Origin of the sequence: Paraburkholderia sp. (assembly GCF_026225065.1) — a bacterium.
In the GTDB taxonomy this organism is placed as follows: domain Bacteria; phylum Pseudomonadota; class Gammaproteobacteria; order Burkholderiales; family Burkholderiaceae; genus Paraburkholderia.
This window is the reverse complement of sequence record NZ_JAMFSB010000082.1, coordinates 1-57,671: the sequence shown is the minus strand read 5'-3', so window position 1 is coordinate 57,671 and position 57,671 is coordinate 1. Positions and strand designations below refer to the sequence as shown.

The following is a 57,671-nucleotide window of genomic DNA, read 5'->3' as shown; positions in this document are numbered from 1 at the left end:
CGCGCGCGCCGGTCTTCCCAAGCCCGATGCCCGAATGGAACTGCTGGTCGCCCGCCGCAACGCCAGGATGGCGCGCTCGGCCGATGCTTACGTGCGGGGCAACACCACCAAGTTTTACGAATGGCTCGACGGCATGGAAAGTGACGCTTTGCCTCAAGGCCCCGCAGTGTGGATCTGCGGCGATTGTCATGCCGGCAATATCGGGCCGGTGGCAAATGCGCAAGGCCGCGTGGAAATCCAGATCCGCGATCTGGATCAGACGGTGATCGGCAACCCGGCACACGATCTGATCCGCCTCGGCCTGTCGCTCGCCACGGCCGCACGCGGTTCGGATCTATCCGGCGTCACCACCGTGCGCATGATGGAAGCGCTCGCGGACGGCTACGAACGCGCGTTCGACGACGCCTCGGATCACACGGACATCCAGGCCGAAAAACCCGAGGTGGTGCGGGTCGTCATGAAGGAAGCGCTGCGGCGCTCGTGGCAGCACCTCGCCGAGGAGCGCATCGAAGATGTCGAGCCGGAGATTCCGCTCGGCAAGCGTTTCTGGCCGCTGTCGAAAAGCGAGCGTAGCGAGATTGCGGCGCTGTTCGAAAAGCGCACGCTTGCGCGTCTTGCCACAGAGTTGCGTTCGGAGGACGAAGCGGCGAAGGTCACCGTCCTCGACGCGGCCTATTGGGTCAAAGGTTGCAGTTCGCTAGGGCGCTTGCGCTATGCGGTGCTGCTCGATGTCGACGGTGCCTCGATCGACGGTGACGATCTTTGCCTGATCGACATCAAGGAGGCGGCGCAAGCGGCGGCGCCGCGCTACGCAGGCGCGCGCATGCCACGCGACAATGCACAGCGCGTCGTGGAGGGAGCACGTCATCTCGCGCCGTTTCTTGGCGACCGGATGCGTGCGGCGCGTCTCGCCGAGCGCGCGGTGGTGATTCGTGAACTGTTGCCGCAAGACATGAAGCTTACGATTGAACAACTGACGCGCGATGAAGCGATGAAGGCGGCGCGCTTTCTTGCACTTGTTGTCGGCAAGGCCCATGCGAGCCAGATGGACGACACGGAGCGCAAGGCGTGGCTGGGCGAGCTACGGCGCAGTCGCAGCAAAACGATCGATGCGCCGCCGTGGCTCTGGAGGAGTATCGTGGAACTGGTGAGCGGTCATGAAGCCGGCTACCTCGAACATTGCCGGCGTTACTCGCTCGATCTCGGTGCGTGATAAAGTGCGGCCAGCCTGCTGCCGGCAGGCACCGCGACGCGCGATGGGACACTGATTGAGCATGAGCATGGATATCGATTTCGAATGCACGATGTGCGGCAAGTGCTGTCACGATCTGCGTTTGCCGTTGACGGTTGCAGAGGCGCTCGCGTGGCTGGGGCGCGGTAACGAGGTGCAGATTCTCTGCGAGGCTTTGCCTTGGCCCGAGGAGCCCGCCGCGGACAATCTGCAGGCGGCTCATAAGCGGCGCCGTTCGTTTGCGGCGATGAGCGGCAGTTTGCCCACGCGGATCGTGGTGATCCTGACGGGCGCGTTTGCTGGGCCGTGTCCGAACCTGCAGGCCGATATGCGCTGCGGCATCTATGAAGAGCGGCCTTTGGTCTGCCGTATTTATCCGGCCGAAATCAATCCGTTTATCCAGTTGGAGCCTGCGGCCAAGGGGTGCCCGCCGGAGGCGTGGACGCCCGGGCTTGCGCCGCTGATGCGCGGAGGGCAACTGGTCGATGCGACGACAGTTGAACTGATTCAGAAGTCGCGTGCGGCTGATGCTCAGGATGCGGTGGCGAAGCAACGGTTGTGTGCGCTGCTTGGTGTCGATGTGGCGGCGTTGGCTAATGAAGGGTTTGTCGTGCATACGCCGAAGCGTGAGGCGTTGATTGCGGCGCTTGAGCGGGTTGGGGCGGAGTTGGGTGGGTTGCGTGTGGCGGAGGGCGTGGAGGGGGGCGTTGCTGGATCCGAGTCTGACGCTTTACCGAGCTGGCGTTTTGTGTCGAATCGCCACGCAACAGTTGACACGCTTGAGTCGGTGGGGGCGCTCAGTGCCTGGGTCGATGCCGATCGTCCGGAGGCTTTCGAATATCTCGGGTTTTTTCCGGCCGCCGCCGCTTAGCGAGCATTCTGCCCGCGCGGAGGACGTGGAGCGTTAAGTGTTCTGCGTCAGGTACTTGCGGCGCGTTCAGCCATGTTGTCCACAGCCTTGCGAACAGTTTCTGTGGACAAGTTTTTCTGAAGATATAGCAGTCGTGCAGGCATCCGGTCTGTTTGGGTTTGGCGACTTGTTTTTGGGCAAAGGGACTCTGGTGGACCGGTATTCTGTCTGTGTTGCCAGAACGGAACCGGGTACGCCAGCGACAATTGCAACCCTTCAGTGCGCTACCTCTTCCTGGCAAAGCTCCAGAAGAGAAATACAACAAGAAGAACCGCGCGTCCGATGTGACGGCGCGTGTCGGTCATGCTTATGGTCGTCCTCCGCTTTTTCTTCCAGGCTGAAGGGGCGTTTTGAGCTTTAGTCCCGCTCGTTTCATCTTCTAGCTTTCCTCCTTTTGCGCCTCGCCTCTGACGGCGTTTCGCTTCTGCGATTCACGTAGGCGACGTCTTGCTCCGGAACTGCCTGACAGGCAAATAAGTAGTTTCCCAAGCGTTGTAGAAGCACTTGCAAACCATTCTTTGCGCTATCGCAAGTTGTCCGTGATTCCAGTAATTGTAAGATACATAGGATTGCAAATTTAATTAAAAATGTTACGCCTTCAAAACGAAAAACCAACAATTGAAGGAGAAACATGAAAGCATGGAAACTCCGTGACAGCCTGCGGTTGGCTTTCTGCCTGTCTGCAGCGTCTTGTCTGATGACGATTGGCACCGGATCCGACGCAGCAGACTACACGCAATGCATGCAGGTCTATCAACAATCTCTCGGCATACCTCGAACCCCGAGCTGTGCGATTCAGGTGGCGGGCACGTCACCTATGTCCAGGGGGCCGGGCGATTCGTACGGCAGTATGAATTACTACAACTGTCCCAATGCTTCGGACTGGATCCGGGACTACTGCGCTGGCGCTCCGGTCCCGCCGTCGCCAGAAGATACATGCCCGGTAGCTGACCCGGTATTACCAGCCGAGGGCATCGTCACACTCGCCGAAGCCGATTTTGCGAGCGGCGACACGCTCCCGCTCACCTTTCGACGCACTTACCTGTCCAGGCTCTATGACACCACGCAGACGGCGATGGGTAGCAACTGGGTCAACAACTGGCAACGGAGGATTGATCTGACGGGGCTCAACGCGAGCACGCCGCAGATCGTTATTTATCGGGGCGACCAGCGCCCGATGACGTTCAAGTGGAACGGAAGTGCGTGGACCATGTTGGGAAATCGCGGCTTCTCGCTGACGAACGGCAACGATGGGTACTACTACCTGAAAGATGAACTCCTTGGTACCACAGAAGCCTACTCGGCCAATATCGGCTTGATCTACTCTGAGACGACCCGCACAGGGACGCTGCGCAAGTTCGGGTTTGATTACAAAGGCCTGATGGTGCTGGTGAACGAGTTCGCGGTCGATAACATCGGGCCGGATAAACTAAAGATCGATTTTCAGTATGACGATAGCGATCGCATTGTTGCCATGGTGGATCCTTTGGGCAATACGACGCGGTATGCGTACGACGGCAAGGGGAATCTTGCTTCGGTAACCCATCCCGATGGCACCATCCGTCAGTATCTGTATGAGGATGCTCGATTTCCCAACGCGCTGACCGGCGTAGTGGACGAATCGGGATCGAAGACGGCAACGTGGACATACGACGCCAATGCGCGCGTCATAACGGTCAGCCATCCCGACACGACCCGTAATACCTCGCTTAGCTATGGTTCGGGCGGGACGACACTCAGCGACATGTCCGGTTCGAGCACATACAGCTTCAGTTTTCCGGACGCATGGCGTCCAGGTTCAATCGCTACACCCGGCGGAACGATATTGCGTAAGTGGGATGGTGCAGGGAATCTCTTGCAGAGAGCGACCCCTGACGGCGGCACGCAGTACACGTGGGATAGCGCGAACCGTCCCATAAAAGCGGTTGCGACTTCCAGCGGGAAGACGACGCTCACAACGGTTCAGTACAACGATGGCAGTTCGCTGCGTCCGCATCTGGTCGCTACGCCGGGCAGGGTCCGGGCGTTCGTCTATGACTCGCAAGGCGACGTTACGGGCTATGCCGAGCAGAAGACGACTGACCCGACAGGTGAACTGGGGCTGCAGGCGACCGGGACTGGTGAACAGTCGACGGTCGGCGCGCGGTACGATGAGGTAGGGCGTCTTCTGGCGGCGACGATCGCCCACAACGGCGCAAAGACCGAAGACTGGACCTACACCTACGATGCAAGAGGCAACATCGCAACGACGCAGGATGCGGTGTCAGGCTGGTCGATGCGGACGCTTAGTCGTGACGCCGCTGATCGCGCGACGTCTATTGCTGGCAATAGTGGTCAGGCAGATATCAGTTACGACGCGCGCGGTCGCGTATCGGTTTTCCAGTACAGCGAGAAAGCAGGGATAGTCAACGGTGGGCTCGCGCGCAAGCTGGTCGTCAGGTATGGCTATGCTGCAAATGGCGCGGTATCGACGCGGACTGCGACGGTAGCAACGAATGACGGTGCGCCACAATCGATCGACGATGCTGAACTGGACGTGTGGCTTAACAACTGGGAGCTAGGTAACGATCCCATTGCGCCATCCGCTAACCTCGCGGGGCTTAAATCTGTCGCTGCCGCGTTCGCTCCGAAACTCTGCGTGGAATGTTACATGGCGTGGAAAGCCAAATTGTCGGGGAAGCTTTTTGGCGATGAATTGAGTGAGGCACTTCCGGACTGGGGTGAGACGACGGAACTGATGTTGAGCGATCAGTCGCAAGTTCCTTATCCTGCCCTCGTGCCGGATCTGACCAGTTCTGCGAAGAGGTCAACGCTTTATGGTGCGCTCTTCGGGGCCGCGAGAGGTGACGGGGGAATGGTAAAGTGCGGTGGTATGGAAAATCACGAGAGTCAGTGCCACGACCAATTCGAGCTCGATCAGGATATGTGCACCACGCTTGCGGGCCCGAGGAATAAGCGCCTTCTCGCGCTGTGCAGACAGAGAGCATTCGAAAGATATCAAGCATGCAGAGGTTTTTGATGGCTAAACATCCGCCGTATTCCGTGGTTCTAACCTATCACGAAGATCTACAACAGCTAGTCGTGCATACCATCGATCCAAACAAGCTCGCCCCGCTAATAGCTGGGCGAATGGGCGTGGTGATGGCTGATGAACAAGATTTCAAGCTGGACGATGAGTTCGCGCGGCAACTTGGAGTTGGGTTGCTCAATACGATTGCGCTGGGTCAGCCAGACATCAAGCAATACATGACGTTCACAGAAGGGCCGGTCGACAAATCATCAGGACAGTAATCGGCCAAGGGCCGCACGCCATGACCACCTGATATCTGGGCTCGGCCCCGAGGGAGCGGGACCGCGTCTCTGCTCCCTCACCACGCCTGCAGCCGCCGGTCCCGACTCAACGCGCGCATATCCCCGCGTCACCCCTCACCACAGCATCGCCTAGTTAGACAACGAAACATAAGGCGACGTCAAAGGCGTCGGCGGGAACGGCTGCAGCCCCATCTGCTTGGTAAAGCTATACCGCACATAAACGGCCCCCAGCCATTCACGGTACTGATACGCATTGCCGAGCGACGCCGTAGCGCCTACCGCGAGTTGCGGTGCGAGCTGATATTCACCCACCGCGCTAAACGAGTAGGCAACACCAGTCTTGCTCTGGGCCGGATAGATGGCACCCGAATCCGGTGCCGTGCCTGCGGTAATGAGTGCGCTTCTCAACGCGGCGGAAGTATTGTTTCCAAGAGGGAAGTAGTCCGATGCATCCTGGCGGTAGTGCTGAACACCAATCGACCCCTTCACGTCATAAGTAAACGGACCGTTGCGCCCAGTCCATTCCACCGGCAGGTTCAATATCACATATTGCTGCGGACTGAAGTAACCACCTTGGCCGTACGTAAAGTAAGAGAGGTTCCGGTTATAGCCCATCAACGTCGTATTCAGGCCGATCGTGAGCGTCTGGTCCGCGTCCTTCAGCAAACGCGTGTAAACGCCCCCGCCACCCTTGATGGCGCTATTCGCCGCAACGTTGTAGCCATTCAGAAACTGGTACTCCGCGTTTGCATACAGACCGTTCGTGCCGTCGTCCCACGCAAGGGACGCGAGAGCCCCACTGGAAATGACGCCACCCCACTCCAGGTCCTCAAGCTGATCGCGTGTGCCGGCATACGACAGCAGGCTGTCGGTGACGGCACGTCGGGCGACCGCGAGTGTGTACGATACCTTGTCGGTCACCGTGCCGTTGTATTGCAGGCCGCCAACGATATTGGTTTCGCGAAAGCCCAGAGGGGTGACACCGATGTCGCCGTCCAGGCTTTTGCCCTCATAGCCGACAGACAGGCCTACGCCGTTTGCGGTCTGCGAACCGTATTCGCTGGAAATGCTGGCAGCACCTGAACCGAAGCGCGACAGAGTCGTTGCCGCGTTGTCCGCGGTCCCGGCATCCAGCGTTACCGGCGTAGCCGTAACGACGATATGACCGTTGCCCGCCTGGATGCGCCCCTGGACCGGCGCTTCGATATCGGTCAGGTCCGACAGGCCGTTTTCGCCTGCACGATTGCGGAACACGATACCGCCCGACACCGTACTCGTCTGCTCGCGATTGACCTGCGCCAGTTCGTCGGCGACGCCGAGCGTCTGTGAGTTGGCGGCATTGGCCGGCGACGGTGCGTAGCTGGCGCCGTTCGCCGGCGCAGCTTGCGCTGCGGGAGCCTGCGGATAATACGGCTGGGCGTAACCCGCCGGCGGCTGCGGAATATACGGCTGCTGCGCGTAGGCTCCCTGATTCGCATAGGGCTGCTGAGGATATGCCGGTTGCCCATATCCCTGCTGCGGATACGGCTGCGGCACGTACGCTTGCTGTTGCTGCGGGTACGGCTGTCCATATCCTTGCTGCTGTGGATATGGTTGCTGACCGTAACCTTGCTGCTGACCATACGGCGCCTGCGCATACGCTTGTCCCGCGCCGTTCGCCTTGGGGGTGGTGGTCTGGTTGCGAACCGTCTTCTGCTTCTTGCTGGACTTGCTCTGATTGCCAGGCAGTGGTGCATAGCCGCCTTGCGTCTGCTGCGCAGCGGCATTGGCCTGCGCTTCGCGCGCCGCGGGCGACATCGGCCACGGCGTCGACACGTAAGGCGCAGGTGCTCCATAGGGTGATGCGGCTTGCGCAGGATAGGGCGCGTTATATGGTAGCGGCGCTTGCTGCATCGGCGCCTGTCCCTGGCCGGGATACGGTTGCAAGGGCACGGCGCCCGGTGCGCCCGCCTGGGACGAGCCGGAGTCGTCGGGACCGTAGCCGCCCGCTGCGTTACTCGAACTCGGCGCACTGGACGGCGCGCCATAAGGCGTCGTGTACGGGACCACGGGCGCGGCAGGCGCCGTGGGCGCCACATAGGGCGCGACGTACGGTGCGGGCTGTGAAGGCGGCGGATAGTTCGGCACGGTCTGCGTCTGATAGGAAGACTGCGAATACGGGGACGCGCCGGGCGCGGCATACGCCGACATCCGTGCGCCGGCGTTGAAGCCACCGCCCGCGCTGGGTGCACCGCTCGAGCCGGCGGCGTCGGCCGGCACATCGACGGCGGTTTTTCCTTCGAACGGATTGGTGCCGGGCAGCGGCGTCGCGCCGATCCGGCGCATGGCCACCTCCCAGCCACGTGGCACATTGCTCGCTGAGCCGGAGCGCGGCGCGGCCAAACCCACTGGCGTGTTGGCCGCGACCAGCGAGCGCTGCAGATACGTGGCCGCAAGCGTCAGCTTGCCCTCGGCGCGATACATCCGGCCGACGGCGGCCAGCACGCCGGGGTCGTCCGGTGCGGCGTTCAACGCCTGGGTGGCAAGCGCTTCTGCATAACGAAAATCCTTTGCGCCTGTAGCGGCAGGGATGGCCGCGAGCATCAGGCTCAGATCGTCGGGGCGGCGCGTCAGTGCCACGCGGTAACTGGCGAGCGCATTACGGTCATCGCCCGCCGACCCGTAGAGGCGTCCAAGCGCGGCCTGCAGATCCGGATTGTCGGGCATCGCCGCGAGCCATGGTGCGATGACGTCGTAAGCGCTTGCGAGGTCGCCACGCTGCCGAACGGTATCGCATTGCCGCACGACGATCGTCAAGTTCAGGTTGCCGAAATCGGTACGCTGTTGCGGCGTCAGTTGCATCCCGGCGAGTTGGCGCATCACCGTGCCAAGTTCGGTATCCTGATGAGTCGCGAGCAGGATGCCGGCGTATTGCAAAAGCAGATCGGTATTGCCGGGCGCGGCGCTCATGGCGCTGCGCACGAGCCACAGTGCGCGGTTCGAATCGCCAGCCTGTTGATAGGCCGACGCCACCACACCGATCAGTTCCGGATTGCCGGCCGCCACCGGTTCCGCAGCGGCAAGCGTCGCAAAGGCCTGCTGGGTCTGGCCGTGCTTCGCCATCTGGATCGCGACGCTCGCCTGTTGATGCACCCACAGGCGATGCTGCAGCGTGGTCATGGCGTCGGTACGCTGGGCCGGCGCAATCCGGTCCAGTTGCGAGAGGCCGGTTGACCAGTCCTCGGTTTCCGCCGACAGCAACGCGCTCGCATAAAGCGCGTCGGTCATGTCCGGATGAGCTGCCAGCAGCCCGTCCATCATGCTGCGCGCATTGCCGATCGCGCCCTGGCGCACGTAAATGCGCGCGAGGTCGAGGCGCATCCACGGATCATCAGGATTGCTGAGCAGTGCGTCTTCGAACAGGCTGCGTGCTGCGCCCAGATCACCGCGCGCTTCGGCGGCGCGCGCCTGGGCGGCCTGCGCTTCACCACGCAGTCGATCGATGCCGCCTGCTTTCGACTGCTGCTCGGCGTTGAGCTGATTGGCAAACTGAAGCGCTTCGTCACCGCGTCCCTGCGCGGCGAGCGCGCCGACGAGGCCGCGAATCGCGTCGGGGTTGTCGGCCTGGCGGCGCAACGCCATCCGGTAGGCCTGTTCCGCGCCAGCGGGGTCGCCGTTGTTCAGCAGCATTTCGCCGAGCAGTACCTGCGCTGTGACATCGGATGGGTTGATCGCAATGGCGCGCTCGAATAGCGACTTGGCCTTGGCGACTTCTCCGTTGCTGCGTGCGCCAATCGCGTCGCTGGTATAGGTCCAGTAAGTCGCGCTCAGCAACGCGTCTTTCCAGCGTGCCGGGTTGCCGCTGCGCGAGGCCCGCTCCAGGTCGTCGCGCGCCTCGGAGAAATGCTCCTGCTTGAGTGCGGCGATACCCATGCCGCCGAGCGCGTCGCTATCGTTCGGACTGCTCGCCAGCACGGACGAGAATTTGGCGCGCGCCGTGGCAAGGTCGCTGCGGTCGAGCGCGGCAAAGCCATCGGCGATCGTGCGGCCGCGTGCATCCACGGCGGCGTTTTGCTGCGCCCGTTCGCGCGCTGCGCTGTCCTGCTGCACCATCGAATCGAAGCGCGCCTTGACCGCGGCATCGTCGGGTGCGAGTTGCAGGTAGCTTTGATAGAGCGGGGCGTCGGGGGCGCGCGCGTCGAGCCATAGCAACGCTTGCCGCCAGCTCTTGCGCGCGGCTGGGCCCACCGTGTTGTCGCCGGAGAGCTTTTCGAGTTGGCCGATACCCTCCCGGCGCGTGACGTCGCGATACGTTAGATGTTGAGCGTATGCGAGCGCGTAGCGCGGATCGTCCGGGTTTTGCTGCGCGAGTTGTTGTAGCCCGCGGCGTGCCTGATCCCAGCCCTGCGGGGTGGCCGCGAGCGCCTGGTAGTACTCGAGTTGCAACTCGGGCGTAGCGGGTTTGCCTTGCAGCGCATGCTGATATTCCTGCACGGCGCTGGCCGCCTGACCGCTTTGCTGCAAACGGCGGGCATCGTTGACGGTCTGGTCGCGCACGCTGCTTTCGCCAAGGCGCCGGCCGAGGTCGTCGATGGTCGGATAGTTCGGTGCGACTGCCCGCAGGCGCGCCAGATATTGCTGCGCGCCGCTGCCGTCCTTGCGGTCGGCGAGCACCATGCCCATGCCGAACAGGGCATCGGGCTGCTTGGGATCGATGCGCAGCACTTTCTGCCACGCCTGCTCGGCGAGGTCGCCACGATGGTGCGCCTGCCAGTACTTGCCCTGATCGATCAACACGTTGAGCGGATCGGACGAAGCCTGGGCAAAGGCGGTGGGGGGCAGCATCGCCGTAGCGACGCTAACGAGGCTCAGCGCCAGCGCGAGGGCGCTCAATCGCATGCGTTTCTCCAACTCGGCACGAGGCGGCCGGCATCGTCGAAGCGATAGCGGCCATCGATAAATCCGGTGCCGAACAAGCCCAGCACACGATCGTAATAGACAGGTTCGTGACCTGCGACGGGGTTGTCGAGCGCTGCCAGATGGGTGCGTGCGAGACCGAGGCCGCGGTCATCGCCGAGCGCCTTGAAGTAAGGCGCAAGCGCGCCCCAGTAGTTGAGCGGTCCTTCGCCGCTGACGCTGCCGGTGGTCGCGGCCACCTTCTCGGGCGGAAAGCCTGCCTGGGCGACCTGATTGCGCATGCCACCGAGGGCCGCGAGCCAGGGCTTGGCGAGCGGATCGGCAGAGGCTGTCATGCCGGCCCAGAGATACACGCGAATCGCGTCGTAGCTGCCGTTGTCGCCATTCTTTGGATCGACCACGAACTGGCCTGCGCGCCATGCCGCCCAATCGGGCACGAAACCCTGCGGCGACGTGGTTTTGACGAGCTGGTAAGCGTTGTCTGCGAGTTTGCTCCACGGGCCACCCGGCTGGGCTTTGGCGAGTGCGCGCAGCACGGGCAGAGGCAAGTAGCTGGGATTGACGCGCGTCACGCCACCAGCCTGGAAACCCTGCGGGCCGGGCAACAGCATCGGGCCGAGACCTGGCAGGCTGGTCACTTCCTTGCTCACGATCTGCTCGGCAAGCGCCTCGCCGAGCTTCGTGTAGCTCGCGTCACGCCACAAACGTCCCGCTTGCAACAGGTCGTAGGCGATCCACAGATCGGAGTCCGAAGCAGAATTCGGGTCGAGCACGCCAAACGAACCATCTGGTTTCCTGCCCCATTGCCATGCTGGCAGACGCAGGTTCTGCGCGTCGAACTGGTTGCCGGCGAGGTTGGTGCGGGTCCAGTCGAGCAGCCGGTCGAAGGTGGCGCGGTCGTTCGCGACCAGTGCGAAGAACATCCCGTATGACTGGCCTTCGGAGGTGGTTTGCTGGGTCGGCGTCGAATAGTCGATCACGCGCCCGTCGGCCTGCACGAAGCGCTCGACGAAGGTGCGATACGCCGGCCAGTCGCATTGCGCTGAAGCCGGGGCCGTGGCAGCGGTGGCCGGAATCGAGACCGCCGCCGAGGTCATGGAAGCAACGAGGCCGAATGCAAGTGCCACGGGCGCCGTATTGAGTTTGACCGCCATATCAATCCTTCAGGCGGCGCGCGGCGATCGAGCGCAGCGCACGGTAGAACAGCGCAGCGATGATCAGCGCGGCGAGGACGCCGCCCAGCAGCAGCAGGAGCGGATGCGACGACAGCGCCCAGCGCATATATTCCTGCGGCGACAGGTGGCCGATGTAGTAGGCCACGCCGTTCGAGGTGATCGTGACGTTGCGGCCATGGATCACGGCCATTGCACCCTGGATTTGCGGCAGCACGTCGGCGTCGAGCAGGGCCGAGCTCAGGTCCGCATCCGACTGGCCAGCAGCGCTGACAAACGCGACTGCGCTGCGATCCTTCTGCAACGGCGATTCGAAGCCGGTCAGCAGGGCCGCGCCGTTCGAACTGACGAGCGACAGGTCCGCCCGCGCCGGCGCGCGTTCCACGCCACGTTCGCCGTGCCACCAGTCTTCCAGCTTGAAGACGATGTCGGAGAGCTCGAACGTGCGCGAGTCGCCGTCGCTCGAGAACGGCATCGACTTCGCCCAGCGCTGCAGCAGCGGCTGACGGTCGGGGGAACCGAAAATCAGCAGGTCCTTGTTGGCATTCTGGTCGACCTGGTCGGCGCTCGTCACGGTCACGCCGGTCGAGGGATAGCCGGTCGAAGCACCCATGCGGCCCATCTCGAGCAGGTACAGGCTGTAGTCGCTCGAGTCGGCATCGTTCGGCAGGACCACGGCGGTTTCAGACAGGTCCGCCATCCGCGTGAACGGGAAGCCGCTGTTGGCGAACGCCGCCAGATCGGGCAAGGCCATGTAATGCGGGAACGACGACAGGTCGATGCTCGAGTTCGGATCGATCGAGCCCACTACGTTGTCGAGCAACCGGCCGTGGCATTCGCCGGTGTTCGGAATGTCGTAGTAGAAATGCAGCCGCAATTGTGCCCGTGGCGTCAGCAGCAGAGGCGGGATATAGACGGTGCGCCGCGCATCGGCGGTGTTGTCCGGCAGGATGTTGTTGAAATAGTGGCCAAGTTCGAACACCGAGGCGGGCCGCGCCGGAATCGGCAGCGCCTGCACGAAGCCGTCGTTGATGCTGATGTTCAGCGACGAACGGTCCGGGGTCGGGCGCACGGTGTAACGGTAGCGCAAGTCGATCGGTGCGCCCTTGGTGTGCCACATGAACAGATCGGGCGGCACGCGCAGATTCACGCGCACGGCGTCGGCATCGTAGCCGGAGACGGTCAGATCGCGTGCTTCGGCCAATTCGCCAAAACGCACCGGCCGGTTGGTGGGCAGCCAGTTCGGCGCATCGTACGGAGCGCGCGGGGCGAGTTCGTTCAGTTGCGTGATCGTCGCGCTTTCGCCCGAGAGCACGCTCTGGCCTACACCGAGTGCCTTCGCGGCGGTTTTCAGTTCGGCTTCGTTACGCCCGAGCACCAGCAGCAGTTTGCCGCGGGCTGGAGCTTCCCGGTCCACCACCGCAATGGTCGGTCCGGAGATTGCGGGAATCGTTACGCCGGCAGGCCGCTGGTCGGCGGTGGCGAATATCACCGCGTTGCCCGACAGCGGAACCTCGTCGACCTGGGCGGGGAACAGCGCGCCGCGATAGCCGGCCAGCGCACCGAACCACGAGGCGACGATGCCCGCCGCTTCCAGCGTCTCGGCACCAGGCTTGGCCGGGAACACGAACGGCAGCTCGAGACGCCGCACGTCGCGGCGATCGAAGAATGGCTGAGGCAGTGCCGCGAGATCCGGTTTGCTGGTAAGCGACGCGTAGGTCAGATCGAGCGAGCTCGCATTGCTCACGGTGGCCCACAGCGACGAATTCGCCGGGTCTTCACACCGTTCGGTGTAGTGGCCGATCAACTGCACGTTGAGGTGGTTGAACTCGGTAATGAAGCGCGGATCGATCGACACGTCGCGCGCCACCAGCAGGCCGGCCTGCTCGTGCGGCACCGGCAGCGTAGCCGCGACTTCGCCGTTGATCAGCACCTTCAGTTGCGAGATGCTCGGCAGCAGGGCCGGCGAGTAGCTGTAGATCAGATGCAGGATCGCGCCGGTCACCACTTCGTCGTTACGCACCGAGAAGGCGATACCGTTCTGGCCTTCGGTGCCGCGCAACTGCAGCGGATCGAGCGCGCCGAAGTCGGCAAAAGTGAGCGTCTGGCGACGTCCGCCTGATACCAGCGTGCCAGGTTCCGCGGTGGTCGGCGTCTTGATGCCGAGCGCTTTCACCGAGGACGCCGCGAGCGCCGGCGTTGGCGTCGCCAGCGGGGGCTGGGTGATCGCGTTCGGGTCGAGGGTCACCGCGGCACTCGGTGCGGGCACGTTCCCCACGCCGGTGGCATCGGGCGTGCCAGGCGCCGCGGCCGTGGCATGCGCCGAACTGGCGACCAGCTCGGCGGCCGATGCCAAAGGCGCCGCGAACGCGGTCTGAAAAGCCAGCCAGAAGGCAAGTCCGCGAACGAGTCGGCTTGAGCGCAAGCACATTGCCCATTCCGTCATGCCGTGCTCGCCTTGCAAGTGTTGTTGGTATGTCCGCGCAATCCCATAGCCCATAAGTCAGTCTTTTTTCGTTTCCAGCTTTTTGACATCGATAGGGCGGCTACGCATCGAGCCGCGCAGATCTGCATAGAGGTGTTCGAACAGGCCGGCGATGCCGCGTACGCCGACCAGCAGGACGTGTGAGAGTCCGCGCAAGGGGGTGTCCGTTGGGCGGCCTTCGGCCCAGCCCATCCAGGCATCGGCGCGCGCGAACGTGGACTTCACGAACTCGTATTCCTGCTCGCGCGACATCGCATCGAAACGCAAGCCGACCCGTCCGGGTGCCGTAAAGCCGACCGTGGCCGGGAACGCGTATTCCTCATCGCCGCGGAACAGCGACACGGTGACGCGTTCGTGCATCGGCACCTGGATGCTGTTCGGCAACTCGACGCCGACGCCGCCTTCGGAATAGTCGATGGTCTGGCAAGCCAGCGTGCGGCCGGTCGAAAACTTCAACATCACCGGCATCTTCATGGCCACGCGGTGCACGGCGCGAATCTGCCGGCGCTCGCTTGCCGCGGCCACGCTCGCACCGAGGATCAGCATGTTGTAGCCCGTCCACGCCAGATTGAGCACGGTGGTCTGCACTTCGCTATGCACGTCCCACTTGAAGTAGATGTGGACGAGTCCAACGATGAAGCCGAGCAGGTTCAACAGCAGCAGAAACAGATAGGGACGCGAGATAGCCCAGTCGAAGTAGTTCTTCTCGATCTGGCCGCCCTTGGCCGTCACGTTGAATTTGCCGAGCTTCGGGTTGATCAGCGCGAGCAGCGTCGGCGCGGTGATGTACGAGGCCAGCACCGATTCATAGACCTCTGCCCAGAACGAATGGCGGAACAGGCGCTGCATGCGCGAGTTGGTGATGCTCGCATGCATCATGTGCGGCAGCGCGTAGATGGCAATCGTGCCGGCCGCGGCTTCGATCACGTGAGCGCCGAAGAACAGGAACGACAGCGGTGCGGTCAGGAACACGAGACGCGGCACACCGTAGAAGAAGTGCATCATCGCGTTCAGGTAGCACAGCCGCTGGCCGATCTTGAGGCCTTTGCCGGTCAACGGATTGTCGATCCGGAAAATCTGCGTCATGCCGCGCGCCCAGCGGATCCGCTGGCCGATGTGGCCCGACAGGCTTTCGGTCGCGAGGCCAGCCGCCTGGGCAATCGCCAGATACGCGGTGGTGTAGCCGAGGCGGTGCAGCTTCAACGCGGTGTGCGCGTCTTCCGTGACGGTCTCGACTGCAATGCCGCCGATCTCTTCCACCATCGTGCGGCGCAGCAGCGCGCAGGAACCGCAGAAGAAGGTCGCGTTCCACAGGTCGTTGCCGTCCTGCACGAGGCCGTAGAACAGTTCGCCTTCGTTCGGCACCTTGCGGAAGGTGCCGAGGTTGCGTTCGAACGGGTCGGCCGAGAAGAAATGGTGCGGCGTCTGCAGCATCGACAACAGCTTGTCGCGCAGGAACCAGCCAAGGCCGATCTGCAGGAACGAGCGGGTTGGGATGTGATCGCAGTCGAAGATCGCGAGGTACTCGCCGCTGGTGATCTTTAGTGCTTCGTTGATGTTGCCGGCTTTCGCATGGCGATTGTGCGTACGGATCGTCCAGTGAACGCCGACTTCTTCGCAGAACGCCTTGAACTCCGGACGGCGGCCGTCGTCGAGCACGTGGATGGACAGCTTGTCAGCCGGGTAGTCGAGCGCGAGCGCGGCGTAGATGGTCGGTTTGACGACCGAGAGCGGCTCGTTGTACGTGGGGATGAACACGTCAACGGTCGGCCATGCCTTGCGATCGGCCGGCAACGGCATCGGCTCGCGCTTGAGCGGCCAGGCAGTCTGGAAGTAGCCGAGCATCATCACGATGGTCGAGTAGACCTCGGCCGATACCAGCAGCAGGCCCCAGACGGCGTCGAGCGGATGCTCCCAGTAGGTGGTGGCCGTCAACCGCCAGAACATATAGCGGCCTGACGCGACCACCGACAGCATGATCATCACGAGCGTCGCATAGCGGCCCTGCAGGCGGCGAAACAGCAGCGCGCACATAAAACAGCAGGTCGCGAAGGTCAGTTGCTCGTAGAACGCCAGCGGCACCGTAAACACGAAGTACAGGATCGACAGCGCAAACAGCGTCAGGCAGACGGAGACTACCGTGCTGCCCCACAGCCGCGCGTCGACGATGCGCTCGAGCCGCGAAGGTGGAACGGCGGTATCGATGCTCTCTGATTGCGGTGTGCTCATGCGACACTCCCCGGCGAAACAGCGATCGCGTCGATCCGCGACATCAGCCACTGGCCGCCGGAGCGAAAATCGACGGCTGCCTGGCTGAGCGGATCGTAGTGAATCAGCGTGGTGTCGCAGGCGAGCGACTCGCTGACCCCTTCGTCCTGATGGATGACCCCAGGGAAGAGTTTGTCGCCGAGCAGATGGCGCAGCACCTTGAGGACGTCTTTGGTCAACTGGCGCGACTGGTCGACCTGGTTGATCACGTAGCCGACGCCGCCGAACTCCGGACGCGGCGAGGCGTAGGTTTCGATCATGCGCTCCATCTGCGGAATCGCCGCATAGGAGGCGGCATCCGGCAGCACCACGTTCAACGCGAAGGTCGCGGCGCACAAGGCCGTGCGCGTATACACCGACGAGCCCGGCGGCGTGTCGATGATCACAATGTCGGATGCTTCGAGCCGTAGCGTGGCGAGCGCATGCGCGAGCCATAGCGGATCGTGATCGATGTACGCTTCGAAGCGGCGCCGGTCGTCTTCGAGGACGGCGCCGTAGGGCAGCACGGTGACGCCGTCGACGCCGTCGAACATGATGCTCTGCCACGCATCGCCGCTTAAGGTGGCGCGCGAGAGGCCGTCGATGCTGTCGAGCGGCACGCCGAAATGCAGGCGCAGCGCGTTTTGCGGATCGAGGTCGAGCGCGATCACGCGCCGCCCGCTGGTGGCGAGAACGGAAGCCAGGTTGGCAGCAAGGGTGGTCTTGCCGACCCCGCCTTTCGCGGATACGACCGCAATGACTTTCATGAGCGACGCGGGCCGTTGGTTAGCCACGAGTGAGGAACGGGCGTTGCCGTGGCGGGTGTCTCGCCGCGCAAACGATCGAATACCGAAGCGAGCGGCGCCGCTGCGTTTTGAGGCGCGGGTGTTGCGGTGGCCGTGACTGGGTTGCGCGCGGCCGGATTGAACAGCTTGCCGAGAATTGACCCAGGCGGCGCTGTGGCGACTGTCGGGGCGGGTGCCACTGCGGCTGCGCGCGGCGTCGCGGCGGTAAAGCCGGACGAGGTGGTCGGGGCGCGGAAGGCACTGGACCCCGCGAGCTTTGCGGGAAACAGCGGCGCGGCGGGTGGTGCGTACGCGCGCGGGACGGGCGAAACCGCCGGCTGCGAGATGGCATGCGCAGTAGCCGGAGCCACTACTGGCGGCACGTTGCCCATATGAGCGATAGAAGCAAAACCGGGAGCTGTCGATGCCACTAACGGCGGGATTGGCGGGATCGGCGCAGCCGGTGCAACGGCTGCGGCTGTTGCTACCGGCGTCGCAGCCTGGCTTGCGGCGACTGCCGGATCAGCAACCCGCGGCAACGCCGAAAAGCGCTCTGCACCGCGCGGCGCGTCTGCTTTCACGACATTGGTAACCGGCGGGATGTTGCGACGATGCGGCCGCGCAAACAGGGGCGCCTTGCTGCGCATCAGCGCTGTCCCGGTCAGCGGCGTGTCAGCGGAGACAGATGCCTCTGGCTTGCCGTCTTCGGCGGTCTGCGCTTGCGCGGCATCGTCGGCCTGTTTCGAAGTGGCATCGCGCCGTTGGACGATCGCCGGAATCGACGGTTGCGTCAGATCCAGCGTGACGAGCAGCGGCCAGCGCGTGCGAGCCGTGTTTGCCTCGTTCTCGCGACCGATTTCCTGATAGTCACCCGCATTCCCGCCGAAATGGCCGAAGAGGGTCTCAATGTCGCTCGAAGGACTCATGTCGCCGCCATGTTGTTCATGTCTATCTTGTCTTGCGTTGCCCGTGTTCTACTGGCCGTCACAGCCGGTAGAAGTCCATCCCCTGACTGGGCTCATGCCGGCTGGCGGCCAAGCCTGAATTCGATCGTTGCGTGCTCATCGAACTCGCTCGCTTGCGCGACCGACAGACCCTCTGCACCGAGTGCGCTGAGCCAGGTCTGATAGACGCCTTCCAGGAAGGCGGGCGTCCAGTTGAGCGCGGCGGAGCCGAAAGCATGCAACGGTGCGCACGAGTGAGCGATGCGCAGGTAATCTGGTTCGTCCGAAAGATCGACGTAACCCCAATCCGCTTCCTGCCAGCGCGCGTTCACAGCGTCGGCGAGATCGACAGTCGAGCCGCAGGGCGGTAAGGGATGCGCCGTCGCAAAACGGCAACCGACGCGATACATCAACTGACGCAGTTCGCCTTGCCCGATCTGCGCTTCGAACTCTTCTGCCAATGCAGTGAGCAAGCCGCGCCATTGTGGGGATATCTGGCGGTCGAGCAGGTAGTCGAGAATAGGGACCATGTTTTCCGAAAAGGATGACCGTCTGCTGTTTATCCGTCGTTAAAACGGGTATTTGAATCCGGGCATCTGAAAGTGACATTTGGTAAGGCGCGCGCGGCACGTGCCAGCGGTTGTTTTTACCTGTGCTGCATGCTGTATGTTGATCGGCGCCCCTTTATCTGCAGTCTACTTAAGAGATAAATATTTCGCTACCACCGTCCGCCACGAAGTTATATGGCCTTACGCACACAGCGCATTAACAGATGCAAACTTTGCGCGAATTTTTTTTTGATCCGTTACGCATTAAGGCGTACAAGGCGAAGACGAAAACGAACGACGTCGAATTGAAACGGTTTGTGCCCGTTGATCAATGCATAGGACTGTTGTGCGATTGCATCATTGGCGTACCTGCAGCGTCGCGAATGAACGTTCTCCTGGCCGACACTTTGCTTGCGGTAAGCGTGACCTGCGCGTCGCGCAGCGGTGTGCCTGGAGCGTCGCCGCGCGCCCCCCGAAATCTGTTTCTGACGAAGGCATTAATATTTGTCAGACATTTGCCGTTAACCAGCGGCAGAGTGACGGAACCAGGCCGACTTCTATCAACATGCAGCCCATCCACGCGCAACACATGACCGATGCCCATTTGCGTGACCGCTTTCATCGACGCTCGCTCGACCAGCAGCGCCCGCTCTCGACGATCACGATGGCTTCTACGGTCGCGGCTGCCCTGTTGTTCGTGCTGGCACGCAGCCTGGTAGCCGGCCCCACCATTTCGCTTTCTTACCGGCTCGCTTGTGTCGCGCTGCTGGCGCTGCTGGTGGCGGGCGTGCGCAAGGCACGCACCACCGGGATCTTCGGCGCCCTGGGGGTTGGGTTTACGCTAGTGCTGGTGATCCTGATCGCGCTGAACATCAGTGGCCTGAATGAGCCGTTACTCTGGGCGCTGCCTGCCTTGCTGGTGATTCCGATCTGCGCGGCGCCGCTCTGGCTCACGCCGACGCACTTCTTTGTAGGCACAGCCTTGTTCTACGCAAGCGGTTTACCGCTGCTATTCAGGCAAGGGTATGCGCATGATGTGAACGTCGTGACGTTGCTATGGGTGGCGATCGGCGTACCGACTGCGTCGGTGTTCCATTTCGGCTTCTACTGGTTCCGGCGCGATCACTTCCTGCTGGAGAACCGCCTTGCCGAGCTGGCCGCGACTGATCCGCTGACCGGACTGCAAAACCGCCGGTCTTTCATGGACCAGGCTGAGCGGCGCCTCTCGACGCTCGGTGACGGCGTCAACGTCTGCGCGATTTTTGTCGACATCGACTATTTCAAGTCGTTGAACGACCAGTTCGGCCATGCGGCCGGCGACCAGACGCTTTATGAAGTCGCCCAGGTGTTGATGGATCAGACCATCGCGCAGGACAGCGTGAGCCGCATCGGCGGGGAGGAATTCGCGATCTTGCGGCGCGAGGGACTGGCGTCCGCGCTTGAGCTGGCTGAACGCCTGCGCGGGGCGGTTTCCCGTATCGCTCGCCCGGATGGTTACGTGACCGCAAGCTTTGGCGTGGCCGAGCATCGCACGGGGGAGAGCATCATGGCCTTGCTCGACCGCGCCGACGAAGCGCTGTTGCGCGCCAAGCAGTCCGGGAGAAACCGTGTCTGTGCCGAGCGTGCAAGTCCGTTCGATCCGTTGCAACTGCTGTTTGCCGGCGACCCGGCCGACCCGTCGGGCAGTGCGCGGCCCAAATGGGAAGACTACTATCTTATGTCGCACTTTCAGCCGCTCTATAGCTTGTCGCATCAGAAGCAGGTCGGCTTCGAGGCGCTGCTGCGCGGCGAGCAGAGCGACGGCTCGCTGGTGCCGCCTGCGGTACTGTTTGCGCCTCGACCGCTCAGCGACGAAGGTGAGCTCGATCGCGCCAGTCACGTGGTGCACCTTGGCAACGCGCGACGGCTGATACCCAACGAGGCGTGGATCTTTCTCAACATCCTGCCCGCCACTTTCGTCGCGGATGGCTATGCCGACCAGCTTGCCGCGATCGTGCGCTCGGCCGCACTCGAGCCGGAGAAGATCGTCCTCGAAATTCTCGAATCGCATGGCGGCAGCGTCGACGAGATGTCGCGTGCCGCGGCTCGCTATCGCCAGCACGGCTTTCTGATCGCCGTGGACGACTTCGGCGCGGGGCAATCGAACCTGGACCGGCTGTTCCGCATCCGGCCGGACTTCGTCAAGCTGGATGGCGAGCTGATTCGCGCGACGATCCCGGGAACCCAGCATTCGATCCTGCCCAAACTCGTGTCCTTGCTGCATCAGGCCGGCATGCTGGTGGTGGTCGAAGGCGTCGAGACGACCGAGGAACTGATCCTGGCCGTCGAGTCGAATGTCGATTTCGCGCAAGGTTATCTGCTGGGCCGGCCAGCTGACAGAATCGCGCCACCGGACGCGATCAATCGCCTGATCGACCGCTCGTTCGACGTCATTGCACAGGGCCGCGCGCATCTACATGCGCTGTTCGAAAACAAGGTCGAGCCGTACCGGTTCGCCTTGCGCAACGCCGCCGATGCGTTGCTAAGCGGTATCGACATGGAGGAGGCGTTCGCAAGTCTGTCGCAGCAGGACCTCTGCATCAGCTGCTTCATCCTCGATGACCGGGGGCGTCAGATTGGATCCGAAGTGGCTGGAGTCGCGAGCACGAGCCTCGCCGGAACGCTGCAGCCGGTCTCCGATCCGCGCGATGCGCGCTGGGACCATCGCCCGTATTTCCGCAACGCGGTGCTGCTGCCGGGCGTGCCGGTTGCCAGTAGTCCTTATCTGTCGCTCGCGAGCGGACGGCCCTGTATCGCGGTGACGGTGGCGATCCAGTCGACGGAAATGCGCTCGGTGGTCGGAACGGAACTCGACTGGTCCGCGCCGCATCTGCCTTGGCCGGCCAGTGAATAGTCAGGAACCCTGAGCGGTGGACGGTGCACGGTGCAGGGAGGCGCAAGTGGCGTGTGCTGTGCGTCAGGCGTGCGCGGCGCGAGGCGCGTGCGTCGAGCCGCGCACGACGAGCCTGGGCTCCGATGTGACACACATCCGCGGCGCGCTGCCGGCGGCCCGTATGCCCCGCGGCGATGCCTCGATCAGTTCACGCAGCAACGACACTGCCAGTTCGGCCGCCTCGACGGTTGGCACAGCGACAGTAGTCAGCGCGGGCCGCGATTCCTGAGCGAGCCGGATGTCGGTGATGCCGATCACGGAGAGGTCATGTGGCACCTGCAATCCGAGATCGGCAGCCGCATGCAAGGCGCCGAGCGCGGGCAGGTCGTTGGTCGCGAGGATCGCGGTCAGGCTGGGATCCGCTTCGAGCAATTCACGGGTCGCACGATAGCCTCCCTGGGTCGTGTCAGGCGCATAGCGCACGGGCGAATCCGCGACATCGAGCCCGGCAGTGGTCAGCGCGTCGAGGAATCCCTCGTAACGTGCTGCATGGATGCCGGCAACCTTGCTGCCGACGATGGCGCCGATTCGCCGGTGCCCCAGTTCAAGCAGATGCTGCCCAGCCAGTTGCCCGGCGAGCCGGAAATCGACCGCCACGCAGGGCAGGCCTGGCGGCTCGTTCGGACGTTCCCACATGCACAGCACGACCGGCGCGCCGCGCGCCTCGGTCTTGTGCAAATCGGCGAAGTCGAGATTCGCGTTCATGACTAGCACGCCTTCAGACAGCGTGCCGGCGATCTGCTCCAGATACGCACGGCCCGTCAGCGGATCTTCGTTCGTATTGCAGATGATCAGAAAGTGGCCGCTGCTGCGCGCCGCGCGCTCGACCGCCAGCGCGAACTCGGGATAGAACGGGTTGGCGATGCTCGAGACCATCAGTGCAATGGTCGGCGCACGGCCTTCGGCGAGCGCTCGTGCCGCGAGATGCGGCTGATAGCCGAGCGCTTCGACGGCATCGAGGACCCGTTGCCGGGTCTGCGCGCCGACCCGGCCGCGATTGCGCAGCACGTTTGATACCGTGGCCGGCGTGCAGCCGGCGCGGCGTGCGACTTCGCTCAGTGTTGGCATGGCTGTTCAGTATGTGGGACTGTTTCTCAAGATTTGCGTCCGGCATGAAGGCGCGGCACCATTAAACGCATAGACAGCAAGATATCGGAGACGCTGCAGGCCATTGATCGCACGCGGTCAATTTTTTTCGGCCGCGCAGATTAAGCGCTTAATCTCTGACTTCGAGCCGATTAAATCACGGAGACGGAGCGATGGCGAGCATTTCGTTAAGAGGCGTCCAAAAATCGTACGGCGACGGTGCACCAGTGATTCGCGATGTCGATCTCGAGATCGGCGAGAACGAGTTCTGCGTGTTTCTCGGGCCGTCCGGTTGCGGCAAGTCCACCTTGTTGCGCATGATCGCTGGTCTGGAAGACGTGAGCGACGGCGATCTTTTCATCGGCGGCCAGCTCGTCAACGCCGTGCCTTCGGCCCAGCGCGGCGTAGCGATGGTGTTTCAGAGCTACGCGCTGTTCCCGCATATGACCGTGTTCGAGAACATGGCTTTCGGCCTGAAGCTCGCCAAAACCCCCAAAGACGAAATCGACCGCAAGGTGCGGGAAGCGGCGCGCGTCCTGCAACTCGAAGCGCTGCTTGACCGGCGTCCCAAGGCGTTGTCGGGCGGGCAGCGGCAGCGCGTGGCCATCGGCCGCGCCATCGTGCGCCAACCCGGCGTGTTTCTGTTCGACGAACCGCTCTCCAATCTCGATGCCACTTTGCGTGGCCAGACCCGCGTCGAAATCGCCCGGCTGCACAAGCAGTTTGCCAAGGCGAGTGTCGTCTACGTGACGCACGACCAGATCGAAGCCATGACGCTCGCCGACAAGATCGTGCTGCTGCACGCGGGCAAAGACACCGAGCGCTACGGCAGCATTGCCCAGATCGGCGCGCCGCTCGAGCTGTATCATCGTCCGAAGAGCCGCTTTGTGGCCGGCTTTATCGGTTCGCCACGAATGAATTTTCTGCCGGGGAAGCTTGCCTCGATCGATGCCCGAGGCGTGAGCGTGAAGCTCGATGACAGCGGCGAGACCGTGCGTGTGGGCGTGGATGGGGCAGCGCTCAGCGTCGGGCAGCCTGTGACGTTCGGCGTGCGGCCTGAGCATCTGGAAATGGTCGAAGGGGTTCAGGACGCCCCTGCCGACACGACTCACGAATCTTCGTTGCTGACCCGCGCGGTTTCGCTCGTCGAGCAGCTCGGTGAGCACAGCTATGTCCACCTTGAAGAAGGCGAGGGCGTCGTATTGATCGCCAAGGCGCCTGGAGACACCCGTCTGAAGCAGGGCGATCAGGCTGCCTTTCGTGCACCTGCGCCGGTCTGTCATTTGTTCACCGAAGACGGTTTCGCCGTCGCTTCGCTCGAATCCGTCGAACACTACGCATAAAGGAAGGGCACTCGGATGCGCCTTGGAGTCTGTTACTACCCGGAACACTGGCCGGAGTCGATGTGGGAAGACGACGCCCGTCGCATGAAAGCACTCGGCATCGAACAGGTTCGGATTGCTGAATTTGCGTGGAGCCGGATGGAGCCAACGCCAGGCGAATACGACTGGGCCTGGCTCGACCGTGCCGTCGACGTGCTCGGTGCGGCCGGCCTGCAAGTGGTGATGTGCACACCGACCGCGACGCCGCCGAAATGGCTGATCGACCGTCATCCGGACATTCTGCCGGTTGGCGCCGACGGCCGGCCGCGGGCCTTCGGTTCGCGCCGTCACTACGATTTCTCGTCGCCGTCGTATTTTGCCGCTTCGGAGCGTATCTGCACGGCGGTGGCCGAGCGTTACGGCAAGCATCCGGCCGTTGCGTACTGGCAGACCGATAACGAGTTCGGTTGCCATCAGACGGTGGTCAGCTATTCGCGGGCGGCGGTGCTGCGGTTTCGCGAGTGGCTGAAAGCGCGCTATCAGACGATCGATGCGCTGAACCGCGCGTGGGGCACCGTGTTCTGGAGCATGGAGTACCGCAGCTTCGACGAGATCGAGGCGCCGGTGGCGACCGTCACCGAGGCGCATCCGTCGCACCGGCTCGACTACCGGCGCTTCGCCTCGGATGAAGTTGCGCGCTACAACCGCATGCAGGTCGAGATCATCCGCGCGCATTCGCCAGGCCGGCCGGTCGCGCACAACTTCATGCAGTTATTTACCGAATTCGATCACTACAAGGTCGCAGCTGATCTGGATGTCGCTACATGGGACAGCTATCCGCTCGGCGCGCTCGAAGAGCAGTGGTTTGCTCCCGAACTCAAGGCGAAGTGGCTGCGTACCGGTCATCCGGATTTCGCATCGTTCAATCACGATGTCTACCGTGGCATGTCGAAGCTGCCGTTCTGGGTGATGGAGCAGCAGCCGGGCCCGGTCAACTGGGCACACTGGAATCCGGCGCCGCTGCCCGGCATGGTGCGTTTGTGGAGCTGGGAGGCGTTTGCGCACGGCGCTGGCTGCGTGTCGTATTTCCGCTGGCGCCAGGCGCCGTTTGCCCAGGAGCAGATGCACGCGGGTCTGAATACGCCCGATAACCTGCTGGATCTTGGTGGTAGTGAGGCAGCGCAGGTGGCCAAGGAGATTCACAAGGTGCTGGCGGCGGATGCCGACGCGAACGCGAGCGTGCGCTCGAAGGTCGCGCTCGTCTACGACTACGAGGCGAAGTGGCTGTTCGAGATTCATCCGCAGGGTGCGGACTTCCACTATCCGCGCTTTGCGTTCGAGTATTACTCGACACTGCGTGGGTTGGGTCTCGATGTCGATGTGGTGCCGGTCGATGCGCCGCTCGATGGCTACAGGATGATTGTCGTGCCGCCGTTGCCGGTGGTGCCCGCGGACCTTGCGCAGCGTCTGGCCAGTTCGGGCGCCCAGGTCGTGCTCGGGCCGCGCACCGGCTCGAAGACGGAGGATCTGCAGATTCCCGCAGGATTGCCGCCGGGGTTGCTCGCCTCGGTCTTGCCGATGCGCGTGTGGCGCGTCGAGTCGCTGCGGCCCAACGTAGCCGAACCGGTCAGGCTCGTGGGTAGTGCAAGCCTCGATGACGGGGTAGGGCGGCATTGGCGCGATCTGATCGAGCAGACGGAATCGGCCAGCGCGGCGGCGCTCGAGGTTCGCGGCCGTTTCGCTGACGGTCATCCCGCGTATGTTCGCAGTGGGGCGATTCACTACCTGGCGAGTATCTTCGACGACGTCCTGACGACGCGACTGTTTGCGGGCGTCGCGCGTGAAGCCGGACTCGATGTGACGGCGCTCGGCGACGGTTTGCGTATCAGCCGGCGCGGCGCGTTGGCGTACGTTTTGAATTACGGCGAGCAATCTCATACGCTCGCAGATGTCGCGGACGATGCGTTTGTGATCGGCTCGCGTGAAATCGGGCCGCAGGGCGTGGCAGTGTATCGGACCAGTTAGAGCTTAAAACGACGTAAAAACCAAGGAGACAGGCATGCAATTCAAACTTCGTACGGTTCTGGTTGCCGTCGCGCTGACGGCGGCCACCGCAGCAGCATCGATGGCCGGCAGCGCGCAGGCGGGCACGCTCGCGATCAACGTCGCGTTCAAGGGCGCCAGCCAGCGGGCGGTCTGGCAGCAGGTGATCGACGAGTTCAAGAAGGCCCATCCGGGAACGGACGTCAACGTGTCGTTTATCGATGAGGAAGCCTACAAGGTGCAATTGCCGGGCTGGCTGTCGACGGTCTCACCCGACATCGTGAACTGGCACGACGGCGAACGGATGGCGTATTACGCCCAGCGCGGCCTGTTTGAGGACCTGAGCGGAGACTGGAGCAAGAACGGCTGGAACAACACCTACGCCTCGACGAAGGAGGCCTCGTCGTACAAGGGCAAACAGTACGCGGCGCCGACCGTCTACTACTCGTGGGGCATGTTCTATCGCAAGGATCTGTTCCAGAAGGTGGGGATCGCGAGCGAGCCGAAAACGTGGGACGAGTTTCTCGACGCCTGCAAGAAGCTGAAAGCCGCCGGGATTTCGCCGATCGCCGTGGGTGGCCGCGATGCCTGGACGCTGGCCGGCTGGTTCGACTATCTGGATCTGCGCCTGAACGGCAATGCGTTCCATCAGAAGCTGATGGCGGGCGAAGTGCCATACACCGATCCGCGCGTGAAGAAGGTGTACACGACGTGGAAGCAACTGATTGACGACGGCTACTTTATCGACAATTCGCTCTCCTACGATCTGGATGCGGCGCAGCCGTTCCTGTTCCAGGGCAAGGCCGCGATGATGTTGATGGGGACGTTCATTACCGGCGGTTTTCCGGCGAACGTGAAGCCGGAAATGGGCTACTTCCAGTTCCCGATCATCGATCCGAAGGTGCCGACCGCCGAAGATGGCCCGGTCGAGTCGCTGCATATTCCGTCGAAGGCGAAGAACAAGGCGGATGCGCATGCGTTCCTGGCCTTCGTCGAAACGCCGGAAATCGGCGCGCAGCTTGCGACGGGGCTTGGGTCATTGTCCGCGAACAGCAAGTCGCCGGAACCGGACGATCCGATTTCGAAAATCGGCTTCCAGATTCTTGCCAACACGAAGGGCGGCATTGCGCAGTTCTACGATCGTGACATGACCAAGGAGATGGCCGACGAGGGCATGAAGGGGATGCAGCAGTTTATCTCTGATCCTTCGAAGCTCGATGAAGTGCTGGCGCAACTCGAGCAGACACGGCAGCGCATCTACAAGAAGTAAGAAAAGTAAGAGAAGTGAGCGTGGGCGGCTTCGCGCCGCCTGCGCTTGATCGAGATCGAGCAGGAGACTCGCCGTGGTTCACTCCGTCAGCCGTCAATCCATTACCGGCAATGCCGGGCCGGGAACGCCGGGCTCCTCCGGCAGCGCCGGGCCATCGGCCGTGCCGCGTTCGACGAAGCAGCAGCGCGGCCCGTCGCCTACAGCGCGCCGGCAACAGCTTGCGGCGTTCGTGTTTCTCGCGCCTGCTTGCGTGATGGTGGCGATTTACGTCATCTGGCCGATCCTGTCGACGATCCGCATCAGCTTTTTCAACTGGGATGGGATGACCGATCCCAGTTTCGTTGGGATAGCGAACTATGTCGAACTGTTCCATACGCGCGCCTTCTATACGGCGCTGAAGAACAATCTGATCTGGTTGCTGCTGTTTCTACTGGCGCCGCCCATGGGGCTTGGCGTTGCGCTGTATCTGAACCAGGCCGTGGCCGGCATTCGCGTCGTCAAGTCGCTGTTCTTTGCGCCGTTCGTGCTCTCAGGCGTGGTGGTCGGGCTGATCTTCTCGTGGTTCTACGATCCGACCTTTGGCCTGCTCGCGCTGATACTCGGGCACGGCGTGCCGGTGCTCGGCGATGCGCGTTATGCGACGCCGGGCATCATCTTCGCGGCGCTGTGGCCGCAAACCGCTTACTGCATGATCCTGTATCTGACGGGACTGACCTCGCTGAACAGCGAGCAGGTGGAGGCGGCGCGCATGGAAGGCGCGCAGGGCTGGTCGATGCTGTGGCATGTGATTCTGCCGCAACTGCGGCCTACCACGTTCATGGCGATTGTGGTCACGGTGATCGGCGCATTGCGCAGCTTCGACCTGATCTCGGTGATGACGGGCGGTGGACCGTTCGAGAGTTCTACCGTACTGGCGTATTACATGTACGACCAGGCGATCAAGTATTACCGGGTTGGCTATTCCGCGGCGGTCGCCGTGGTGCTGTTCGCGATCATGCTGGTCTACATCGTCTATCACCTGCGGCGGATGCTGCGCGCTGAGCAATAAGGAGCCCGATATGTATCCGATGCCGATCGACAAATGGAGGCCGACCTCACGGCGGCTATACAAGCTCTCGCTGCCAGTGGCGCTGCTGATCTGGCTGCTGCCGATGATCGCCGTGCTGGTCACCTCGGTGCGCTCGTCGGATGAGTTGAGCGAAGGCAACTACTGGGGCTGGCCGAAACACTTTGCGATGTGGGACAACTATCGCGACGCGCTGACCACGTCGCCGATGCTGCATTACTTCTGGAACAGCGTGCTGATTACTGTGCCCGCGGTAGTCGGGTCTATTACGCTGGCGGCGATGGCGGGTTTTGCGTTGGCCATTTACCGTTTTCGCGGCAACAGCACGTTGTTCGCCACTTTCGTGGCTGGCAATTTCGTGCCGGTGCAGGTGTTGATGATTCCGGTGCGGGATCTGTCGTTGAAGCTTGGGCTGTTCAATACGGTCGGCGCGTTGATCCTGTTTCATGTGTCGTTTCAGACCGGTTTTTGCGCGCTGTTTCTACGTAATTTCATCAAACAGTTGCCGTTTGAACTGGTCGAGGCGGCGCGGATTGAAGGCGCCAGCGAGTGGACAGTGTTCTTCAGGATTGTCTTACCGCTGATCCGTCCGGCCCTCGCGGCGCTTGCCATTCTCGTGTTCACGTTCGTGTGGAATGACTACTTCTGGGCGCTGTGTCTGACGCAGGGCGATGAGGCGGCGCCGATCACCGTCGGCGTGGCCGCGCTGAAGGGGCAGTGGACGACGGCGTGGAACCTGGTGTCGGCGGGGTCGATTCTGGCCGCGTTGCCGTCGGTGGCGATGTTCTTTGCGATGCAAAAGCATTTCGTCGCGGGGCTGACGTTTGGCGCGACGAAAGGGTGAATTGCCGAGGTGACGTGATGCGCTGAATTCGAATCGATGTTCCGTGTTCTCCTCCGAGAGGGTTGCCCGCTGATGCGGGCTTTTTTTTGCGGTGAAATCGAAGAACGTTACGCGCGACCTACCTAGGCAAAAGGATTCGCGGCTGAGCTGAGGGCGCAAAAGACAAACGGCCACCTTTCGGTGGCCGTCGCATGCGGGGTTCTCTATCTGTTTTGCTCCCCCAATTTTTAAAAATCTCGCTTGACAGTAGTTGACCTGTCAGATAATGTGCATTCCAACGATCACGGAGTCAGCGATGGATCACTACACGAAAGAACGGTTTCAGTCGGAGGAAAGCATCGGCTTTTTCATCAACAAGGCCCGCAACCTCCTGATCGCTGAGTTGGACAACGCGCTGAAGGACCTGGAGATCACCAGCCAGCAAATGGGCATTCTGTTGTCCATGCAGCGCGGCGTCGCGACCACACCGTTCGAATTGTCGAAGTTTCTCGGTATCGACACCGGCCTGATGACCCGGATGCTCGACAAGCTCGAGTCCAAAGGGCTGCTGGAGCGCTCGCGTAGCCTCGAAGACCGCCGGGTGGTCAATCTGACACTCACGAAGAAGGGCCTCGAAGTCGCGAATCAGATTCCCGACATCGCACCAACGGTACTGAATCGGCGCGTCGAAAGCTTTACCAAAGAAGAGTTCAAAGAGTTCGGCCGCTTGCTCAAGAAATTCCTCGAACACTGATTGGCATTTTTTTTACCCATATATCTGACAGGTCAGAGAATGAAGTCACAGTTAAATGGAAAGATCGCGGGTTTGCGGCTCGCGAAGGCCAGCGTAACCGTGATCTGCGCAGCGGTCCTGTCGGCGTGTGCGAACTACGCAGGCATCTCCAGCGACAAGCAGATGGCGCAGCCGCAGAGCTTCGCGACCCAGCAGAGCATCCCGTCGGATCAGGGCCACTGGCCGGCAACGGATTGGGCCGACCAGTTCGGCGACACGCAACTCAAGGCACTGCTGGCCGAAGCATTGCAGGGCAGTCCGACACTCGCGCAGGCTCGCGCCCGTATTGCCGCTGCTGCGGCATATGCCGAAACGGCGAAGTCGAGCACGCTGCCCAAGGTAGGCGCGAGCTATTCGTTCACTCGCGAGCAGTACTCGGGTACCGCGTCGACCCCGCCACCTTATGCCGGCAGCTGGCAATCGGAAAACGAGGGGTTGCTGACGGCTTCGTACGACCTCGATCTATGGGGCAAGAATCGCGAGGCGCTCAAGGCTTCGATGTCGCAACTCCAGGCAAGCGAAGCGGACGCGGAGGTCGTCAAGCTGACCTTGACCTCGGCGATCGCGCGCAACTACAACCAGCTGGCCCGGCTGTACGTGTTGCACGACATTGCGCAACAGGAGGTCGAGCAGCGCGAGCAGATCGACCGCATCACTGCGGGTCGCATTGCCAATGGACTGGACACCGAAGTAGAGCGCAAAACCGCGCAGGCCAATCTCGCCACCAGTCGCGCCACGCTGGCCTCGTTCGACGGCAGCATCGTCGCCACGCGCTATCAACTGGCTGCTTTACTCGGCGCAGGTCCCGATCGCGGCTTGTCGATTGCGCGGCCCACGCTCGGCATTGGCGACGAGGTGCGCTTGCCCGATAACCTCCCGGCCGACCTCGTCGGTCGTCGCCCGGATCTCGTCGCGGCACGCTGGCGCGTCGATGCGCTGACGCATGACGTCAAGGAAGCCAAGGCCGAGTTCTACCCCGACATCAACCTCAGCGCGGCTATCGGTCTGGATGCCTTCGGCTTCGGCCGTTTCCTGACGGCAGCGAGCCGGACTGCCAACGCAGGGCCGGCGGTCCATCTGCCGATTTTCGACGGTGGCGAGCTGCGCGCGCAACTGAAAGGGCGCTACGCCGATTTTGACGATGCCGTCGCGGGTTACAACCAGACGCTCGTTACGGCGCTCTCGGAAGTCGCCACGCAACTCGCGCAGATCCGTTCCACCGACACTCAGCTCGGCGACGCCGAGATTGCCCAGGACGCCGCGCGCAGCGCTTATCAGCTGGCGTTGACGCAATACAAGGCGGGGCTAACGAATCAGCTCACGGTGCTGAATGCAGACACCAATGCGCTCGCTGCCGACGAGTCGGTCGCCAACCTGAAGATGAACCGCCGCGATCAGCAGATTGCACTCGCGCAGGCGCTCGGCGGCGGCTACACGGAAGACCCTGGTGCCAGCGCAGAAGCCAATGCAACCACTGGCGCACACCCCAACGCAGGCAGCCAGCCGAATGCATCCGCGGCTCGACCCAACCCCGTCGTCGCCGCGCGCTAATGCGCGCTTTGCGACACCTTCATTCTTTGCCTGGAGTCATTGAAATGAGCGATACAACCACTATCGAGCGCGCGCCGGCCCAAACTGGACAGCCCGAGCAGACAGGACAAGCTGACTTGAAAAACCGCAGCAAGCGCAAGCTTATGCTGACGCTGCTGGTGACCACCGTCGCGGTGGCCAGCGCTGCCTACGGTGCGTACTACTACACGATTGGGCGCTTCGAGCAGTCTACCGACGACGCGTACGTAAGCGGCAATCTCGTGCAGTTGACCCCGCAGGTCAGTGGCACCGTGGTTGCCGTCAACGCGGACGACACGCAGATCGTCAAGCAGGGTGACCCGGTGGTGACCCTCGACGGCGCCGACGCAAGGGTCGCGCTCCTGAACGCCGAAGCGACACTCGGCCAGACCGTGCGGCAAGTCAGCGGTCTCTACGTGAACAACGACTTCTACGCAGCCAACATCGCCCAGCGCGAGTCGGACCTGGCGCGTGCAAATGACGACCTGAAACGCCGCGAGGCCGTGGCCGGAACGGGAGCTGTGTCGGGGGAAGATATTTCGCACGCGCAGGACTCCGTCAGGTCCGCCGAGGCGTCACTCGAAGCAGCTCGTCAGCAAGCCGAAGCAAATCACGCGCTGACCGACCGGACCACGATTGGCCAGCATCCGGACGTCCAGGCCGCTGCGTCGAAGGTACGCAATGCTTACCTCGACTACGCTCGCGATACCTTGCCCGCACCTGTGACCGGCTATGTCGCGCGCCGCTCGGTGCAGGTCGGCCAACGTGTGGCCCCAGGCGCGCCGTTGATGGCGATCGTACCGCTCGACGGCGTGTGGGTGGATGCGAACTTCAAGGAAGGGCAATTGCGGCACATGCGCATCGGTCAGCCCGTCACGTTGACGGCTGATGTCTACGGGTCGGGCGTCGAGTATCACGGCAAGGTGGTGGGTTTTTCGGCCGGCACTGGCGCGGCCTTCGATGTATTGCCAGCACAGAACGCCACCGGCAACTGGATCAAGGTCGTGCAGCGACTGCCCGTGCGTGTGCAACTGGACCAGCACGAACTCGATGCGCATCCGTTGCGGATCGGCCTGTCGATGCAGGTCGACGTGAACACGCATGACGAGTCCGGCACCCAGTTGGCTGCCGCAGTCAATACGACGTACCGCACGGATGTATTCGCTGAGTATGGCGCGGCAGCCGACGCCCAGATCGAGCAGATCATTGGCCAGAACGTACCGCTCAGCCAGAGCGCATCGACGGGCGCTCCGCAAAAGTCCGCAGCACGGCACGCGGTACCGCGGAACGCCGGTTGACGTTCAACAGCTAACGCAGGCACGAAATTTTTTGTCGTATTAGCTGACAGGTCAGATAGCCGGGCACGCGCTCTGACCGTCGTTCCTTCCGACGGGTGATGAAATGAATCAATCGACCAATCCCGCTGCACTCGCGCCGCTCTCCGGCGGCAAGCTTGTGCTGGCGACTCTCGCCGTGGCGCTGGCCACTTTCATGAACGTGCTGGACTCGTCGATCGCGAACGTCGCGATCCCGACCATCGCCGGCAACCTCGGCGTATCGGTGGACGAGGGCACCTGGGTGATCACGCTGTTCTCGGCCGCCAACGCGATCTCGATTCCGCTGACCGGGTGGCTGACGCAGCGGGTCGGACAGATCAAACTGTTTGTCTGGGCCATTCTGTTGTTTGTGGTGTCGTCGTGGCTGTGCGGCCTCGCGCCGAACCTGCCGGTGCTGCTCGCCGCGCGGATCTTGCAAGGCGCGGTGGCCGGTCCGTTGATCCCACTATCGCAAGCGATTCTGCTCGGCTCCTATCCGAAGGAAAAGAGCTCGCTTGCGTTGGCGCTGTGGGCGATGACCGCGACCGTCGGTCCGATTGCCGGGCCGGTGTTAGGTGGCTGGATCACCGACAGCTATTCATGGTCATGGATCTTCTATATCAACATTCCTGTAGGCATCTTTGCCGCGGCGGTGACGTGGATTATCTATCGCGAGCGCGAAACGCCAACCAAACGTCTGCCGATCGACAAGGTAGGTCTGCTGTCGCTGATCGCCTGGGTGGGCTCGCTGCAGGTGATGCTCGACAAAGGCAAGGATCTCGACTGGTTCAACTCGCCGGTCATCGTCGCGCTGACGGTGTTCGCGCTGATCAGTTTCGCCTTCTTTCTGATCTGGGAGTTGACCGAGAAAAATCCGATCGTCAACTTGCGGCTATTTGCAGGACGAAATTTTCTCGGCGGCACCGCGGCGATTTCGGTGGCGTATGCCGTGTTTTTCTCAAACCTCGTGCTGTTGCCGCAATGGATGCAAGAGTATCTAAACTACCGCGCTGTCGATGCCGGTCTGGTCATGGCGCCGCTCGGCATCTTCGCCGTGCTGCTCTCGCCGGTGATCGCCAAGCTCCTGCCGCGCTCCGATGCCCGCGTGCTTGCGACCCTGGCGTTCCTCGGCTTTGCGGCCGTGTTCTTCATGCGCTCGGGTTATACGACGGGCGTCGATACTCGAACGCTCGTGCTTCCGACTTTGCTGCAGGGCTTCCCGACTGGCTTCTTCTTTGTGCCATTGACCGCGATCATTCTCTCAGGGTTACCCGCCGAGAAGATTCCCTCTGCGGCTGGCCTGTCGAATTTCGTGCGCGTGTTTGCCGGCGCGGTAGGGACTTCACTAGCGAGCACAGGTTGGAACAATCGCCAGATCCTGCATCACGCGCGCCTCGCCGAACAATCGAGCGTCGATAATCCGACCTTTGTTTCTGGACTCGATGCAGTGCAAACGACACTCGGCGGTAATTCGCATCAGGCGCTCGCATTCTTCGAACGTTCGCTCGACGCGCAGGCGGCCATGCTTGGCCTCAATGACATCTTCTGGCTCTCAGCGGTGATTTTTGTCGCCATCATTCCGCTGATCTGGCTGACGAAACCGGGCAAGGGCAGTGCGGATGCAGCGGCTGCCGCCGCGCACTAAGCAGTCCCGATCGTGCTGTTGCGGCGCGTGGTGTCACGCGCCGCTCGCTCAATGGCTTTTTATATACCAGGTCGCATAGCTGACGACGAGCGCGACCTTGCACACGCATTCGACTAGCGACAGTGTGAACAGCTCATGCGAGATCGTGTATTCGAACGGCAGCGTAGAGGCCACTGCGAACACGCTAGATGCGCATAGGAAAACAAACAGGGTGCGTGCATACCGAACCCCGAAAAATGCCGCGGCACCGACGGCCAGTAGCAGGCATTTGGCGAGCATTAGCGCGAGAAAGCGCGCAAGGCCATCAGTGGGGTTCAGTTCCCAAGGTGTTTCGACGATCGACCATGCACACACCAGTGCGATGCAAACCAGCATCGCGCGCCGCGCGAGCGGGGCTGTCTGTGCATGCGACGCCGGTGCGGACGGCTCCTGTGCGGCGTCGATGTGCGCGCGGCGCATGTGAGCGTCCCATGTATCTTCAACGTTCATGAGTTTCTCCGTCAACGGACCGTGCTGTTTACGCAGTCTGCTTGATATAAGACGGCAACCCAAATTAAATTTTGTTAAAACCCCCATTTTTATGGAGGTTTTTTTGTTTTGAGCTTATGCCGAGGCCTCGGGTGAACGTTCTGTGTCAGCGCAGTGACAGATTGACGAAGCACTCATTTAGTGTGACTAGTCGGCGCGCGCGTTGCTCCCGTGTCGCGCGCCGCGTTTGCATTAACGGCCTTCTGCGTTCGGTCCGGGCTCGTGCCGGTGCGCTTAACTAGCCAACTTTGCTGCGATTGCGGCAACGTGTTTTCCCTGGTAGCGGGCGATGTCCAGTTCGTTCTGCGTTGGGTGACGGCTACCATCTGCACCTGCCATGGTTGTCGCGCCATAAGGTGTGCCGCCCGTGATCTCGTCCATTTTCACAAGCCCCGCGCACGCGTAAGGCACGCCCACGACTACCATGCCGTGGTGCATCAACGTGTTATGGAACGACGTGATGGTCGTCTCCTGGCCGCCGTGCTGCGTGCCAGTCGAAGCAAACACGCTGCCCACCTTGCCGACCAGCGCCCCTTTCATCCACAGGCCGCCGGTTTGATCGAGGAACGTGCGCATCTGGCCGGCCATATTGCCGAAGCGCGTCGGCGTGCCGAAGATGATGGCGTCGAAATTGGCCAGATCGTCGGGCTTGGCTACGGGCGCCTTCTGGTCGAGCTTGACGCCGTGAGCGGCCGCCTGATCGGCCGGAATGGTTTCGGGCACGCGCATGACCGTGACCTCAGTGCCGGGCACCGAGCGGGCGCCTTCGGCCACCGCCTCCGACATGGTTTCAATGTGGCCATACATCGAGTAGTAGAGAACCAATACTTTCGCCATGATGTCTCCTGGGGGTGAGCGGCCGCGCCTAACCGGGAAGTGATGCTTTTCGACGGCCTGCGCATCTAACAGTAGCACCGCTTTTGCGCGTGTGCGCTTAACTTGTCTGCGCCTGGAGCCCCTGGCCGGCGTTGTCGTCGGGTAACTGCTTTGCAGTGAGCCCGGGTTTCGGAGTGTGCGACACTGCCTTCTGTTAGTCATCTGTAGCGGACGCTATGCTGGATCCGTTTGCCATCAGTTATCGTTTTGCTGTGCCCGATGAGGCAGAGGTGGTGCGGGCGATCGAGTACGAAGCCGCGCAGCGCTTTGCTACGGTCGGCTTGACTGGCATTGCGGATGCCCGGCCGATGAACGCGGACTTTGTGCGCCGGAAGATCGAGGCGTCAGAAATCATCGTTGCGGTGAACAACATAGGGAACTGTGTCGCGTTTGTGACGTTCGCGCTACTGGCGAAGCGTTTCTATATCGAGGAACTCGATGTTCTGACCACATGGTCGGGTCGGCGCATTGGTGCGAGGCTGATCGACGAGGTGGCCGTGCTCGCCCGTCAGGCGGGTGTGCAACAACTGGTGCTATCGACGTTTCGCGATGTGCCGTGGAATGCGCCGTACTACCGGCGACTGGGTTTTAGCGTGATCGAAAGCGAGCGCCTCGATGCGAAATTGCGGGCAATCCGCGCCGCGCATGTGGCACGCGGGCTCGACGAAACAAAACGTGTTTTTATGTGCCGCGATGTGACTGCGGCGGGCGCAACCGGGTAACACCCCGGTCGCGTCCGCCGCACGCTCAAGCGTGGCTTGCGCTCATTTCAGCGCGTGATCCAGCGCATATTTCAGCACGCGTTCCAGCGCTTATTCCACCGTTTCCAGCGCCGGATAGTCCGTATAACCCGCCTCGCCTTCGGCGTAGAACGTCGACGGATCCGGTTGGTTCAGCGGCGCGTTCAGTTCGAAGCGGCGCGGCAAATCCGGATTGGCGATGAACAGTTGACCCCACGCCACGGCATCCGCTTCGCCGGCGTCGAGCACCGTTTGTGCGGACTCCTTGGTGAATTTTTCATTGGCAATGTACGGGCTGCCGAACGCTGCCTTCAGTTGCGGGCCGAGGCGTTTATCGCCGAGCGCTTCGCGTGCGGCGATAAACGCGATCTTGCGCTTGCCGAGTTCACGCGCGACGTAGCCGAACGTCGCTGCGGCGTTCGAGTCGCCCATCGTGTGTGCGTCGCCGCGCGGTGCGAGGTGCATGCCGACGCGATTCGCGCCCCACACTTCGATACACGCATCCACCACTTCGAGCATCAGGCGAGCGCGGTTTTCGATCGGGCCACCGTATTCGTCGGTGCGCTGATTCGTGCTGTCCTGCAGGAACTGGTCGAGCAGATAGCCGTTCGCGCCATGCACCTGAACGCCGTCGAAACCCGCCGCCTTGGCATTTTCTGCACCCTTGCGATACGCCTCGACGATAGCGGGAATCTCGGCCAGATCGAGCGCGCGCGGCGTCACAAACGGGCGCTGCGGACGCACGTGGCTCACATGACCCTGTGGCGCAATGGCGCTCGGTGCAACGGGCAGTTCGCCGTTCAGGAACATCGGGTCCGACACGCGACCGACGTGCCACAACTGCAGGAAAATCTTGCCGCCCGCCGCGTGAACCGCGCTGGTGACAAGCTTCCAGCCTTCAACCTGTTCCTGTGACCAGATACCCGGCGTATCGGCGTAACCCACGCCCTGCGGCGTGACCGAAGTGGCCTCGCTGATGATCAGACCGGCCGAGGCGCGCTCGGCGTAATACTTCGCCATCAATGCGTTCGGCACGCGGACGTCGCCCGCGCGTTGACGCGTCAGCGGCGCCATGATGATGCGGTTTTGCAGCGTGATATCGCCAATTTGCAGCGGGTCAAAAAGCGTCGGCATAAGTATTCACCTTTCCTGGCGGGCAGGATGCCCGGGACAATAAGAACAGCGTGATGAAAGAAGCGCGGCGAGGCAGACGCTCGCGTCAAAGACCTGTGTTCATGTGCTCGAGAAACGCCTGAATGACGGGCTCGTTGCGTTTGAAAAACACCCACTGGCCGACCCGCTTCGACGTGACGAGGCCGGCGCGCTGCAGTGCGGCCAGATGCGCCGACACAGTGGACTGCGACAGCCCGCAACTCGCGTCGATCTTGCCGGCGCATACGCCGTGATCGAGCGGCAACTCCTGATCGGCGAAGTGCGTTTGCGGATCCCGCAGCCGCGCCAGAATCTCGCGGCGGATGGGATTGGCGAGCGCCTTGTGGATCGCGTCGATGTCGATGGTCATCAGTGGGGTTCAGTCATGAACAGCGGTACAGGGGCCAAAGCAGCCCGACGTCTGCATCGCAACATGACGAATCATATATCGGATATTTGCGATATATGTTAAGCCACTACTGCGGATGAGGTTGATTGACGCCTGCAGATCAGGGGCGCGATGCCACTTATTCGGATACATTGGCGGTTCCCATGCTGAGTCTTGATTGGGAATCGTATGAAGCATCGACGAGAAATGTCTTTTAAATCCTGCATTCGACTGGAGATCATCAATGACCTTTTCACCTTCCAAGAAAATGGCTGTCCTTCTCGCATCGGCTGTACTTATGATCGGATCGGCCGCGCCTGTGCTTGCCCAAAGCAGCGGGGGTGCTTCAGACAGCGGCGCGGCCGCTGCGCCGGCGACCCCGGCATCGGCAACCACCAAGGCTCAGCGAAAGGCCGCGCGCAAGCAGGCTCGGGCGAAGAAAAATGCCGAATTGAAGAAACTGGAGGCGAACGGCTACAACCCGTCGCGCAATGACCCGAACTATCCGACGGACCTTCAGAACGCGGAGAAGAAGGCGGGGGCCGGTCAGGCAGCGAGCCAGTAAAACTGGTGAGGGCGGGCGTGTTGTGTTCCACAACGGCGCCTGCTTTAACCAATGCCGTCGATCGTCCTATTTTCAGCAGACGTTCAGCATGAGGCGGATGTAGGACGAGCGCGCAAGTGAATGATGGACGGGTTGTGGAGTGCAGCTTTAGAGGGCGTAGGGCAGGGGCAAGATTGCAGCAGCTAAGCCACTCACCGGTTGCCGTCAAGCAAATCTCCGAGCAATTCGTCGAACGCTGCTTGCGCATCTTCCAGTTCCTGCAGTGCCGCGTCGAAAGTCTGCAGCGCAAATTGCGAGGGGCGCCCTTCGCCTGCGGGCGGAAATTGCGCCTGCAGGGAAGTGAAAGCCGCCTGCACTCGCTGCGTGGCAGTCAGTACGCGCTCCATCGCGCGCGATTCTTCGGCTCGCGCCTGTTCGTGATTCATCGAGAAAACTCCGTAGTTCATCCGGCGAGAACGTCATGCCGTGCCGTACCGGCGACTATGCCATGACTGACGGACGGCGCACACCGGGCAGGGGATCAGCCGAGCGGCAAACCGCCATTGGCCTTGATTTCGCGTAGCGACAGTGACGATTCAACCGATGTCACCCCCGGCAGGCTGCGCATTTCGTCGCGCATGAAGGTCCCGTAATCGTCGAGATCGCGGGCCACCACCTGCAGCACGTAATCCGCGCTACCTGACACGTTATGACACGCGAGGATGCGGGGAATCGCCTGCACTTCGCGCTCGAAGCGGGTAGCCACAGCGCGATCGTGCACCGCGAAGCGGACATAAACGAACGCGACCACCCCGAAGCCGAGCGCCGAACGCGACAGCATGGCCCGGTACTGATCGATGTAGCCAGCGCTCTCGAGCCTCTTCAGCCGACGCGCGCAAGGGGTCTCGCTGAGACCGACGACTTCGGCCAGCCGGGCGTTGGATATGCGGCCGTCGTTTTGCAGCGCCGCCAGGATTGCGCGGTCGATTTTATCGAGGTCATCCATCGGGAGGGGGAAAATCTATTGAATTGCAACATGTTAGCGTATTCCCCCAATGCACCAGGATTCGGCCGTGTAACTCGCCAGAAAGCCCTCGCACTTCGACAGCAAGATAGACCCCTGATAAACGTGAGGCTCATATGATTTCCGCGCACCTTCTGATCGTCTTCGTTGCTGCACTACTTATCGTCTACGCCGTGCCGGGACCAGACATGGCTCTGTTGCTGCAGACAACTATCGGACGCGGCGCACGCACCGGTTTTGCCACCGCTGGCGGCCTGGGCCTCGCACGGGCGACCCATGTGACCCTGTCGGCGTGCGGGGTCGCGGCACTGCTGCGCAGCGCGCCGTGGCTCTATGAGGTGGTGAGGTACGGCGGCGCTGTCTATCTCGCATGGATCGCCGTACAGATTTTCCGCTCGCCGGTATTCGCGTTGCCCGAGGGCGGCATCTTGACGGCTGGGCCGCGGCCGCTGCGGACCGCGTTCGTCAAAGGCCTGCTCACCAATCTGCTGAATCCTAAGGCGCTGCTGTTCTGCTCGGTGCTGCTGCCGCAGTTCGTGCGGCCGGAAGCAGGGCCCGTCGCGTTGCAGATGATCGAGCTCGGCGCAGTCCTGGTCGCGATCGGCGCGTGTTTCGACATAACCTGTGCGATTGGCGCTGCGCGTATTGCAGGCTGGATGCGCTCGCATCCTCTCGCGCAAACACTGCAGCGCTGGACGTTCTCCGCTGCCTTGATCGGTTTCGCGTTGCGTCTGTCGCTCGACTAGCTGTACGCACGCCAGTGATCACGAATGGCCGTGGTGCCGTGAGCGAAGTGATTGTGCTAATAATAGGGATAGGCTCGACGGCGCCCGGTGCGCCTCAGTCTGCCCACAATCAATCACCATCACACCTTGCCGTTCAATGAAGACCTTCATGTTGTACGCCTTGACTGCCGTCGCCGAGATTCTCGGCTGCTATCTGCCGTGGCGCTGGCTAAAAGAGGGCGGCTCTGCATGGCTGCTCGTACCCGGTGCACTCAGTCTTGCCGCGTTTGCGTGGCTGCTGACGTTGCACGGCGCTGCCGCCGGCCGTGTGTACGCCGCTTACGGCGGCGTCTACGTCGCAGTGGCGATCTTGTGGCTGTGGTGCGTCGAGCAGGTGCGGCCAACGCTCTGGGATCTGGCCGGTGTGGCGTTCACGCTGGCTGGAATGGGGATCATTGCATTCCAGCCGCGTGTTTGAGTTCGCGGCCGGCGCGGCTTTCTATGCTGCGTGAGTAGCTGCTTGCGCGCTTGACGCTCCGCCCAGGCAGCTCCTTCACCAGCCCACTCTAGTAACTGGCTTTACCGTGCGCCGAGATAATCGAGTTTGCCGAGTTCGACGCCGTTATGACGCAGGATGTCATACGTCGTCGTGACGTGAAAATAGAAATTCGGCAACACGAACTGCAGCAGATAGTTGAGGCCTGTGAACTCAACCGGCCCGTTGCGCATTTTCAGCGTGACCGTGCGTTCTTCGGAGCCGTCGATCTGAGCCGCATTGAATTCCTTCAGATAATCAATCGTTTTCTGGATGCGAGCCTGCAGCTCTTCGAACGTCACCTCGACGTCCTCGTACTTGGGCGGCTCCACGCCGGCGAGACGTGCGGCGCAACCCTTGGCCGTGTCGGTCGTGATATAGACCTGACGCACGAGCGGCAGCATGTCCGGGAAGAGCCGGGCGCTGACAAAGATTGACGGGTCGATCTGCTTTTCCGCAGCGTGCGCCTCGGCCTTGCCGAGAATGCTTTGCAGGCAGGTCAGACCGCGCACCAGCGTGGGCACGGAGGCTTGATACATCGAAATTGACATGGAACTTTCCCCTGATTCGCTCGGATTCTCTAATGCACGTGCGGGTTTGCCGCACGAGACAACGTAACGACTGGTTCGCCGCTGCAGCATCATAGCGCGGCCCGCGTGACGCATCCAGGACATAGCCATCCGGACAACTGTTGCGCGCGCTGGAACTGTGTTCGAATGGATCTGTCGGACGGCTTGATGATGTCCATGCAACCAGAACCCTGCGCGGGTTGCGCTGCAACCTGAATGTGTCACGAGGCGCATGCCCGCCGGGACCAACGCGCAGCCGCACGGCGGCGCACCGAGGAGTATCGAAACTATGGCCAAGCATCCCCTGCAAGGAAGTGAGCGCGCGGTAGCGGAAGGTTCAAAACTCATCGGGCAATGCGATCCGGCTGAACGGATCGAAGTCCACGTCGTCCTGCGCCGTCACGCGCAGGCGCAGTTCGATGCGTTGCTCGGCAAGATCGAAGCAGGCGATCCCAGTGTCAAGCCACTGTCACGCGAGGCCTTCGCCAAAGAGTTCGGTGCCGCGGCGGAGGATATCGCGAAGGTCAAGGCCTTCGCAGCACAATCGGGCCTGACGGTGGAGCGTGAGAATCCCGCCGCCCGCACTGTTGTGCTGTCCGGCACCATTGCGCAGTTTCAGACCGCCTTCGACGTCGAGTTGCACCATTACGAACATCAATCGATCGGCCAGTATCGTGGCCGTAGCGGCGTCATCAGCGTGCCCGACAACCTCGCGAACGTCGTAACGGCGGTGCTCGGGCTTGATAATCGCCCGCAGGCGCGCCCGCATTTCCGCATCCGCCCGCCGATCCGTTCGGCCAAAGCACAAGCGTCGGGCGCGTTCACGCCGCTGCAGGTCGCAGCGCTCTATCAATACCCGCAAGGCGACGGCAGCGGCGAGTGCGTCGGCATCATCGAACTTGGCGGCGGCTACGAGACGTCCGATCTGAGCACCTATTTTTCGAATCTTGGCGTGAGCGCGCCTACCGTGGTCGCGGTGAGTGTCGACAAAGCCAGGAACAAGCCCACCGGCGACGCGAACGGGCCGGACGGCGAGGTGTCGCTCGATATCGAGGTGGTCGGCGCAATTGCGCCTGGCGCGAAAATCGCGGTCTACTTCACGCCCAATACCGACACCGGTTTTATCGACGCAGTGAGCAACGCGGTGCATGACACGACCAACAAGCCGTCGGTCATCTCGATCAGTTGGGGCGGTCCGGAGTCGTCATGGACTGCGCAGTCGCAGCAGGCGTTCAACAGCGTGCTGCAATCCGCTGCAACCATGGGCGTGACGGTTTGCGTGGCCTCCGGCGATAGCGGTTCGAGCGACGGCACGAGCGGCAATGTGGTCGATTTTCCCGCCTCGAGCCCGTACGTGCTGGCATGCGGCGGGACCAGGCTGACCGCCTCGGGGACGACCATCTCCCAGGAGGTGGTGTGGAACGACGGCAGCCAGGGCGGCGCGAGCGGTGGCGGCGTGAGCACCGCATTCCCCGTCCCGACCTGGCAGGAGGGTTTGTCTTCCACGAACGCATCGGGTGCGAAGACGCCGTTGACAGGGCGTGGGGTGCCCGACGTAGCCGGTGACGCGTCGCCGGAGACCGGCTATGACGTGCTGATCGATGGTTCCGAGACGGTGGTGGGTGGCACCAGCGCGGTGGCGCCGCTGTGGGCTGCGCTGATTGCTCGCGTCAACGCGGCTAACGGGTCGCCAGTCGGCTTCGTCAATCCGAAACTGTATTCGGCAACGAGTGCCTTTAACGACATCACGCAAGGCAACAACGGTTCGTATGCCGCGTCGGCGGGCTGGGACGCGTGTACCGGACTTGGCAGCCCCAATGGTCAGAAAATCGCGGCGGCACTATAGTCTGTAGTCTCGCAAGCACTCGCCCGATGAACCGCGTGTGTGCTTGCGATGCTGTTGTCGCAAAGGTTGTTGCAAAGCAGGTGGTGCGTGGTTCGAGACAGCGTCCATATGACGCCCAGATGACGAAAATGACGTAAAACGAGATGGAGCGATCATGTCCAACACCGAGTCAGCTTCCGGCAGTCCGCAGCCGTCCCACAATTCTCATGCTGCTCCCGCCAAGGCGGCCGCGACCGCGGCGCACAAGTCAGGAGATCAGCCGTTTTTCGATCCAGTTGCTTACGGCAACGGACCTAACGACTCCGTCACCGATACGACCGAGAATGCTGCGATCACGAAGCATTCGATTGTGATCGGCGGTCGCAAGATTGCGTACACCGCGACGGCGGGTCACCTGGTGACGGTCGATCCGAGCAGTTCCGTACCCAACGCCAAGATGTTCTACGTGGCTTTCACCGAGGACAACCAGAAGGAAGAAACGCGCCCGGTCACCTTTTTCTACAATGGCGGCCCGGGTTCGTCATCGGTATTCGTGTTGCTCGGCTCGTTTGCGCCGCGCCGTATCAAGACGGCAATGCCGAGTTTCACGCCGCCCGCACCCTATACGCTGGAAGACAATCCCGACAGCCTGCTCGACAAAAGCGATCTGGTTTTTATCAATCCGATCGGCACTGGGTATTCGGCGGCAATCGCGCCCAGCACGAACCGCAACTTCTGGGGCGTCGATCAGGATGCCACTTCGATCAAGCAGTTCATCAAGCGCTTTCTGACGAAAAACAACCGCTGGAACTCACCGAAGTATCTGTACGGAGAATCGTACGGCACGGCTCGTAGCTGCGTGCTGGCCTACATGCTGCATGAAGACGGTGTCGATCTGAACGGTATTACGTTGCAGTCGTCGATACTCGACTACACGCAGTCCGGCAATCCGGTCGGCGCCTTGCCGACGGCCGCCGCGGATGCTTGGTATCACAAGAAACTCGGGGTTGCGCCCACTCCGACCGATCTCGGCGCATTTGCCGAAGAGGTCGCCCAGTTCTCGCGCACGGATTATCTCGCTGCCTTGCGCAAGGTGCCGGCCACAGATACGGCGACAGTCGAGAAGCTGAGCGAATATACCGGCATCGACAAGGCGACGCTGCTCGCCTGGAGCCTCGATATTGCGGCTTACGACAGTCGCGGCAACTCGCTGTTTTTGACCACGCTGCTGAAGTCGAAGGGTCTCGCGCTAGGGGAATATGACGGCCGGGTAACCGCCATCGAAACTGGCATCGCAGGGAAAATCAACCCGAACTCGGGCAGCAACGACCCGACCATGACGGCGGTGACAGGCGTCTACACGAGCATGTGGAACGTTTATCTCAACGAGCAGTTGCTCTATACGTCGAATTCGGCATTCACCGATCTGAACGACCAGGCATTCCAATACTGGGACTTCAGCCATATCGATCCGACCGGCGCGCAGAAAGGCGTGGACGCAAAGGGCAACGTGATTCTGTACACCGCGGGCGATCTTGCTGCGGTCATGGCGCTCAATGTGGACCTGAAGGTGTTGTCGGCGAATGGTTTCTTCGATTTCGTCACACCGTTTTACCAGACTGTGATCGATCTGCAGAAGATGCCTCTCGTCAGCCCGCAGGTGCGTCAGAACCTGTCTGCGCGCTTTTATCCCTCGGGGCACATGGTCTATCTCGACGGCGGTTCGCGCACGGCGCTGAAAGCGGATCTGGCCAAGATGTACGACGCAACGGTGTCGAACTCAGGCGCGGTGGCCAGGATTCGCGATTTGCAGGCTCGCAGGCCGAGTTAGGCAATCTCGGCGCCGACTAGGTTGTTGCCGGTCAGCGCCGATTTTCCATCGCGATACCGAGTGTGCTTTAATTGCCCTGCGAATTTAACCATTCCGCGCCAAGGCCTGGCGCGCCAACGAATGAATCAAGGAAAGGCAGGCAGACGTGGCGGACCGCTGCGCAGTAGACAATTCCGTATCTTGCGCGCGCTGAAGGGCGCTTATGGCAGTCGCGCCACTTGGGTGGCGCGTGTTGGCGTGGTCGTGGTGTTGGGTGCGCTCGCAGGACTGCGCACGGGTCAAGCTGGCGCGCAGGAAGCCACCATGCTGGATGAGCGCGTCACCCAGCGGTCGATTGCCGATACGATCTGCCGGCCGGACTATGCGGACGCCGTATCGCCGCCGTTCGATGTGATGATGCAGCACAAGGCCCATATGCTCGCCGAGCGCGGCATCGATACGGACGCCGGGGCCGACTACGCGATTGACCGGCGCGTGCCGGTCCTGCTTGGCGGTTCACCCGATGCACCCGCCAATCTCGATCTGCTGCCCTGGGCCGGGACAAGCGGTGAGCGTCGCAAGGCACGTTTTGTCGTGCATCTCAAACGGTGCGTTTGTGAAGGCAAGATGAGCCTGAGCGTGGCGCAGGCGGCCATTGTCGGCAACTGGTCTGCCGCATATGCCGGATTCGGCCGGGACTCGTGCGAGGTGAGCGGTCTCAACGTCGCGACCGGCACCCACGATAGCGAGCCCTGACGCACCGCTCGCGCGATGCGTCAGGCCGGCTACTGCTCCCGCCCGCTTACCCCGTTCGTCTGCGCGTTTGGCCCAAAATGTTGCGGTTGAGCCAAACAGCGCGTGTATAGGTATTTTTGTTTGCGTTTATTCAGGTACAGTGCATTGGTGGCTTTTGACAACGTCCGTAATGACCGATACCTGTCAACAGTTTATTTCGCTTTCCAGCGTGATCCGGGCAGCATGGCTGCTGGCGGGATAGCAGGAATCGAACTTGCTCAACACGGTGTGTCGTATCGGATTTGCGGTCGCTTCTGTCTATCCTGGTAACAGGACGAAACTCGAAGGGGAGATTTCAAATGATTGCCTTTTATCTGTCATTGGCTGTACTTGGGACAGCCCTCATGATGAGTGCCGCCGCGCAAGCCAAGAAGCGCGCGAGCCTTCAGCCAGTACGCATACGTAGCACGGAGCGCCGCGGGCGCTGAGGTAACGCCGCCATGAACCTGTTCGTCCGGAATATCGCTGAATCATGCTCCGAGCAGCAAGTTCGCGAGTTTCTCGAGCATGAACTAGGTCACTACGCGAAAAGCGTAACGGTTCATGAGGTCGGGACCCCCGAAGCGAATGCGACCGTTGAATTGAAGACGGATGGTCCGTACGTTGGCGAGGTCATCGCGCGGGAACTGCACGGCAAGCATCTGGCGGGGTTGCCGCTGGAGGTGACGAGCGAGTTGTTCCGGGAAGAGGAGCCGCCCGCAGGTTGAGCGGTTCAGCGCAGAGAGTATTGTGGACGGCTGTAGCTGAGCTTGCGCCTGGGAGATTGTCCTCGGGTCCAGAGGTCGACGACCGTCATCCGGTTGCGGCGCGCCGCAGCGCGCACCCTGTCCGTTCACGACTGCTCAGGCCAGTCGAACGGCGTATAAGGCAGCGCGCGTTTGTGACGTGTATTTTCATAGAAGCGCAGCACCGTCTCGCGAGCCGCATCGCTTACCGGCTTGCCTTCCAGAAAATCATCAATGTCGTTGTACGGAATGCCATAGGCATCTTCGTCAGGACGTTGCGGACGCAACATTTCCAGATCGGCCGTCGGCACCTTGTGCGCGAGCGAATCTGGGGCGCCTAACGCGCGGGCCACGGCCCGCACCCGACGTTTGTTGAGGCCGGCGAGGGGCAGGATATCCGCGCCGCCATCGCCGAACTTGGTGAAGAAACCCATCACTGACTCGGCCGCGTGGTCGGTGCCGATCACCACGCCCCCACGTGCCCCCGCCACTGCATACTGCGCAATCATGCGTTGTCGCGCCTTGATGTTGCCATGCACGAAATCCTGATGGGCATCGTCCGTGAACGGGACGCCCGCTGCGCCCAGCGACGCGAGCATGGCGTCGGCCGCAGGCTTGATATCGATGGTCAGCGTTTCGTCGGCGCGAATGAAGGCGAGCGCCTGCTGCGCATCCGCTTCGTCTTGCTGCACGCCATAGGGCAGGCGGATTGCAACGAAGTGTGCGGCGTACTGCTCTGAGCGCAGGCGCTCGACGGCAAACTGCGCGAGACGCCCGGCAGTCGTTGAATCGACGCCGCCGCTAATGCCGAGCACGTACGTCTTCAGACCGCTCGCTCGCAGGTAGTGCGCGAGGAAGGCGACACGCCGTTCGATCTCTTCGTCGGCCACGAAACTGTTTGTGACGTGCATCTCCATGGCGATAAGCCGTTGCTGTTCGGCCGGATCGGGTTGAGTCATGTTTCTTCCCCTGCAAATGGATTGCTCAAAGTATGCGGACGCGCGCACTTCCCGTTGCTAGTTTAACGGCGGATTTTCTGTTTAAACTCACTTCGGTCGTGGATATAAATACGCTCGCGCGTCGTTGCGCCAATGTCGCATATTCAATGGATCGCCGGTTGAAATCGGGCAGCTCTGTTATCGACAGTAACGGATGTCCTGAGTAGTATCCTGTTAATCTGTACGCTGCATGAGCCGTCACCTGGCGGTTAATGATAAGCAGGTTTGCTCAAACACGCGATGAACGATAAAAAACGGCTCGACCAGCCCGCGCAAATTGACGCGATCCATTGGGCAGAAATTAATCGAAGCGCCGCTGAGAGGGCGTTACATGTTAGAGATACATGCCGTGCCGGGGTTACCCAATCAGGCGGCAAACTGGTTGTCATGTCAAACGCGGTATTACGGGCTGCGGCATTAGTCGGCGCATTATTTGTTTTAACTTACAGTTTCTCTTTCGCGGCAGGCGCGCAAAAGAGCGAGCCTGTTACGCCGGTCGATATCACCGCCTCCGCAGTCGCGGCACCGGACGCGGCAGGTGTGGTGGATCCGCATCGGGCGCTGCTGCTGCGTGCGATGTTCGCACGCGATGTCACGCGCCGTCTGAACGTGCCCGCAGCGGCGCAACAGGAATACGGCCAACGTCTTCAGACGGCGCTCGAACAGAATCAGCTTGGCAACCTGTCGGGCGAGTATGTCGTGCTGGTCGATCGGAACGCCAACGTTCAGGCGCTTTTCATCTATTTCCGTGCGACGCCTTCCGACAAGTGGCTGATGATCGGCGCGTCACCGGTCGCGACCGGACGGCCGGGCGAGTTCGACCACTTCATCACACCGCTGGGTGTGTTCGAGCATACCCCCAACAACATGGATTTTCGCGCTGAAGGCACGATGAACGAGAACGGCATTCGCGGCTACGGTAAACGCGATATGCGGATCTTCGATCTCGGCTGGGCGCAAGGCGAACGCGGCTGGGGCAAGGGCGGCGTGTCGCAGATGCGATTCCAGATGCACGCGACCGACCCTGACAGGCTCGAACCGCTGCTTGGCGTCCGTCATTCGAAAGGTTGCGTGCGGATTCCGGCGTCGCTCAACGTGTTTCTCGATCACTACGGCATTCTCGATGCGGAATACGAGGCGCTGGTGGAATCGGGCAAGCCGCTTTGGGTGTTGCATTCGGACCGTCAGGTGACGCCGTGGGCGGGCCGTTACATCGTCGTCGTCGATTCGGAGCGCAAAGCGCGCCCCGTGTGGTCACCGGCGCCGGACAGCAAGGCCCGCGCGAAAGTGCCGGCTGCGGGGGACACGGCTGACTGAGGCGTGTGGCCAGGACGATGGGCGGCAGTCGCGGCCCAGCATCAGGGACAACATCAGGGACAACATCACGAACGCGCCAGCAACACCCCCAGCAGCGCGACCACGAACCCGGCGATCTGCACCGTCAGCAGCGTTTCTCCGAAGCCGATATAGCCTTCGATCGCCGCAAGAGGCGGCGCCAGATACATTAGCGCGGTGGCCCGCGCGGCGTCGCCGCGCCGGACCATCCATACGAGCAGCGTCACGCTGACGCCGGAAAGCATCACGATGCCCCAGGCAAGCGACGTCCAAAGGGTGGGCGAGGCGACCCAGCGATGCTCTCCGAGCGCCAGCGCGAGGATTGCCGCAACGACGGCGGCGCCAAAGTTCTGTACGGCGCTGGCGCTGCGAATGTCGGCCCGTGCGAGCGAAGTCTTCTGAAACAGCGTACCCGCGGTAATCGCCCCAACCGCCAGAATTGACACGGCGACCACCAGCCAACTCGGTGCATGGCCGTGCGGCATGTGGGACGCATGCGGCGCGGCCGCGGTGAGTTTGGGCTGCAGCACAAGTACGACGCCGGCAAGTCCGAGCCCCATGCCTGCCCAGCCGCGCCGCGACAGGCGCTCACCGAAGAGCGGGACGGCCACGACTGCGGTCAGTAGCGGTTGCAGTGCGCCGAGCAAGGCCATCACGCCGGCGCTAAGACCTTGCGCGACGGCCCAGTATCCGGCGCCGAGATAGACTCCCTGCAGCAGTGCGCCGGCGAGCAGATGCTTGCCGAGGTCGCGCCCCTTCGGCCAAGCGGCGCGCGCGACAATTGCGGCGAGCGCGAACAGCAGGGCAGTGCCGCCAAAGCGGGCGAGCAGGAACAGGTTGGGATCGGCGAACGGCGTGATCGCGCGGGCAACCACAAACCCGGTTGACCAGAGCACGACGAAGACAGTAGCGATGAGGGTAGCGAGCATGGACATCGAGAGCCGCGGCGTAAAAGGCTCGCAGTATTGCGCGTCGCGTACGGTGTGTCTTGTTCGAGACTGCACTCCGCGCGACGCAGGAGGGCCTCACTCCCGCGTTGCCGCCTCAGCGCCTTACCGTGTCAGCAATACCGCTCCCGCACCGAGCAGGCCTCCGCACACGGCGCATGCCCACAGCAAAAACCTCGTGCGCCGGTACTCAACGCCGATCTCGCGCAGCAATTGCGTATGCTGCCGGGATCCCGCCGCATCGTGCTGACGCTGCAGATAGCGCACCGCGAGCTGCGGCAAGCGCGGCAGCATGTGAGCGAGATGCGGCACTTCCTGCGCGATGCGCTTGATCCAGCCGCGATGGTCGATGTCGCGCTGCGCGATACCGGCCAGCACCGTGCGTGCGACATTCCACGTGTCGACGCCGGGATGCAGTGCGCGCGCCAGCGCTTCCGCCTGTTGAAACGAACGCTGGGCGGTGGCTAGCCGGGGCGAGACGGTGCCGCCTTCAAAGGGCAGCACCGCGTGCAGCAGATGATGAAACAGCGCACCCGCCGTGCGGTCCTCGGGTTCCGCCGCGAAATGCGCCTCGCTGCGACGCCGCAGCTCGGCTTCCAACACTTCGGTGCGCGTCGTCGATTCGACGTGGCCGGCCTCGCGATGCAGCTCGGCAAGGCGGCCGTAGTCCTGCTCGAACATGGCTGTGGCGCCATGCACGAAGAATTCCCGTTCGTGCGAGGACAGGCTCGACATCACCGCAAACTGCGCCAGCACGATCCGCCCGAGCGTCTCGGGTTCGACGCTGACACGCACATGCTCGGCATCGAAAGTCGCGTGAAAGAAGCCATGCTCGAATGCCTGCTCGGTCACGACTTCAACGATGTGGGTGGCGAGCGGCGCGAGCTTGATGCGATGCTGGAGCAGGCCGGGCAGATTGGTCGCGGCCACCGTGTCGAGATGCTGCACCGCCAGTGTCTGCGCGGTGCACAGGTCCCAGATCACGTCCGGCACCACAAGCCGCTTGTCGCCATCGAAATGATGGCCAGTCTGACTCAGATTGGCGGCTTCGGCACGCAGGTCGAAGCGTCGCAGCACGTCCTCGGTGAAGGACTGTGCGAGCGCGCGGACCTGCAGGCGACGCGCGTCGCCAGAAAACTTTTCCAGCCAGCGCGCCACCCAGCGCAGAAGGGCCAACTCGTCGCCGATCTGCTCGACCTGCGCTGCGCGCACGAACTTGATTGCGATATCGCGGTGGCCGTTCACCGGCTCGGCAAGGCGGGCGAGGTGGGTCTGTTCGGCGAAGCCGCTGCGGGCCGGCAGCAGATCGATGCGCGTGAAGAGACCGGTGAGCGGTCGTCCGAGTGCGCTGGCCAATGCTGGCTCGACTTCGTGCGGCGGCAATGGGGCTTCCATGCGGCCGATCGCATCGAAAGCATCGTGCAGGGTGCCGGTGGCGAGTTCCGGGCGTTCAGCCAGTGACTGCATAAACGTGCTGGCGAGCGGCCCGAGCGTGGGCAGCAAACTGTGCAGGCTGTCGCGGCCGCCCTCGGTTGCATGCACCCGCTTCACGAGCGTAATCATCCAGTGAAGCTTGTGCTCACGCGGCGCTGCGAGCCAGATCAGGCGTGCGCCGAAGCGCAGCGCATGGAAAAGCAGCAGTGATCGGCGAAGCAATGGCGGCATGGGTAGGTCGTAAGACACGGTGCGCATCGGACGATGCGCTACCTGGAACGTCAGGTTAGCAGGGAAGCGCCGGAATAGGGGAGCATGCCGAGCCATCGCGTACTACAATACCGCGGCCTCCTGAACCTATGTGGGCCGCTCGCCGGCCGTCTATCGATGCTCGCAGAACAACGTCATCAGTACATTCTCGCGCAAGTTACCAAGAATGGCGCGCTGTCGGTGGCTGAGCTGGTGCGCGAACTGAATGTGTCGCGCGAAACGATCCGCCGCGATCTGAATACGCTGGCCGCTCGCGGCCTGGTGGTGACCACCCACGGCGGCGCGCTGTCGGGCGACCGGCGCGAACCCGATCTCGATGTACGCGAAGCGGCCAACGCCAGCGCGAAGCGCGCGATCGGCGAGCGCGCGGCCGATCTGGTGCCGGACGGCGCATCGCTCATCATCGATTCGGGCAGCACCACCCAGGCCGTCGCGCGGGCGCTGACGGGGCGCCACCGGCTCACCGTTTACACGAACGATTGGCGTATCGCGCTGCTGCTCGGCCGCCGCAACGAGAACCGGGTCACGCTGCTGGGCGGCGAGCTTTCGGAGAACGAGGACGCCACTTTCGGCCTCGACACGGTTTATCAGCTGACGCAATATCACGCGGACTTCGCCTTTGTCGGCGCGGGCGGCATCTCCGCGGATGCCTGGCTGACCGACTACACGCGCATGGCCGCCGAAGTGCGTAGCCGGATGATTGCCGCCGCCAACCTGGCGGTGGTCGTGGCGGACAATTCGAAGTTCGGGCGCGTCACGCCGGTGCGGATCAACGGGTTCGAAAGCACCCGTTATCTGGTGACCGAGCTCGCGCCGGATCGGACGCTCGCCAAGGCTATTGCCACGCGCGGGCCGGAATTGCTGATTGCGTGAGATCGTTTGTTTGATCGCGAGGCGCGGCATCAGCGTTCTACTTACCCGGGAGCCGCGCTTTCGTCTGACGTTAAAACGCAAAACGCGCGCCTGCGTCTCAATGGTGCCCGTGCGCCGGCCGATTTGCAGCAGTGTCTGGAACGAGCTCGTCGCGCCGGCAATCAGGTGTTTGCCGTGCCGCTGACATAGTGCGGCGATATCGTCGAATGGATTGAGCAGGGCTCATCAACGCACTGCTTTGAACAATCTCTGTTTGCATATTATTGGCGAATTGTGTCGTTTGTTGGAATTCGACAGAATGGTCATGGCGCTGTCATGCAAACCTGCAATCCTTGCCGTGCCCGTTCAGGCAAGGCAGGCAGCGCCGGAGTGTCGGGTTGGCTGTAAGTCTGGCTGGAAAGAAGCAGCAAGGTTGTCAGCAATCTGCAATCGCACGAAACTGGCAACCGGCTGTGGGCACACGCAATCGGCGCGGCGCTACCGCCGTCAAATCACAACAGGTATCGGGTTATCCCGACCGTCTGGTTTTTTGCCTTTCGGAGAGAGCGACATGAAAAAGACCAATCACCTTCGCGCGACAGCCAGCATCGTCCGCAAAACCCTGCCGGCACTCCTGGTGGCTGCTGCATTCAGCGGCGTGGCGTTGTCGGCCCAGGCCGCGGATTCAGTGGTGCTGTACACGGCCGACGGCCTCGAGAATCTCTTCAAGGACGTGCTGCCGGGCTTTGAAAAGCAGGAAGGCGTCAAGGTCAACATCGTCACGGCCGGTAGCGGTGAAGTGGTGAACCGCGCGACCATCGAAAAGGATTCGCCCAAGGCGGACGTGCTGATCACGCTGCCGCCGTTCATCCAGCAGGCGGATCAGGCTGGTCTGCTGCAGGCTTACCAGAGCGCCAACTACAAGAACGTGCCGGCCATCGCCAAGGCTCCCAACGGTACGTGGGCGACCTTCGTGAACAACTACTTCTCGTTCGCGATCAATCCGGACGTCGTGAAGACCCAGCCGAAGACGTTTGCCGACCTGCTGCAGCCGGAATACAGCGGCAAGATCGCTTACTCGAACCCGGCAACCGCCGGCGACGGCATGGCCGTGATCATCCTCACGACTTCGCTGATGGGTGAAGACAAGGCGTTCGACTATCTGAAGAAGCTGGAACAAAGCGCCAAATTCCACACTAAGGGCACGGGCTACCTCGACGTACTGCTCTCGCGCAACGAAATCTCGCTCTCCAACGGCGACCTGCAGATGGATCTGGACGACCAGGCCAATGGCGGCCTTTCGCTCAAGCCGATCTTCCTGGCAGCAGCGGCCGGCGGCAAGCCGACGACGTTCCAGTTGCCGTACGCGATCGGTCTGATCAAGGGCGGCCCGAACCAGGCTGAAGGCAAGAAACTGATCGACTACCTGATGTCGAAGGACGTGCAGGGCAAGGTGCCGGATATCTTCGGTATCCCGGGCCGCACCGACGTGCCGCTGTCCGGCAAGAACGGCGAAGCGGTGAAGCAGGCGATTGCCGGCGTTAAGCTGATTCCGGTGGACTGGAACCAGGTGATGGCGAAGAAGGCTGACTGGACCGCACGCTGGAAGAACGACGTGATCGGCAACTCCGGCAAGCAGGTTGAAGTCGTCAAGCCGGCGCAGTAAGTCTCGCAACACGCCTCGTCGCCTGCCTGGTGGTTAGTTCGATGGCGAGCTAATCGGCCAGCCCGGCGTGCGGGGCCTTTACCCGCACTACCTTAGTTGGAGGATGAATCCGGTGAATACCGCAACTCTTGCCCCTGGCGCGCTCGGCGCCTCACCGGAGGCGCTCGCTGCGGCGCAACTGGGTACGCCGGGCGGCGTGCAGATCGAGCATCTGACCGTGCGTTTCGGTACCCGCACGGTGCTCGATGACTTGTCGCTGAACATCGAGCGCGGCGAATTGCTGACCGTGCTCGGCCGCAGCGGTTGTGGCAAGACGACGTTGTTGCGTTTCATCGCCGGATTCATCGAAGCGGATGGTCTCGCAGGCACCTTGACGGTGGCCGGTCACGACCTCACGCATGTGCCCCCGCACAAGCGCAATCTGGGTCTGCTGTTCCAGAGCTACGCGCTGTTTCCCCATTTGTCGGTGTTCGAGAACGTGGCGTTCGGCTTGCGCGCGCGCCGCGAGTCGTCCAAAGAGATCGCCCGCCGCGTGGCGGACGTCCTCAAGCTGGTGCAACTGGGCGATGCCGGCCATGTCATGCCGGCGCAATTGTCGGGCGGCATGCAGCAGCGCGTGGCGCTCGCGCGTGCGCTCGTGATCGAGCCGGATGTGTTGCTGCTTGACGAACCGCTCTCCGCGCTCGACGCCAACCTGCGCGCCTCAGTGCGCTCCGAACTGAAGGCGCTGCATGAGCGCCTGCCGAATCTGACGATCGTGTGTGTGACGCACGATCAGGACGACGCGCTGGTGTTGTCCGACCGCACGCTGCTGATGCGCGAAGGTCATATTGCGCAGCTCGGCACGCCGCAGCAACTCTACGATCAACCGAACGACGGCTTCGTGGCGCGTTATCTAGGCGCGGCCAATCTGCTGCCGCCGCACGTCGCGTTTCCGCTCGGCGATTCGCGCTACAACGAACGAGAGCGGGTTGCCTGTCTTCGTCCCGAAGCGCTGCGGATCGTGCCGCTCGGCGAAGGGCACCTGCACGGCGTGATCAGCTCGGTCGAGTGGTATGGCGCGGTGCTGTCGGTGTCGGTCGTGCTCGATGCCATGCCCAACGAACCCGTGCTCGTCACGATGCAGCGCGGCCACGGCATGTCGCCCGAAAAGGGCGCGCGTATCTCCTTGCGCTATGAGGCAGACGATGTCGTCCTTATCAACCCCTGATAGTTCTGACGCGCTCGGCGACGCGCGACGCGCCGCCACCTTCGCTTCGCATGCGGCCGCGGTGCGCCGCCGCGAACGCGCGGCGCAATGGCACTTGCTGTTCCTCGCCGTGGTGGTGCTGGGACCGCTGGTGATCTATCCGCTGGTGCGGCTGGTGTTATTGAGTCTGACCGGCCCGCATGGGGGCTTCGGCTTTCAGGCCTACGCGACGTTCTTCGGCAATCCCGAGACGCGCGGCGTGGTCGGCACGACCCTGTGGATCCTGTTCGCAAGCGCCGGTCTGGCTTCGCTGCTCGGTGTGGCGCTCGCATCGATGCTGTTCTTCAAGCCGTTTCCCGGCGCGCGGCTCGTCACGCGTTTCCTTGAACTGTTCGTCGCTTTTCCGTCGTTCCTTGTCGCCTTCACGCTGATCTTTCTGTACGGCTCGCAAGGCTCGGTCAGCATCGGCCTGCAGCGGCTGTTCCACCTGCAGGCGCCGCCGCTCGACTTCCTGTTCGGCGTGGGCGGCGTGATTCTCGCGGAGGTGGTGTTCTACGCGCCGTTCGTGGTGCGCCCGACGCTCGCCTCGTTCGCGACCCTCGACATGCGCCTGATCGAAGCCGCCCGCAGCCTCGGCGCGAATGGCTTGATGGTGGCGTTCAAGGTGATCCTGCCGCTCGCATGGCCGGGCATCGCGGCCGGCACGATCCTGTGCTTTCTGCTGACGCTGAACGAGTTCGGCATTCTGCTGGTGCTCGGCAGCGCGCATCTGATCACGCTGCCGGTCGCCATCTACAGTTCCGCGACCGTCGATCTGGATCTGCCGACCGCCGCTGCCGGCGCGGTGGTGATGCTGATGATGTCCTTGTCGCTGTATGCGTTGTACCGCCAGGTCAACCGCCGCAAGGTAAGAGGAGCACGGTAATGGCCGTCGAACTGGATCCCACTGTCTTGCCGGTCATGCACAAGCGTGCGCGTCCGGTGCAGCGTAGCCTCCTCACGCGCGTCGCGGGCGGCGCCTTCATGGCGTTCGCCGCGTTGCTGTGCTTCTGGCTGTTTGTATTGCCGGTGGTGGTGGTGGCGCTGTCGAGCGTGGCCGCTCACTGGTCCGGCACGATCCTGCCCGACGGTTTCAGCATGCGCTGGTTCGAGCGGCTCGGTTCGAGCGATTTCGATGCGCTCAGCACGAGTCTCGAGATCGGCCTCGGGGTGGCGGTGCTGGGCACCATCCTCGGGCTGTGGCTGGCGCTGGCGCTCGAAGGGCGCGATCGCCGTGGGCTCGGCGCGTTCGTCGATACGATCGCGATGATGCCCAACGGTGTGCCGAGCGTGGTGCTCGGGCTGGCGGTCCTGATTGCATATCACAAGCGTCCGCTCGATCTGTCGAGCTCGGCGGCGATTGTCGTGTTCGTGCAGCTCGCGCTAGTCCTGCCGTTCTGCTACCGGTGCGCCGCCGCCGCGTTGCGCCCGGAACTGACCATCCTGCGCGAGGCGGCTGCCAGCCTTGGCGCGCCGCCTTCGATGGTGCTGCGCCGGGTCGTCCTGCCGCAACTGGTGCCGGCCATCCGCGCGAGTCTTGCGCTCGGCTTCGCGCTTTCGCTCGGCGAACTGGGCGCGACGCTGACCGTGTATCCGCCTGGCTTTGCGACGGTGCCGATCGTCGTGGTCGGCCAGGTGGAGCGCGGCTACTACCTGCCGGCTTCGGCGCTCTCGCTGATTCTGCTGCTTGTCTCACTCGCTGCGTTGCTGCTGATCGCCGCACGGGTTCCGCGCCGCCGGGTCGACTGACCCGCGGATTGCCGTGACTTCCCGTGTTGAACGTCAAGTTGGCGTTCGACGCATGTAGATGTGGCAAAAAATGTCGAAATGACCGAAAATATGGAAACAGCAGCAGCCGATCCGATTGACGTCGTCCGCCGGCATTCGCTCACGACGCTGGTTCGAGACGAGATCGAGCGCAACATCATTGAAGGCGTGTTGGCGCCGGGCGCCAAGCTCAACGAAGCCGACTGGGCCGCTCGGCTGCAGGTGTCACGTGGTCCGGTGCGCGAAGCGTTCCGTGCACTCGAGCAGGCCGGGCTCGTCACGACGGAAAAGAATCGCGGCGTGTTCGTGCGGGTGGTGTCACTGGCGGAAGCTGACGAGATTTATGCCGTGCGGGCCGTGCTCGAAGAGGCGGCGTGCTGGATGCTGGCATCGAGCATCGACGCAGCGCAACTGGCCGGTCTTCGTACGCAGATCGACGCCATGCGCAGCGCGCTCGACGCGCAGGATCACGACGCCTATGTGCGCGCGAACGTGGCGTTTCACGACGGCATCGTCGCGGCGGCGGGCAACGGCAAGCTGTAT

47 protein-coding genes (1 of these 47 running past the window's edge) are annotated in these 57,671 nt (G+C 62.3%); 29 read left to right on the top strand and 18 right to left on the bottom strand.

Going from position 1 to position 57,671, the window contains the following annotated elements; genetic code table 11:
- From M0954_RS06495 to M0954_RS06480, 4 genes are all read left to right on the top strand, one after another.
- Window positions 1-1,213 carry the 3' portion of a DUF2252 domain-containing protein gene (locus M0954_RS06495; RefSeq protein WP_297352204.1) on the top strand. Its footprint begins 17 nt before the window's first position, so 1,213 of the gene's 1,230 nt are visible here — the last part of the coding sequence; the start codon falls outside the window, past its left edge; it ends in the stop codon at window positions 1,211-1,213.
- Window positions 1,214-1,280: 67 nt separating this feature from the next.
- Complete coding sequence (locus M0954_RS06490; RefSeq protein WP_122156278.1) at window positions 1,281-2,102, top strand: YkgJ family cysteine cluster protein; 822 nt, start codon at window positions 1,281-1,283, stop codon at window positions 2,100-2,102.
- Between the two features lie 670 nt (window positions 2,103-2,772).
- A complete protein-coding gene (locus tag M0954_RS06485; RefSeq protein ID WP_297352202.1) occupies window positions 2,773-5,160 on the top strand; it encodes a DUF6531 domain-containing protein in 2,388 nt (795 codons plus the stop codon).
- Window positions 5,160-5,432 (top strand): hypothetical protein, encoded by a 273-nt coding sequence (locus M0954_RS06480; RefSeq protein WP_122159163.1) that lies wholly within the window; start codon window positions 5,160-5,162, stop codon window positions 5,430-5,432. Before M0954_RS06485 ends, M0954_RS06480 begins: the two co-directional genes overlap by 1 nt.
- Window positions 5,433-5,582: 150 nt before the next feature.
- On the opposite strand, the gene M0954_RS06475 is transcribed toward M0954_RS06480, so the two are convergent.
- The 7 genes from M0954_RS06475 to bcsD all read right to left on the bottom strand — a co-directional run bounded on the left by M0954_RS06475 (window position 5,583) and on the right by bcsD (window position 18,512).
- On the bottom strand, window positions 5,583-10,331 hold the full coding sequence (locus M0954_RS06475) for a cellulose synthase subunit BcsC-related outer membrane protein (RefSeq protein ID WP_297352200.1): 4,749 nt from the start codon (window positions 10,329-10,331) through the stop codon (window positions 5,583-5,585).
- Complete coding sequence (gene bcsZ, locus M0954_RS06470) at window positions 10,322-11,503, bottom strand: cellulose synthase complex periplasmic endoglucanase BcsZ (protein ID WP_297352198.1); 1,182 nt, start codon at window positions 11,501-11,503, stop codon at window positions 10,322-10,324. The genes M0954_RS06475 and bcsZ overlap by 10 nt, the downstream gene beginning before the upstream one ends.
- Window position 11,504: 1 nt before the next feature.
- Window positions 11,505-13,967 (bottom strand): cellulose biosynthesis cyclic di-GMP-binding regulatory protein BcsB, encoded by a 2,463-nt coding sequence (bcsB, locus tag M0954_RS06465; RefSeq protein WP_297352196.1) that lies wholly within the window; start codon window positions 13,965-13,967, stop codon window positions 11,505-11,507.
- A 57-nt stretch (window positions 13,968-14,024) separates the two neighbouring features.
- Window positions 14,025-16,235, bottom strand: coding sequence for a UDP-forming cellulose synthase catalytic subunit (bcsA, locus tag M0954_RS06460; RefSeq protein WP_122156274.1), 2,211 nt, complete (start codon window positions 16,233-16,235; stop codon window positions 14,025-14,027).
- Complete coding sequence (bcsQ, locus tag M0954_RS06455) at window positions 16,232-17,020, bottom strand: cellulose biosynthesis protein BcsQ (RefSeq protein ID WP_122156273.1); 789 nt, start codon at window positions 17,018-17,020, stop codon at window positions 16,232-16,234. The genes bcsA and bcsQ overlap by 4 nt, the downstream gene beginning before the upstream one ends.
- Window positions 17,017-17,964: a cellulose biosynthesis protein BcsP gene (gene bcsP, locus M0954_RS06450; RefSeq protein WP_297352194.1), complete on the bottom strand. Its 948-nt coding sequence runs from the start codon at window positions 17,962-17,964 to the stop codon at window positions 17,017-17,019. Before bcsP ends, bcsQ begins: the two co-directional genes overlap by 4 nt.
- Window positions 17,965-18,056: 92 nt before the next feature.
- Window positions 18,057-18,512, bottom strand: coding sequence for a cellulose biosynthesis protein BcsD (gene bcsD, locus M0954_RS06445; protein WP_122156271.1), 456 nt, complete (start codon window positions 18,510-18,512; stop codon window positions 18,057-18,059).
- A 583-nt stretch (window positions 18,513-19,095) separates the two neighbouring features.
- Between bcsD and M0954_RS06440 the strand changes: the two genes are divergently transcribed.
- A complete protein-coding gene (locus M0954_RS06440; RefSeq protein ID WP_297352192.1) occupies window positions 19,096-21,423 on the top strand; it encodes a bifunctional diguanylate cyclase/phosphodiesterase in 2,328 nt (775 codons plus the stop codon).
- A 63-nt stretch (window positions 21,424-21,486) separates the two neighbouring features.
- Here M0954_RS06440 and M0954_RS06435 read toward each other — a convergent pair whose 3' ends face one another.
- Window positions 21,487-22,530, bottom strand: a complete 1,044-nt coding sequence (locus tag M0954_RS06435) for a LacI family DNA-binding transcriptional regulator (RefSeq protein ID WP_122156269.1) — start codon at window positions 22,528-22,530, stop codon at window positions 21,487-21,489.
- Between the two features lie 191 nt (window positions 22,531-22,721).
- Here M0954_RS06435 and M0954_RS06430 point away from each other — a divergent pair, with 191 nt between their 5' ends.
- From M0954_RS06430 to M0954_RS06390, 9 genes are all read left to right on the top strand, one after another.
- Entirely contained in the window at window positions 22,722-23,891 is a 1,170-nt protein-coding gene (locus M0954_RS06430) for an ABC transporter ATP-binding protein (RefSeq protein ID WP_297352190.1), read from the top strand.
- Between the two features lie 15 nt (window positions 23,892-23,906).
- Window positions 23,907-25,895: a beta-galactosidase gene (locus tag M0954_RS06425; RefSeq protein WP_297352188.1), complete on the top strand. Its 1,989-nt coding sequence runs from the start codon at window positions 23,907-23,909 to the stop codon at window positions 25,893-25,895.
- Window positions 25,896-25,929: 34 nt separating this feature from the next.
- A complete protein-coding gene (locus tag M0954_RS06420; RefSeq protein ID WP_297352186.1) occupies window positions 25,930-27,183 on the top strand; it encodes an ABC transporter substrate-binding protein in 1,254 nt (417 codons plus the stop codon).
- A gap of 73 nt (window positions 27,184-27,256) precedes the next feature.
- Window positions 27,257-28,231: a carbohydrate ABC transporter permease gene (locus M0954_RS06415; protein WP_297352184.1), complete on the top strand. Its 975-nt coding sequence runs from the start codon at window positions 27,257-27,259 to the stop codon at window positions 28,229-28,231.
- A 10-nt stretch (window positions 28,232-28,241) separates the two neighbouring features.
- Window positions 28,242-29,093, top strand: a complete 852-nt coding sequence (locus tag M0954_RS06410) for a carbohydrate ABC transporter permease (protein ID WP_297352182.1) — start codon at window positions 28,242-28,244, stop codon at window positions 29,091-29,093.
- Window positions 29,094-29,388: 295 nt separating this feature from the next.
- Window positions 29,389-29,826: a MarR family winged helix-turn-helix transcriptional regulator gene (locus tag M0954_RS06405; RefSeq protein WP_122156263.1), complete on the top strand. Its 438-nt coding sequence runs from the start codon at window positions 29,389-29,391 to the stop codon at window positions 29,824-29,826.
- A gap of 39 nt (window positions 29,827-29,865) precedes the next feature.
- The gene (locus M0954_RS06400) at window positions 29,866-31,416 is read left to right on the top strand and encodes an efflux transporter outer membrane subunit (protein ID WP_297352180.1); all 1,551 of its coding nucleotides are present in this window, start codon (window positions 29,866-29,868) and stop codon (window positions 31,414-31,416) included.
- Between the two features lie 44 nt (window positions 31,417-31,460).
- The gene (locus tag M0954_RS06395) at window positions 31,461-32,732 is read left to right on the top strand and encodes an HlyD family efflux transporter periplasmic adaptor subunit (protein ID WP_297352178.1); all 1,272 of its coding nucleotides are present in this window, start codon (window positions 31,461-31,463) and stop codon (window positions 32,730-32,732) included.
- Window positions 32,733-32,835: 103 nt separating this feature from the next.
- Window positions 32,836-34,395, top strand: a complete 1,560-nt coding sequence (locus M0954_RS06390) for a DHA2 family efflux MFS transporter permease subunit (RefSeq protein ID WP_122156260.1) — start codon at window positions 32,836-32,838, stop codon at window positions 34,393-34,395.
- A 48-nt stretch (window positions 34,396-34,443) separates the two neighbouring features.
- Here the strand turns inward: M0954_RS06390 and M0954_RS06385 are convergent, their stop codons facing one another.
- Window positions 34,444-34,884, bottom strand: coding sequence for a hypothetical protein (locus M0954_RS06385; protein ID WP_122156259.1), 441 nt, complete (start codon window positions 34,882-34,884; stop codon window positions 34,444-34,446).
- Between the two features lie 273 nt (window positions 34,885-35,157).
- Complete coding sequence (wrbA, locus tag M0954_RS06380; protein ID WP_122156258.1) at window positions 35,158-35,760, bottom strand: NAD(P)H:quinone oxidoreductase; 603 nt, start codon at window positions 35,758-35,760, stop codon at window positions 35,158-35,160.
- Between the two features lie 215 nt (window positions 35,761-35,975).
- On the opposite strand from wrbA, the gene M0954_RS06375 reads away from it, so the two are divergent.
- The gene (locus M0954_RS06375) at window positions 35,976-36,521 is read left to right on the top strand and encodes a GNAT family N-acetyltransferase (RefSeq protein ID WP_122156257.1); all 546 of its coding nucleotides are present in this window, start codon (window positions 35,976-35,978) and stop codon (window positions 36,519-36,521) included.
- Window positions 36,522-36,611: 90 nt separating this feature from the next.
- On the opposite strand, the gene M0954_RS06370 is transcribed toward M0954_RS06375, so the two are convergent.
- Entirely contained in the window at window positions 36,612-37,673 is a 1,062-nt protein-coding gene (locus tag M0954_RS06370) for an alkene reductase (protein ID WP_297352177.1), read from the bottom strand.
- A gap of 85 nt (window positions 37,674-37,758) precedes the next feature.
- A complete protein-coding gene (locus M0954_RS06365; protein ID WP_122156255.1) occupies window positions 37,759-38,061 on the bottom strand; it encodes a helix-turn-helix transcriptional regulator in 303 nt (100 codons plus the stop codon).
- Between the two features lie 262 nt (window positions 38,062-38,323).
- Here M0954_RS06365 and M0954_RS06360 point away from each other — a divergent pair, with 262 nt between their 5' ends.
- Complete coding sequence (locus tag M0954_RS06360; protein WP_122156254.1) at window positions 38,324-38,644, top strand: DUF4148 domain-containing protein; 321 nt, start codon at window positions 38,324-38,326, stop codon at window positions 38,642-38,644.
- A gap of 191 nt (window positions 38,645-38,835) precedes the next feature.
- Here M0954_RS06360 and M0954_RS06355 read toward each other — a convergent pair whose 3' ends face one another.
- Window positions 38,836-39,069 carry a hypothetical protein gene (locus M0954_RS06355; protein WP_297352176.1) on the bottom strand — a complete coding sequence of 78 codons (234 nt, stop codon included), beginning with the start codon at window positions 39,067-39,069 and terminating at the stop codon, window positions 38,836-38,838.
- A 95-nt stretch (window positions 39,070-39,164) separates the two neighbouring features.
- Window positions 39,165-39,629 carry an Lrp/AsnC family transcriptional regulator gene (locus tag M0954_RS06350; protein ID WP_122156252.1) on the bottom strand — a complete coding sequence of 155 codons (465 nt, stop codon included), beginning with the start codon at window positions 39,627-39,629 and terminating at the stop codon, window positions 39,165-39,167.
- Between the two features lie 134 nt (window positions 39,630-39,763).
- On the opposite strand from M0954_RS06350, the gene M0954_RS06345 reads away from it, so the two are divergent.
- Window positions 39,764-40,393, top strand: a complete 630-nt coding sequence (locus M0954_RS06345; RefSeq protein WP_133894615.1) for a LysE family translocator — start codon at window positions 39,764-39,766, stop codon at window positions 40,391-40,393.
- 136 nt (window positions 40,394-40,529) lie between these two features.
- Complete coding sequence (locus M0954_RS06340; protein WP_122156250.1) at window positions 40,530-40,850, top strand: YnfA family protein; 321 nt, start codon at window positions 40,530-40,532, stop codon at window positions 40,848-40,850.
- A gap of 101 nt (window positions 40,851-40,951) precedes the next feature.
- Here M0954_RS06340 and M0954_RS06335 read toward each other — a convergent pair whose 3' ends face one another.
- Window positions 40,952-41,458 carry a DUF1993 family protein gene (locus M0954_RS06335; RefSeq protein ID WP_133894617.1) on the bottom strand — a complete coding sequence of 169 codons (507 nt, stop codon included), beginning with the start codon at window positions 41,456-41,458 and terminating at the stop codon, window positions 40,952-40,954.
- 307 nt (window positions 41,459-41,765) lie between these two features.
- Here M0954_RS06335 and M0954_RS06330 point away from each other — a divergent pair, with 307 nt between their 5' ends.
- The 4 genes from M0954_RS06330 to M0954_RS06315 all read left to right on the top strand — a co-directional run bounded on the left by M0954_RS06330 (window position 41,766) and on the right by M0954_RS06315 (window position 46,613).
- Window positions 41,766-43,322, top strand: a complete 1,557-nt coding sequence (locus M0954_RS06330) for a protease pro-enzyme activation domain-containing protein (protein ID WP_122156248.1) — start codon at window positions 41,766-41,768, stop codon at window positions 43,320-43,322.
- 154 nt (window positions 43,323-43,476) lie between these two features.
- Window positions 43,477-45,132, top strand: coding sequence for a peptidase S1 (locus tag M0954_RS06325; protein WP_297352175.1), 1,656 nt, complete (start codon window positions 43,477-43,479; stop codon window positions 45,130-45,132).
- A gap of 120 nt (window positions 45,133-45,252) precedes the next feature.
- Window positions 45,253-45,867 (top strand): hypothetical protein, encoded by a 615-nt coding sequence (locus tag M0954_RS06320; RefSeq protein WP_297352174.1) that lies wholly within the window; start codon window positions 45,253-45,255, stop codon window positions 45,865-45,867.
- A 479-nt stretch (window positions 45,868-46,346) separates the two neighbouring features.
- Window positions 46,347-46,613, top strand: coding sequence for an RNA-binding protein (locus M0954_RS06315; RefSeq protein ID WP_122156245.1), 267 nt, complete (start codon window positions 46,347-46,349; stop codon window positions 46,611-46,613).
- 125 nt (window positions 46,614-46,738) lie between these two features.
- Here M0954_RS06315 and nadE read toward each other — a convergent pair whose 3' ends face one another.
- Window positions 46,739-47,590 (bottom strand): ammonia-dependent NAD(+) synthetase, encoded by an 852-nt coding sequence (nadE, locus tag M0954_RS06310; RefSeq protein ID WP_297352173.1) that lies wholly within the window; start codon window positions 47,588-47,590, stop codon window positions 46,739-46,741.
- A 279-nt stretch (window positions 47,591-47,869) separates the two neighbouring features.
- On the opposite strand from nadE, the gene M0954_RS06305 reads away from it, so the two are divergent.
- On the top strand, window positions 47,870-48,946 hold the full coding sequence (locus M0954_RS06305; RefSeq protein WP_122159159.1) for a L,D-transpeptidase: 1,077 nt from the start codon (window positions 47,870-47,872) through the stop codon (window positions 48,944-48,946).
- A gap of 65 nt (window positions 48,947-49,011) precedes the next feature.
- Here the strand turns inward: M0954_RS06305 and M0954_RS06300 are convergent, their stop codons facing one another.
- On the bottom strand, window positions 49,012-49,893 hold the full coding sequence (locus M0954_RS06300; RefSeq protein WP_297352172.1) for a DMT family transporter: 882 nt from the start codon (window positions 49,891-49,893) through the stop codon (window positions 49,012-49,014).
- 123 nt (window positions 49,894-50,016) lie between these two features.
- Window positions 50,017-51,576 (bottom strand): AarF/UbiB family protein, encoded by a 1,560-nt coding sequence (locus M0954_RS06295; protein ID WP_297352171.1) that lies wholly within the window; start codon window positions 51,574-51,576, stop codon window positions 50,017-50,019.
- A 156-nt stretch (window positions 51,577-51,732) separates the two neighbouring features.
- Between M0954_RS06295 and M0954_RS06290 the strand changes: the two genes are divergently transcribed.
- From M0954_RS06290 to M0954_RS06265, 6 genes are all read left to right on the top strand, one after another.
- Window positions 51,733-52,488: a DeoR/GlpR family DNA-binding transcription regulator gene (locus tag M0954_RS06290; RefSeq protein ID WP_122159157.1), complete on the top strand. Its 756-nt coding sequence runs from the start codon at window positions 51,733-51,735 to the stop codon at window positions 52,486-52,488.
- A gap of 550 nt (window positions 52,489-53,038) precedes the next feature.
- Window positions 53,039-54,133, top strand: coding sequence for a 2-aminoethylphosphonate ABC transporter substrate-binding protein (gene phnS, locus M0954_RS06285; protein WP_122156240.1), 1,095 nt, complete (start codon window positions 53,039-53,041; stop codon window positions 54,131-54,133).
- 112 nt (window positions 54,134-54,245) lie between these two features.
- Entirely contained in the window at window positions 54,246-55,343 is a 1,098-nt protein-coding gene (gene phnT / locus M0954_RS06280; protein ID WP_122159155.1) for a 2-aminoethylphosphonate ABC transport system ATP-binding subunit PhnT, read from the top strand.
- Window positions 55,321-56,247, top strand: a complete 927-nt coding sequence (locus M0954_RS06275) for a 2-aminoethylphosphonate ABC transporter permease subunit (protein WP_122156239.1) — start codon at window positions 55,321-55,323, stop codon at window positions 56,245-56,247. The genes phnT and M0954_RS06275 overlap by 23 nt, the downstream gene beginning before the upstream one ends.
- Window positions 56,247-57,110, top strand: a complete 864-nt coding sequence (gene phnV, locus M0954_RS06270) for a 2-aminoethylphosphonate ABC transport system, membrane component PhnV (protein WP_122156238.1) — start codon at window positions 56,247-56,249, stop codon at window positions 57,108-57,110. Before M0954_RS06275 ends, phnV begins: the two co-directional genes overlap by 1 nt.
- Window positions 57,111-57,188: 78 nt before the next feature.
- Window positions 57,189-57,671, top strand: a 483-nt coding sequence (locus M0954_RS06265) for a GntR family transcriptional regulator (protein ID WP_297352170.1), incomplete at its 3' end; no start/stop codon positions are given.

Coding starts and splice junctions, on each gene's coding strand:
- M0954_RS06430 (WP_297352190.1), top strand. CDS start 22,722: ATGGCGAGCATTTCGTTAAGAGGCGTCCAAAAATCGTACGGCGACGGT.
- M0954_RS06325 (WP_297352175.1), top strand. CDS start 43,477: ATGTCCAACACCGAGTCAGCTTCCGGCAGTCCGCAGCCGTCCCACAAT.
- M0954_RS06305 (WP_122159159.1), top strand. CDS start 47,870: ATGAACGATAAAAAACGGCTCGACCAGCCCGCGCAAATTGACGCGATC.
- wrbA (WP_122156258.1), bottom strand. CDS start 35,760: ATGGCGAAAGTATTGGTTCTCTACTACTCGATGTATGGCCACATTGAA.
- M0954_RS06420 (WP_297352186.1), top strand. CDS start 25,930: ATGCAATTCAAACTTCGTACGGTTCTGGTTGCCGTCGCGCTGACGGCG.
- M0954_RS06435 (WP_122156269.1), bottom strand. CDS start 22,530: ATGCCAACACTGAGCGAAGTCGCACGCCGCGCCGGCTGCACGCCGGCC.
- bcsP (WP_297352194.1), bottom strand. CDS start 17,964: ATGAGTCCTTCGAGCGACATTGAGACCCTCTTCGGCCATTTCGGCGGG.
- M0954_RS06410 (WP_297352182.1), top strand. CDS start 28,242: ATGTATCCGATGCCGATCGACAAATGGAGGCCGACCTCACGGCGGCTA.
- M0954_RS06475 (WP_297352200.1), bottom strand. CDS start 10,331: ATGCGATTGAGCGCCCTCGCGCTGGCGCTGAGCCTCGTTAGCGTCGCT.
- bcsB (WP_297352196.1), bottom strand. CDS start 13,967: ATGACGGAATGGGCAATGTGCTTGCGCTCAAGCCGACTCGTTCGCGGA.
- M0954_RS06335 (WP_133894617.1), bottom strand. CDS start 41,458: ATGTCAATTTCGATGTATCAAGCCTCCGTGCCCACGCTGGTGCGCGGT.
- M0954_RS06405 (WP_122156263.1), top strand. CDS start 29,389: ATGGATCACTACACGAAAGAACGGTTTCAGTCGGAGGAAAGCATCGGC.
- M0954_RS06290 (WP_122159157.1), top strand. CDS start 51,733: ATGCTCGCAGAACAACGTCATCAGTACATTCTCGCGCAAGTTACCAAG.
- bcsZ (WP_297352198.1), bottom strand. CDS start 11,503: ATGGCGGTCAAACTCAATACGGCGCCCGTGGCACTTGCATTCGGCCTC.
- M0954_RS06440 (WP_297352192.1), top strand. CDS start 19,096: ATGCAGCCCATCCACGCGCAACACATGACCGATGCCCATTTGCGTGAC.
- phnV (WP_122156238.1), top strand. CDS start 56,247: ATGGCCGTCGAACTGGATCCCACTGTCTTGCCGGTCATGCACAAGCGT.
- M0954_RS06480 (WP_122159163.1), top strand. CDS start 5,160: ATGGCTAAACATCCGCCGTATTCCGTGGTTCTAACCTATCACGAAGAT.
- M0954_RS06320 (WP_297352174.1), top strand. CDS start 45,253: ATGAATCAAGGAAAGGCAGGCAGACGTGGCGGACCGCTGCGCAGTAGA.
- M0954_RS06295 (WP_297352171.1), bottom strand. CDS start 51,576: ATGCCGCCATTGCTTCGCCGATCACTGCTGCTTTTCCATGCGCTGCGC.
- M0954_RS06360 (WP_122156254.1), top strand. CDS start 38,324: ATGACCTTTTCACCTTCCAAGAAAATGGCTGTCCTTCTCGCATCGGCT.
- M0954_RS06345 (WP_133894615.1), top strand. CDS start 39,764: ATGATTTCCGCGCACCTTCTGATCGTCTTCGTTGCTGCACTACTTATC.
- M0954_RS06385 (WP_122156259.1), bottom strand. CDS start 34,884: ATGAACGTTGAAGATACATGGGACGCTCACATGCGCCGCGCGCACATC.
- M0954_RS06390 (WP_122156260.1), top strand. CDS start 32,836: ATGAATCAATCGACCAATCCCGCTGCACTCGCGCCGCTCTCCGGCGGC.
- bcsQ (WP_122156273.1), bottom strand. CDS start 17,020: ATGAAAGTCATTGCGGTCGTATCCGCGAAAGGCGGGGTCGGCAAGACC.
- M0954_RS06330 (WP_122156248.1), top strand. CDS start 41,766: ATGGCCAAGCATCCCCTGCAAGGAAGTGAGCGCGCGGTAGCGGAAGGT.
- M0954_RS06350 (WP_122156252.1), bottom strand. CDS start 39,629: ATGGATGACCTCGATAAAATCGACCGCGCAATCCTGGCGGCGCTGCAA.
- M0954_RS06370 (WP_297352177.1), bottom strand. CDS start 37,673: ATGCCGACGCTTTTTGACCCGCTGCAAATTGGCGATATCACGCTGCAA.
- M0954_RS06365 (WP_122156255.1), bottom strand. CDS start 38,061: ATGACCATCGACATCGACGCGATCCACAAGGCGCTCGCCAATCCCATC.
- phnS (WP_122156240.1), top strand. CDS start 53,039: ATGAAAAAGACCAATCACCTTCGCGCGACAGCCAGCATCGTCCGCAAA.
- M0954_RS06425 (WP_297352188.1), top strand. CDS start 23,907: ATGCGCCTTGGAGTCTGTTACTACCCGGAACACTGGCCGGAGTCGATG.
- M0954_RS06375 (WP_122156257.1), top strand. CDS start 35,976: ATGCTGGATCCGTTTGCCATCAGTTATCGTTTTGCTGTGCCCGATGAG.
- M0954_RS06315 (WP_122156245.1), top strand. CDS start 46,347: ATGAACCTGTTCGTCCGGAATATCGCTGAATCATGCTCCGAGCAGCAA.
- M0954_RS06400 (WP_297352180.1), top strand. CDS start 29,866: ATGAAGTCACAGTTAAATGGAAAGATCGCGGGTTTGCGGCTCGCGAAG.
- M0954_RS06340 (WP_122156250.1), top strand. CDS start 40,530: ATGAAGACCTTCATGTTGTACGCCTTGACTGCCGTCGCCGAGATTCTC.
- M0954_RS06485 (WP_297352202.1), top strand. CDS start 2,773: ATGAAAGCATGGAAACTCCGTGACAGCCTGCGGTTGGCTTTCTGCCTG.
- bcsD (WP_122156271.1), bottom strand. CDS start 18,512: ATGGTCCCTATTCTCGACTACCTGCTCGACCGCCAGATATCCCCACAA.
- nadE (WP_297352173.1), bottom strand. CDS start 47,590: ATGACTCAACCCGATCCGGCCGAACAGCAACGGCTTATCGCCATGGAG.
- M0954_RS06300 (WP_297352172.1), bottom strand. CDS start 49,893: ATGCTCGCTACCCTCATCGCTACTGTCTTCGTCGTGCTCTGGTCAACC.
- M0954_RS06355 (WP_297352176.1), bottom strand. CDS start 39,069: ATGAATCACGAACAGGCGCGAGCCGAAGAATCGCGCGCGATGGAGCGC.
- M0954_RS06395 (WP_297352178.1), top strand. CDS start 31,461: ATGAGCGATACAACCACTATCGAGCGCGCGCCGGCCCAAACTGGACAG.
- bcsA (WP_122156274.1), bottom strand. CDS start 16,235: ATGAGCACACCGCAATCAGAGAGCATCGATACCGCCGTTCCACCTTCG.
- M0954_RS06275 (WP_122156239.1), top strand. CDS start 55,321: ATGTCGTCCTTATCAACCCCTGATAGTTCTGACGCGCTCGGCGACGCG.
- M0954_RS06490 (WP_122156278.1), top strand. CDS start 1,281: ATGGATATCGATTTCGAATGCACGATGTGCGGCAAGTGCTGTCACGAT.